Annotated in this window: 52 protein-coding genes, 2 pseudogenes and 1 other annotated feature (1 of these 55 only partly in view); of the genes and pseudogenes, 37 read left to right on the top strand and 17 right to left on the bottom strand. The window is 41.7% G+C overall.

Annotation, left to right across the window (positions count from 1 at the left end; translation table 11 throughout):
- From BQ4305_RS07845 to BQ4305_RS21835, 3 genes and pseudogenes are all read right to left on the bottom strand, one after another.
- Positions 1–395 carry the 5' portion of an IS3 family transposase gene (locus tag BQ4305_RS07845; RefSeq protein WP_234396913.1) on the bottom strand. It extends 577 nt beyond the left edge of the window, so only the first 395 of its 972 coding nucleotides appear in the window; the start codon lies at positions 393–395; its stop codon lies beyond the left edge, outside the window.
- Between the two features lie 137 nt (positions 396–532).
- Positions 533–631, bottom strand: a pseudogene (locus BQ4305_RS21840) (LysM peptidoglycan-binding domain-containing protein); the annotation flags it as partial.
- Positions 622–825 (bottom strand): helix-turn-helix domain-containing protein, encoded by a 204-nt coding sequence (locus BQ4305_RS21835; protein ID WP_234396902.1) that lies wholly within the window; start codon positions 823–825, stop codon positions 622–624. The pseudogene BQ4305_RS21840 and the gene BQ4305_RS21835, both read right to left, overlap by 10 nt.
- A 190-nt stretch (positions 826–1,015) precedes the next feature.
- Between BQ4305_RS21835 and lepB the strand changes: the two genes are divergently transcribed.
- Positions 1,016–1,564, top strand: a complete 549-nt coding sequence (gene lepB / locus BQ4305_RS07840) for a signal peptidase I (protein ID WP_110927271.1) — start codon at positions 1,016–1,018, stop codon at positions 1,562–1,564.
- A 77-nt stretch (positions 1,565–1,641) separates the two neighbouring features.
- On the opposite strand, the gene BQ4305_RS07835 is transcribed toward lepB, so the two are convergent.
- Positions 1,642–2,301 (bottom strand): VOC family protein, encoded by a 660-nt coding sequence (locus BQ4305_RS07835; RefSeq protein ID WP_110927270.1) that lies wholly within the window; start codon positions 2,299–2,301, stop codon positions 1,642–1,644.
- Positions 2,302–2,639: 338 nt separating this feature from the next.
- Between BQ4305_RS07835 and BQ4305_RS07830 the strand changes: the two genes are divergently transcribed.
- The 6 genes from BQ4305_RS07830 (at position 2,640) to BQ4305_RS07800 (ending at position 8,700) form a co-directional block, all read left to right on the top strand.
- Positions 2,640–3,125: a DedA family protein gene (locus BQ4305_RS07830; protein ID WP_110927269.1), complete on the top strand. Its 486-nt coding sequence runs from the start codon at positions 2,640–2,642 to the stop codon at positions 3,123–3,125.
- Between the two features lie 224 nt (positions 3,126–3,349).
- Positions 3,350–4,720 carry a dipeptidase PepV gene (gene pepV / locus BQ4305_RS07825; protein WP_407640147.1) on the top strand — a complete coding sequence of 457 codons (1,371 nt, stop codon included), beginning with the start codon at positions 3,350–3,352 and terminating at the stop codon, positions 4,718–4,720.
- Between the two features lie 34 nt (positions 4,721–4,754).
- Entirely contained in the window at positions 4,755–5,606 is an 852-nt protein-coding gene (gene dat, locus BQ4305_RS07820) for a D-amino-acid transaminase (RefSeq protein WP_110927267.1), read from the top strand.
- 354 nt (positions 5,607–5,960) lie between these two features.
- Positions 5,961–6,524: an RNA 2',3'-cyclic phosphodiesterase gene (thpR, locus tag BQ4305_RS07815; RefSeq protein WP_110927266.1), complete on the top strand. Its 564-nt coding sequence runs from the start codon at positions 5,961–5,963 to the stop codon at positions 6,522–6,524.
- A 13-nt stretch (positions 6,525–6,537) separates the two neighbouring features.
- Positions 6,538–7,524, top strand: a complete 987-nt coding sequence (locus BQ4305_RS07810; RefSeq protein ID WP_110927265.1) for a nuclease-related domain-containing protein — start codon at positions 6,538–6,540, stop codon at positions 7,522–7,524.
- A 396-nt stretch (positions 7,525–7,920) separates the two neighbouring features.
- Complete coding sequence (locus BQ4305_RS07800; protein WP_110927374.1) at positions 7,921–8,700, top strand: phosphotransferase family protein; 780 nt, start codon at positions 7,921–7,923, stop codon at positions 8,698–8,700.
- Here the strand turns inward: BQ4305_RS07800 and BQ4305_RS07795 are convergent, their stop codons facing one another.
- A complete protein-coding gene (locus BQ4305_RS07795; protein WP_110927263.1) occupies positions 8,701–8,979 on the bottom strand; it encodes a YtzH-like family protein in 279 nt (92 codons plus the stop codon). It abuts the gene before it with no gap.
- Between the two features lie 179 nt (positions 8,980–9,158).
- Here BQ4305_RS07795 and trmB point away from each other — a divergent pair, with 179 nt between their 5' ends.
- Both trmB and BQ4305_RS07785 read left to right on the top strand, forming a co-directional pair.
- Positions 9,159–9,797 carry a tRNA (guanosine(46)-N7)-methyltransferase TrmB gene (gene trmB, locus BQ4305_RS07790; RefSeq protein WP_110927262.1) on the top strand — a complete coding sequence of 213 codons (639 nt, stop codon included), beginning with the start codon at positions 9,159–9,161 and terminating at the stop codon, positions 9,795–9,797.
- Between the two features lie 151 nt (positions 9,798–9,948).
- Entirely contained in the window at positions 9,949–10,797 is an 849-nt protein-coding gene (locus BQ4305_RS07785; RefSeq protein WP_110927261.1) for a YtnP family quorum-quenching lactonase, read from the top strand.
- 36 nt (positions 10,798–10,833) lie between these two features.
- Here BQ4305_RS07785 and BQ4305_RS07780 read toward each other — a convergent pair whose 3' ends face one another.
- A complete protein-coding gene (locus BQ4305_RS07780) occupies positions 10,834–11,157 on the bottom strand; it encodes a PepSY domain-containing protein (protein ID WP_110927260.1) in 324 nt (107 codons plus the stop codon).
- Between the two features lie 261 nt (positions 11,158–11,418).
- On the opposite strand from BQ4305_RS07780, the gene BQ4305_RS07775 reads away from it, so the two are divergent.
- The 8 genes and pseudogenes from BQ4305_RS07775 to murC all read left to right on the top strand — a co-directional run bounded on the left by BQ4305_RS07775 (position 11,419) and on the right by murC (position 21,770).
- Positions 11,419–12,492: a M42 family metallopeptidase gene (locus BQ4305_RS07775; RefSeq protein WP_110927259.1), complete on the top strand. Its 1,074-nt coding sequence runs from the start codon at positions 11,419–11,421 to the stop codon at positions 12,490–12,492.
- Positions 12,493–12,497: 5 nt separating this feature from the next.
- Positions 12,498–13,016 (top strand): DUF84 family protein, encoded by a 519-nt coding sequence (locus tag BQ4305_RS07770; RefSeq protein ID WP_110927258.1) that lies wholly within the window; start codon positions 12,498–12,500, stop codon positions 13,014–13,016.
- A gap of 541 nt (positions 13,017–13,557) precedes the next feature.
- Positions 13,558–14,831, top strand: a pseudogene (ltrA, locus tag BQ4305_RS07765) (group II intron reverse transcriptase/maturase).
- 204 nt (positions 14,832–15,035) lie between these two features.
- The gene (locus BQ4305_RS07760; protein WP_199880610.1) at positions 15,036–15,545 is read left to right on the top strand and encodes a hypothetical protein; all 510 of its coding nucleotides are present in this window, start codon (positions 15,036–15,038) and stop codon (positions 15,543–15,545) included.
- 235 nt (positions 15,546–15,780) lie between these two features.
- Positions 15,781–16,092 carry a thioredoxin family protein gene (locus BQ4305_RS07755; RefSeq protein ID WP_110927256.1) on the top strand — a complete coding sequence of 104 codons (312 nt, stop codon included), beginning with the start codon at positions 15,781–15,783 and terminating at the stop codon, positions 16,090–16,092.
- Between the two features lie 53 nt (positions 16,093–16,145).
- Positions 16,146–16,946 (top strand): DUF1444 domain-containing protein, encoded by an 801-nt coding sequence (locus BQ4305_RS07750; protein WP_110927373.1) that lies wholly within the window; start codon positions 16,146–16,148, stop codon positions 16,944–16,946.
- 451 nt (positions 16,947–17,397) lie between these two features.
- Positions 17,398–19,992, top strand: a complete 2,595-nt coding sequence (locus tag BQ4305_RS07745; RefSeq protein ID WP_199880622.1) for a DNA translocase FtsK — start codon at positions 17,398–17,400, stop codon at positions 19,990–19,992.
- 464 nt (positions 19,993–20,456) lie between these two features.
- On the top strand, positions 20,457–21,770 hold the full coding sequence (gene murC / locus BQ4305_RS07740) for a UDP-N-acetylmuramate--L-alanine ligase (RefSeq protein ID WP_110927254.1): 1,314 nt from the start codon (positions 20,457–20,459) through the stop codon (positions 21,768–21,770).
- A 301-nt stretch (positions 21,771–22,071) separates the two neighbouring features.
- Here murC and BQ4305_RS07735 read toward each other — a convergent pair whose 3' ends face one another.
- Positions 22,072–23,187, bottom strand: coding sequence for an aminopeptidase (locus BQ4305_RS07735; protein WP_110927253.1), 1,116 nt, complete (start codon positions 23,185–23,187; stop codon positions 22,072–22,074).
- A 211-nt stretch (positions 23,188–23,398) separates the two neighbouring features.
- Here BQ4305_RS07735 and BQ4305_RS07730 point away from each other — a divergent pair, with 211 nt between their 5' ends.
- The 3 genes from BQ4305_RS07730 to ytxJ all read left to right on the top strand — a co-directional run bounded on the left by BQ4305_RS07730 (position 23,399) and on the right by ytxJ (position 25,015).
- Positions 23,399–23,914 carry a DUF948 domain-containing protein gene (locus BQ4305_RS07730; protein ID WP_110927252.1) on the top strand — a complete coding sequence of 172 codons (516 nt, stop codon included), beginning with the start codon at positions 23,399–23,401 and terminating at the stop codon, positions 23,912–23,914.
- Between the two features lie 94 nt (positions 23,915–24,008).
- Entirely contained in the window at positions 24,009–24,593 is a 585-nt protein-coding gene (locus tag BQ4305_RS07725) for a YtxH domain-containing protein (RefSeq protein WP_110927251.1), read from the top strand.
- A gap of 95 nt (positions 24,594–24,688) precedes the next feature.
- Positions 24,689–25,015: a bacillithiol system redox-active protein YtxJ gene (gene ytxJ, locus BQ4305_RS07720; protein WP_110927250.1), complete on the top strand. Its 327-nt coding sequence runs from the start codon at positions 24,689–24,691 to the stop codon at positions 25,013–25,015.
- A 52-nt stretch (positions 25,016–25,067) separates the two neighbouring features.
- On the opposite strand, the gene BQ4305_RS07715 is transcribed toward ytxJ, so the two are convergent.
- Entirely contained in the window at positions 25,068–27,230 is a 2,163-nt protein-coding gene (locus BQ4305_RS07715) for a cell division protein FtsA (RefSeq protein ID WP_110927249.1), read from the bottom strand.
- 221 nt (positions 27,231–27,451) lie between these two features.
- Between BQ4305_RS07715 and BQ4305_RS07710 the strand changes: the two genes are divergently transcribed.
- Complete coding sequence (locus BQ4305_RS07710) at positions 27,452–28,528, top strand: bifunctional 3-deoxy-7-phosphoheptulonate synthase/chorismate mutase (protein ID WP_110927248.1); 1,077 nt, start codon at positions 27,452–27,454, stop codon at positions 28,526–28,528.
- 467 nt (positions 28,529–28,995) lie between these two features.
- Entirely contained in the window at positions 28,996–29,997 is a 1,002-nt protein-coding gene (gene ccpA / locus BQ4305_RS07705; RefSeq protein ID WP_110927247.1) for a catabolite control protein A, read from the top strand.
- 83 nt (positions 29,998–30,080) lie between these two features.
- On the opposite strand, the gene BQ4305_RS07700 is transcribed toward ccpA, so the two are convergent.
- From BQ4305_RS07700 to BQ4305_RS07690, 3 genes are read right to left on the bottom strand one after another with little or no spacing between them, the layout of a single operon-like run.
- Entirely contained in the window at positions 30,081–31,277 is a 1,197-nt protein-coding gene (locus BQ4305_RS07700) for an acetoin utilization protein AcuC (protein WP_110927246.1), read from the bottom strand.
- Positions 31,274–31,921 (bottom strand): acetoin utilization AcuB family protein, encoded by a 648-nt coding sequence (locus tag BQ4305_RS07695; protein WP_110927245.1) that lies wholly within the window; start codon positions 31,919–31,921, stop codon positions 31,274–31,276. The genes BQ4305_RS07700 and BQ4305_RS07695 overlap by 4 nt, the downstream gene beginning before the upstream one ends.
- A gap of 26 nt (positions 31,922–31,947) precedes the next feature.
- The gene (locus BQ4305_RS07690) at positions 31,948–32,580 is read right to left on the bottom strand and encodes a GNAT family N-acetyltransferase (RefSeq protein ID WP_110927372.1); all 633 of its coding nucleotides are present in this window, start codon (positions 32,578–32,580) and stop codon (positions 31,948–31,950) included.
- Positions 32,581–32,839: 259 nt separating this feature from the next.
- Between BQ4305_RS07690 and acsA the strand changes: the two genes are divergently transcribed.
- Positions 32,840–34,558, top strand: a complete 1,719-nt coding sequence (gene acsA / locus BQ4305_RS07685) for an acetate--CoA ligase (protein ID WP_110927244.1) — start codon at positions 32,840–32,842, stop codon at positions 34,556–34,558.
- Positions 34,559–34,618: 60 nt separating this feature from the next.
- Here the strand turns inward: acsA and BQ4305_RS07680 are convergent, their stop codons facing one another.
- On the bottom strand, positions 34,619–37,621 hold the full coding sequence (locus BQ4305_RS07680) for a transglycosylase domain-containing protein (protein ID WP_110927243.1): 3,003 nt from the start codon (positions 37,619–37,621) through the stop codon (positions 34,619–34,621).
- 143 nt (positions 37,622–37,764) lie between these two features.
- Positions 37,765–37,983: a binding site (T-box leader), on the top strand.
- 76 nt (positions 37,984–38,059) lie between these two features.
- On the opposite strand from BQ4305_RS07680, the gene tyrS reads away from it, so the two are divergent.
- Both tyrS and BQ4305_RS07670 read left to right on the top strand, forming a co-directional pair.
- Positions 38,060–39,316 (top strand): tyrosine--tRNA ligase, encoded by a 1,257-nt coding sequence (gene tyrS, locus BQ4305_RS07675; RefSeq protein WP_110927242.1) that lies wholly within the window; start codon positions 38,060–38,062, stop codon positions 39,314–39,316.
- A 139-nt stretch (positions 39,317–39,455) separates the two neighbouring features.
- Positions 39,456–39,671, top strand: a complete 216-nt coding sequence (locus BQ4305_RS07670; protein ID WP_110927241.1) for a hypothetical protein — start codon at positions 39,456–39,458, stop codon at positions 39,669–39,671.
- A gap of 57 nt (positions 39,672–39,728) precedes the next feature.
- On the opposite strand, the gene BQ4305_RS07665 is transcribed toward BQ4305_RS07670, so the two are convergent.
- Positions 39,729–40,316 (bottom strand): class D sortase, encoded by a 588-nt coding sequence (locus BQ4305_RS07665; protein WP_110927240.1) that lies wholly within the window; start codon positions 40,314–40,316, stop codon positions 39,729–39,731.
- 30 nt (positions 40,317–40,346) lie between these two features.
- The gene (locus tag BQ4305_RS07660; RefSeq protein ID WP_110927239.1) at positions 40,347–40,775 is read right to left on the bottom strand and encodes an LPXTG cell wall anchor domain-containing protein; all 429 of its coding nucleotides are present in this window, start codon (positions 40,773–40,775) and stop codon (positions 40,347–40,349) included.
- A gap of 341 nt (positions 40,776–41,116) precedes the next feature.
- On the opposite strand from BQ4305_RS07660, the gene BQ4305_RS07655 reads away from it, so the two are divergent.
- The 3 genes from BQ4305_RS07655 to BQ4305_RS07645 all read left to right on the top strand — a co-directional run bounded on the left by BQ4305_RS07655 (position 41,117) and on the right by BQ4305_RS07645 (position 44,102).
- Entirely contained in the window at positions 41,117–41,551 is a 435-nt protein-coding gene (locus tag BQ4305_RS07655; RefSeq protein WP_234396900.1) for an SRPBCC family protein, read from the top strand.
- Positions 41,552–41,965: 414 nt separating this feature from the next.
- Positions 41,966–42,388, top strand: a complete 423-nt coding sequence (locus BQ4305_RS07650) for a DUF1801 domain-containing protein (protein ID WP_110927238.1) — start codon at positions 41,966–41,968, stop codon at positions 42,386–42,388.
- Between the two features lie 521 nt (positions 42,389–42,909).
- A protein-coding gene (locus BQ4305_RS07645; RefSeq protein WP_110927237.1) for an IS3 family transposase occupies positions 42,910–44,102 on the top strand; the annotation gives its coding sequence in 2 pieces (ribosomal slippage) (positions 42,910–43,216 and positions 43,216–44,102; 1,194 coding nt in all).
- Positions 44,103–44,191: 89 nt separating this feature from the next.
- On the opposite strand, the gene rpsD is transcribed toward BQ4305_RS07645, so the two are convergent.
- On the bottom strand, positions 44,192–44,794 hold the full coding sequence (gene rpsD / locus BQ4305_RS07640) for a 30S ribosomal protein S4 (RefSeq protein ID WP_110927236.1): 603 nt from the start codon (positions 44,792–44,794) through the stop codon (positions 44,192–44,194).
- A gap of 481 nt (positions 44,795–45,275) precedes the next feature.
- Between rpsD and BQ4305_RS07635 the strand changes: the two genes are divergently transcribed.
- Complete coding sequence (locus BQ4305_RS07635) at positions 45,276–47,126, top strand: diguanylate cyclase domain-containing protein (protein ID WP_234396899.1); 1,851 nt, start codon at positions 45,276–45,278, stop codon at positions 47,124–47,126.
- 85 nt (positions 47,127–47,211) lie between these two features.
- Here the strand turns inward: BQ4305_RS07635 and BQ4305_RS07630 are convergent, their stop codons facing one another.
- Entirely contained in the window at positions 47,212–47,691 is a 480-nt protein-coding gene (locus BQ4305_RS07630; protein ID WP_110927235.1) for a GAF domain-containing protein, read from the bottom strand.
- Positions 47,692–47,846: 155 nt separating this feature from the next.
- Here BQ4305_RS07630 and refZ point away from each other — a divergent pair, with 155 nt between their 5' ends.
- On the top strand, positions 47,847–48,506 hold the full coding sequence (refZ, locus tag BQ4305_RS07620) for a forespore capture DNA-binding protein RefZ (protein WP_110927233.1): 660 nt from the start codon (positions 47,847–47,849) through the stop codon (positions 48,504–48,506).
- Here refZ and hisJ read toward each other — a convergent pair.
- On the bottom strand, positions 48,499–49,308 hold the full coding sequence (hisJ, locus tag BQ4305_RS07615) for a histidinol-phosphatase HisJ (protein ID WP_110927232.1): 810 nt from the start codon (positions 49,306–49,308) through the stop codon (positions 48,499–48,501). The genes refZ and hisJ overlap by 8 nt on opposite strands.
- A 162-nt stretch (positions 49,309–49,470) precedes the next feature.
- On the opposite strand from hisJ, the gene ezrA reads away from it, so the two are divergent.
- The 7 genes from ezrA (at position 49,471) to ltrA (BQ4305_RS07580) (ending at position 57,624) form a co-directional block, all read left to right on the top strand.
- Positions 49,471–51,168, top strand: coding sequence for a septation ring formation regulator EzrA (ezrA, locus tag BQ4305_RS07610; RefSeq protein ID WP_234396898.1), 1,698 nt, complete (start codon positions 49,471–49,473; stop codon positions 51,166–51,168).
- Between the two features lie 224 nt (positions 51,169–51,392).
- Entirely contained in the window at positions 51,393–52,532 is a 1,140-nt protein-coding gene (locus tag BQ4305_RS07605) for a cysteine desulfurase family protein (RefSeq protein WP_110927230.1), read from the top strand.
- Between the two features lie 5 nt (positions 52,533–52,537).
- The gene (gene thiI, locus BQ4305_RS07600) at positions 52,538–53,746 is read left to right on the top strand and encodes a tRNA uracil 4-sulfurtransferase ThiI (protein ID WP_110927229.1); all 1,209 of its coding nucleotides are present in this window, start codon (positions 52,538–52,540) and stop codon (positions 53,744–53,746) included.
- An 82-nt stretch (positions 53,747–53,828) separates the two neighbouring features.
- Positions 53,829–54,038 (top strand): alpha/beta-type small acid-soluble spore protein, encoded by a 210-nt coding sequence (locus BQ4305_RS07595; protein WP_110927228.1) that lies wholly within the window; start codon positions 53,829–53,831, stop codon positions 54,036–54,038.
- A 148-nt stretch (positions 54,039–54,186) separates the two neighbouring features.
- Positions 54,187–55,764: an acyl-CoA synthetase MbcS gene (gene mbcS, locus BQ4305_RS07590; protein WP_110927227.1), complete on the top strand. Its 1,578-nt coding sequence runs from the start codon at positions 54,187–54,189 to the stop codon at positions 55,762–55,764.
- A 271-nt stretch (positions 55,765–56,035) separates the two neighbouring features.
- Positions 56,036–56,206, top strand: coding sequence for a hypothetical protein (locus BQ4305_RS21380; protein WP_199880500.1), 171 nt, complete (start codon positions 56,036–56,038; stop codon positions 56,204–56,206).
- 158 nt (positions 56,207–56,364) lie between these two features.
- On the top strand, positions 56,365–57,624 hold the full coding sequence (gene ltrA / locus BQ4305_RS07580) for a group II intron reverse transcriptase/maturase (protein ID WP_110926134.1): 1,260 nt from the start codon (positions 56,365–56,367) through the stop codon (positions 57,622–57,624).
- Positions 57,625–57,671 lie beyond the last annotated feature (47 nt).

Here is a 57,671-nt window from a genome sequence, read left to right as displayed (position 1 = left end):
CCTTTGTAAGTGCTGTATTTACGAGATTTACGTGTGAATGATGTACAAGTAATACCAAGTTTATTGGTAATCCGTAGGATTTTTTTGTGATTTACGATATAACCTCTCTTACGTAATTCCATATCCATTCGACGATATCCATAATTTCCATTATGTTTGTTTACAATCTCTTGGATAATCTTTTCAATCTCTTCATCTGGATTGGAGTCATCAAATCGTTTTTGCCAATACATATAAGTTGCCTTTGGAAAACCTGTCGCTTCAAGGATAACAGCTAATTTGAATTCTTTTCTGAGTTCGTGGATGACCCTGGATTCTGTTTTAGCAGTCGGCTCGGAATATTTATCCCTGAAGCTCGGAGCTTTTTTAAATAGGCATTCTCCGCACGTAGTAATTCTATTTCTTTTAATAATTGTTCTTCCTTCGTCATTTTCTTTTCATTTTTATTTTTCTTCGGCTTGTTGGACATTGATGGACGCCCCTTTGATTTAGAGAGCCCTTCAATACCTTCATTTTGCCATTTTCTCAACCAATTAAGAATCATAGGTGGTTCAGTAATGCCAAATTTTCTAGCAACCTCTTCAAGGGAATCTCCTGTTCTTACCTTATAGTTTAGGACATCTAATTTAATTGAACAGGATAATTCGTAATTGCTTTTTTAGGAGCCAAACCTTGTTTGCCAAATTGTTGGAACACACTGACCCATTTTCTTATATTGGTTTTACTTCGAATTCCAAATCTGATAGCTAAGGAAGCATATCCACCTTCACCTGCTAAATAAGCGTCAACTACTTTTTGTTTAAATCCTTCATCATATTTGACCACAAAAAACACCCCAAGAGTTAGAATTGTTCGTCTAACTTTTGGGGTGCACATCATTTGAGGTCTTTTTTTATTGTTACGCGTTGCCAGTCGGGATGTTTCAGCAGTGTCTTATATTGGGTATACTGAAAGACATGTTTCCCAATCCGGTATGATATACTAGGGATAGAAAAAGCAAAGAGAGGGACAAGGATTGGAAAAAAGCAAAGAGGTTTTTTCGTGGATTAAAGCAATTGCCATAGCCGTTATTCTGGCGTTTCTCATTCGTACATATATATTCTCACCCATTGTAGTGGATGGAGAGTCGATGATGCCCACGCTGGAAGATAAAGAAAAAATTATTTTAAATATGTTTGAGAAGGATACAGAGGATTTAGAGCGCTTTGATGTTGTTGTCTTCCATGCTACTGAGGAAAAAGATTATATCAAGCGGGTTATCGGACTTCCCGGAGATCGATTAGAGTATAAAGATGATACGCTTTATATTAACGGAAAAGCCTACAAAGAACCTTATCTGGATGCTTACAAATCAGAGCTTGCCGGCGAGCCGCTGACTGGCTCCTTCAATCTGGAAGAAATCACTGGTGAATCGACAGTGCCAAAAGGACAATTATTTGTTATGGGAGATAATCGTCAAAACAGTCTGGACAGCCGGGAAATCGGGACAATATCTGAAGATAAAATTGTAGGCAAGGCAAATTTTGTTTATTGGCCGCTTAATAAAATTAAATTTGTCCATTAAAAAGAAGGTCCTTTCATTGAGGAAGGGACCTTTTTTATGAGGTTTGTTTGTAATCGCTTTCATAAATAGAGCGGAATTTACTTTACCAGTATATTTCCTCTGCCATCCTGAATAACCATTTGTCCGGTCGAAAGCTCAATGACTGCTGGGTGGGGCTCTGCCTTTTTATCGGAGAAAAACCATCGCCTTCCTTCTAGGGCTAAGAGAAGAAATACTTTGCCTTTGCCAAGGAAGGTCAATTCTTCTGTATCATACCCTTCTTTTCCAATGCCGGAGCCGGTGAGAGTCTGCTCAGCCTTTCTTACATCACTTGCTGTCACACTCATTTCTGAAAGGTTCAGCAGTGATTTCATGGAAAAAAGCTGGTGGTTTACAGGAGAAAGAGAATGATAACATATGAACTCCCCGATATTTCCTCCCGGGTCTGAAAAATAGATGGAACTGGCGTTTATATGTGTAAAGTAATGCTCATCTTTCCCATCCTCGGTATTTAATAAGGTTTTGTTTTGAAGCCAGCTTTTTGCTTCATCGAACTGATTGGCTGGGATGTTAAAAGCAAAGTGATAAAAGGGTTTTCTATTCGGTTCTGTTTTTATGAAGGATAGTTCGCTTGAACCGATGAGGACAGTGAACTGAGAATCTGTTTCTTCCTTTGTAGGCGCACCTAACGTATCTTTGTAAAATTTTTTTTGTTCAGAGAAACAGTCAGTTTCGACAGTGACCCTTCTCATTTCCATATTAGATCCTCCTTATCCGTTTCCTGATTAAACAGGAAGTGTGACCATATTCAGAGCTTCTGCTGTTCCCTTATTTTATTTCCATACATTTTCCCGTGTTCCTTTAAAAGGGCAGTTTTTTCTTTTCATCCTATTCTAACGTGTTTATTGAAAGGATTTAACTTAGGAAAATAGTCAGGTTTTTTACAGTCTTCCTATTGTAAAAGAAATGTAACATGATAAAATTTATTGTAGAAAAATGAAGAGAATCAGGAAGAAATCCCTTTTTTTGTGAATAATAAGAATGCAGTAAAGTAAATGCACAGCTAAACGAAAGAATAGCTGGAATGGAGAAATGAATGGATATAGCGAAGGAAATGATTGCACACTATGGCTATTTCGCGATATATGGGCTGCTTGCTTTGGGGATTATAGGTCTGCCTGTTCCGGATGAGGTAATGATGACATTTGTCGGATACTTGGCTTCCATTTCTGTTTTGAACTTAGAAGGAGCCATTATGGTCAGTTTTCTAGGTTCTGTTACGGGGATGTTTGTCAGTTATTTTATTGGGAAAAAACTTGGACGTCCTTTTATCCGGAAGCATTCCAGGTGGTTCCATCTGTCTCCGGCCAGGCTTGAACGAATGGAAAGATGGTTCAATAAATTTGGTCCGTGGACCATTTTAATTGCATTTTTTATTCCTGGTATCCGTCATTTTGCCAGCTATTTTTCCGGAATGAGCGGGATGGCTAAGAGGAAATACCTGATCTTTACATGCGCGGGTGCCATCAGCTGGTGTGTTATTTTTAATATGGTTGGCTATTTTCTCGGTGCTTTTAGCTAAGAAGAACCGCCTGCCGAAAAGCTAAAATCATAAAGCTGAAACGGAGTCTTCTGCTGCACCTAAATCTTTTAGGTGTTTTTTTTATAGAGGGAAATGGCTTTCTGTTTGAAAGATGAACATGGACGGGAATATTCTAAGGAAGAACCGGGTTTATGATAATATGGATGGAAGAGGAGTGTTGCTGAGTGGAAATCAACTGGAGAAATGAAATAGAAGCACGCAAAATGAATTTATTGCTGGATACCCAGAACTTATTGAAAATCAAAAGTGTATTAGATGAAACAAATTCTTCTAAGGAGGCCCCGTTCGGCAAAGGGGTAAAAGAGGCGCTGGATTTCATGCTGGGCCTTGGTGAGAAGGATGGCTTCACCGTCAAGAATGTGGATCATGTTGCCGGACATATTGAAATGGGACAAGGGGAAGAAGTTGTTGGAATTCTTTGCCATGTTGATGTTGTTCCGGAAGGAGACGGATGGAGCTCTGATCCATTTGGGGCTGAAATCCGCAATGATAAAATATTTGCCAGAGGTGCCATTGATGATAAGGGGCCTACAATGGCCGCGTATTATGCGATGAAGCTTGTGAAGGAGCTTGATCTTCCTCTGAAAAAAAGAGTGCGTATGATTATCGGAACGGATGAAGAATCTAATTGGCGCTGTGTGGACAGATATTTTGAAGTGGAGGAAATGCCTACACTTGGATTTGCTCCTGATGCTGATTTTCCAATCATTAATGCTGAAAAGGGAATCTGGGACTTTAACATTGTTCAGTCTCCGGCGCTGAAAGAGGATGCCCCGGCTTCTGTGCGGGTCATTCAGTTTCATTCCGGATTACGGGTGAATATGGTGCCGGATTTTGCATCTGCCCAAGTAGAAGGTGACAGCATTGCGGAGATTGCGGATCGCTTCCAGAACTATTTGACGAAGTACTCTTATACCGGCAGAGCCAAAATGGAAGGCAGTAAAGTGATTTTGGAGCTGGAGGGAGTATCTGCACACGGAATGGAGCCTGATAATGGACTGAATGCCGGACTTGCTCTTGCTGATTTCTTATCTGGTTTGGAGCTGGATGGACATGCGAGAGCATATTTCGGATTTATCAGCGAATTTATTTCAGGAGATTCCCGCGGACGTAAACTGGGACTTGCTTATTCAGATGACATTACGGGTGATCTGACCATGAACGCGGGAAAGTTCAGTTATCAAAAGGATGGAAATAGGTTTATTGGATTTACGGTTCGTTATCCAGTCACTTATAATTGGACACAGAAAGAGAATGAACTGAAAAGTGTGCTTGCCGGTCATCAGCTGCAGCTGGAGACTTTAGGGAATTCAGCTCCTCATCATGTGGACAGTGAAAGCTTCCTGATCCAAACACTGAAGAGAGTATATGAGGAGGAAGCAGGAGAAAAAGCCAATTTACTTTCTATTGGCGGCGGGACGTATGCCCGTTCACTGAAAGAGGGTGTAGCTTTCGGTCCTCTATTCCCAGGCAGTGAGGATATTGCCCATCAAAAAGATGAGTATATTGATATTGATGATATGCTGAAGGCTGCTGCCATCTATGCAAGGGCGATCTATGAGCTGGCAAAATAAGAAGTGAAGACTTGATTTGTAAAGGGGAAAAGAAATGGAAAAGATGATTCTTAATGGGGAAATGAAGGACCGAAGCGAAATCCGCATCGATATTGAAGACAGAGGCTATCAGTTTGGTGATGGAGTATACGAAGTTATACGAATTTATAATGGTTTATTATTTGCCGGAGACATGCACATTAAGCGGCTGTTTCAGAGTGCGGAGCTGATTTCCATATCTATCCCTTATACACAAGAGGAATTAATGGAACAGTTGAAGAGACTTGTAAAAACGAATGATTTGCAGAGCGGCATTATTTATCTTCAATATACCCGTGGTGTTTCACCGAGGAGCCATGCTTTTCCTTTTCATCAGGTCGAACCGGTGTATGTGGCCTATACAAAGGAAATGCCAGCTGCAAAAGGAGAAAAGGCTGCTGTAAGGGCAGTGACCGCTGAAGATATCAGATGGCTCCGCTGCAATATCAAAAGCCTTAACTTACTTGGCAATATCCTGGCGAAAGAGGAAGCGGTTAAAGCAGGCTGTGAGGAAGCTATACAGCACAGGGGAGATATCGTCACAGAAGGAAGTTCTTCTAATGTATTTATCGCTGCCAATGGCGCGATTAAAACTCATCCTGCCAACAATTTGATTTTAAATGGGATCACAAGGCAAGTGGTTCTGCAGCTTTGCGGCAAATTGGAGATTCCTGTTCAAGAGGAAGCTTTTACTATGGAAGAATTATTAAAGGCTGATGAAGTTTTTTATACGAGCACCGGTGTAGAGGTAACGGGTATCTCTGAAGTGGACGGCAAAATCATTGGGAATGGGCAGACGGGTCCTTTGACGCAGAAGCTCCAACAGGCTTTCTGCCAAGAAATTGAAAGGCAGTGCGGCAGGATATGAAAGGAAAAAGTCTGGGACAGAAGCAGAAGGTTCTAGTATGAGATGAGAACCAATCGTAACAATGGAACGTTGTGAATGAATGGATAGAAATTGAGGGGTCTCCAGGAGGACAGCAAGGGAAAGCGAGTCTCCCCGGAGAGTTCCCGAAACAGAAATCAATTTAGGGTTATGTATTTGTCCAAGGTCCTTCCTCTAAAGTAAGACCAATAAAAAATCGACACATCTAAATCCCCTTCCTCTGCAAGGGGATTTTTAATTTTACTTGCTGTTCCATTCGCAAAAAAGGGCAAGATAAGAAACATGCGGAATCCTGTTGATATGGTAAAATAAAATGAGTAAAGGAAGTGGCAAGTTTTGACACATACGCATTATTTCTTCGCCTTAACCTTACCGGAGAAAACAAAGATGAAACTTCAAGAACAGGCCAATGAAATCAAAACCGTTTTTCCATTTAAAAAATGGCTTCATCCGGCCGATTATCATATTACATTGGCTTTTTTAGGGGATGCCCCCCATACAAAAAGAGAAGAGGCTTTACAATTGACTGAATCAGCACTTGCTGATACAGCAGCCTTTCCAGTAACAACAGCTGGAATCGGCTTGTTCGGCAGAAAGGAGCAGCCAAGGATTTTATGGGCTGGCGTGGAAGCGGAACCCCGCTTGGCGGAAGTCCGTGATCGCGTGTATCAGGCCTGTTTGCAGGCTGGCTTTGAATTGGACAGCCGTCCCTTCAACCCGCATATTACATTGGCAAGAAAATATGCCGGACAGCAGCCATTCTCCTTAGAGGATGCCAGAGAGCGTGCGGGGATTAAGCCTGTTTTATTTGAGGCAGCGGCTATAACTCTGTATCAGACCCATATGGGCGCGTCTCCTTCTTATGAGCCCATTCATCAAATTCAGCTTAAAAATTTTTAAAGGTGGTAACAAGATGGCACAGCTTATTAAATTGCAGGACTATGTTTCCCGTTATGAACAGGATATGTACCGATATCCTTCACAATATCTTCGTTTAAAAACACAACAATGGGAAAAGTTAAAGGCTGCCTATCTTGCCGGAGAGATGGAAAGCATCTTCCAAGAGACTGCGGAAAAGGAAGAAGGCTCTCTTGAAATAGAGAAAGAGAGTCTTTTCCATAGAATGACAAGCAAATGGCGGCGTGCTGAAAAGGAGAAAGAACCGCTCCCTGAAGAAAATAAGCCAATGGAGGAAAATCCATTTTCCCTTCACTTTTCCGGAAGGACTGCCAATCTTGAGGATTTAAAAAAGAGCTTTTTAAACCAGCTGCTCCGCTTTCAGATGAAATGGGCAAGCTCTACGATGCTGGAGACTTCCTATATAGATCCGGTCTATTATTTGGATGAAAAGCTGCGCTTCTTGCTTCAGCGGTTTCCAGACACATTCTTAGTGCTGTATAAACCTGTATTTCTCCTGAAAAAGGCGCCGGTTGAATTGGATGTTATCATACTCACACCTACAGAAATCTGGTGTCTTGCTTTTTTAGAGGCGGAAGAAAATGCCGCTTTTACAGGAACAGGGGAAAGGTTCTGGATGAAACGGCACAACCAGAATGAAAAAAGAGTGCTGAATCCCTTATTGGCGGTCAATAGGATGGAAAAAATCGTTGCTCCGCTTTTGAAACTGTACGGCGTGGATTTGCCGATTAAAAAGGCAGTTCTGTCCCGAAATGGATATATGGATTATCCAAATGCTCCTTTTGGTACAGCCTTGCTCGATAAGCGTTCTTTTCCCGGCTGGTTCCAGCAGCTAAGAGGCAGTTCAGTGCCCCTTAAGCATCAGCAGTTAAAGGCGGCGCAATCTTTGCTTGAGTATTGCCAAACCACTTCTTCAAGCAGAGGAAGCGCGCTGGGAGAAGAAAGTTTCGGGTTAAGGGAGCAGGGGGAAGAAGATCTTTAAATGGAAAATCGGTGTTGCAGCCGGCTGGACCCCCTTGCTTCTCTCTTGGAAGACAACAGGAAGGCTTTAGATATTGAATGCCGTCTGTGTGTCCGGAGAACTCCTGATTTCCATTCAGATGGGAGTTATGTATATGTTTTCTGCCAGATATCCGCGTATAGGACTTGACGGGGAAACCATTTTTCAACTAAAATTTATTAAATGGCTATTGTTTAATTGCTCAATAGCTGTTTTTTTGTTCCAGCTCAAAAAATAGGCATTCAACAAATTAAAACATACATTGTATTCTTAGCGTCCGGAATTGAAATACACGCAACTATGTCTCTGGCTTTGCCCCTATATGGGAGTCAGGTGACCAGTTTTCTTTACTAAGCGAGGAAATCGAGGGTGAACCAGTTGGAAGATTTATTAGGTCAGGAGTGGGAAATCTCACCTGCAGGGGGAGCGACCGGAGAAGCATTCATTGCTGAGAACGATGAGCAGAAGCTTTTCCTAAAACGAAATTCTTCTCCTTTTTTAGCCGTGCTTTCGGCAGAAGGTGTGGTCCCCAAATTGATATGGACAAGACGCCTGGAAAATGGAGATGTTATTACTGCTCAGCATTGGCTGCCTGGCAGGGAATTGACCCATGAAGAAATGAATTCTGAAAAAGTGGCTAAGCTGCTTCACAAAATTCATCGGTCTGAGCCTTTATTAAGCATGCTTAAAAGGATCGGCAAATCTCCATTAAGACCTGAAAGCATACTTACACAATTGAAAAATCAATTTCAGCGGACGCTGACTGAGATTCAAGCCATTTCCGAAGCGATTCAATTCCTTCAGTCCCATCTTTTGTTAATTGAGTCAGATGAGAAGGTCGTTTGTCATTGTGATATTAATCATAACAATTGGCTGATGTCTGAAGAGAATGAATTATATTTAATAGATTGGGACGGTGCCGTTATTGCCGATCCAGCCATAGATTTGGGAACGCTGCTTTATTCTTATATTCCGCGTTCAGAATGGGCCGGCTGGCTTGCCCGTTACGGGAAGACGCTGGACGCAGGTCTGGAGCTGAGAATGAAATGGCATACGATTGCTCAAATTCTTATGTCTGTCGAATGGCACCGTTCCAAAAACAGAATAGATGAAATGAATGCTTTGATCCGCAAGTTGCAGGCTGTACTGGCAAGCTGATTATTGAAGCTGGCCGATATCACTCATCCATTGAGTGATATTTCCTTGATTGGATGTAATGTGGGCGTCGATATCCCCGCTGTTTCTTCCCTGCTGGCTGTAATGATAAATTTCCTGCAGCATGGATCTTGCCTGATCATTAAGGTCCATATTTACCATAAGGGATTTTATGAGCCTTTCAACTTGTTCATATTCGGCAACCGATCCGCAGCAGTCGGTTTGCTGATTGCTCAATATATCTTTTAATAAGGAAATTTGGTATTGGCTGTTTAGCGGCATGTTATCACCTTTTCTTGTTTGACTTATACCGTATTATGTTCTGGCTGCTTGTTTTTATTCAAAGAGAACGACTGAACTGTCTGCATCTGCAGGCAGTTTTTTGTTAAAATAAACATCTTGCAGGATCCTGCAATTGCATGGTATGTTGTGAACGTATATTTTAAAATAGGGGTGTCTGCATGCGGTTAAGACATAAACCATGGGCTGAAGAACGTTTGAATAATTTTCCTCAATATGTGGTCCAGCAGCCGGAAAGCCGAAAAGGAAAATGGCATGAAGTGTTTGGAAACAATCATCCGCTGTATATTGAGGTAGGAACAGGGAAAGGCCGCTTTATCACAGAAATGGCCAAAGCCCATCCGGATGTCAATTTCATCGGGATTGAGTTATATAAAAGTGTGATTGTATCAGCGTTAGATCGTCTTATTGAAGCTGATTTGCCGAATCTAAGGCTTTTGAATGTAGATGCAGTCAATCTGAGAGATTATTTTGAGAAGGCAGAGGTCAGCCGGGTTTATCTCAATTTTTCTGATCCTTGGCCAAAGGTCCGCCATGCCAAAAGGCGCCTGACGTATAAGACCTTCTTAAGTATCTACGAGGATATTCTTCCTGAAAAAGGAGAAATCCATTTTAAGACAGACAATCAAGGTTTGTTTGAATCTTCTCTTATGAGCATTTCTGAATATGGCATGCTTTTGAGCTATGTCAGCTTAGATCTGCATAACAGTGATTTTAAGGGCAATATCATGACGGAATATGAAGAAAAGTTTTCTCAAAAAGGAAATCGAATTTATCGGTTGGAAGCACAGTTTCGTTAAGCTGCCGAAAAAAAGTATCGGGTTTTTCTCGATACTTTTTTTATGTTCAAAACAGACAATGTGGATCACACGGAAAGGTGAGCTTTGTGATATGTTGTCTGAATAGTCAGATTAAGTAATCGGTGTTACACTTAGGGGGAGGAGGGATGAAATGGAAAAAATGAAGATTGGAGATATCTCGTTGACTTGGTTAAATGGCGGAGTTACACATCTGGATGGGGGAGCCATGTTCGGTGTGGTGCCAAAACCGCTTTGGTCTAAAAAGTATCCTTCAAATGAAAATAATCAAATTGAGCTGCGCACGGATCCTATTTTAGTTCAGGTAAATGGATTAAATTTGCTGATTGATTCGGGGATAGGCGAAGGGAAGCTTTCTGACAAGCAAAAACGAAACTATGGGGTTACAGAGGAATCTAAGGTGATAACGGATTTAGGAGAGCTTGGCATACGGTCTTGTGAAATCGATTACATTTTAATGACCCATCTTCATTTTGATCATGCCTGCGGGCTGACTAAGGCAGTAGAAGGCCGTTATCATTCCGTTTTCCCGCATGCAAAAATTATAACCTCTGAAGTGGAATGGAATGAGATGCGGAATCCCAATATAAGATCGGCCAATACATATTGGAAAGAAAATTGGGAAGCGATAGAGGATCAGGTCATTCCTTTTGCTAAGGAAATAGAGATAACAGACGGAGTCAAAATGATTCATACAGGCGGCCACAGTGACGGACACTCTGTTATTTTGTTGGAAAGCGGCGGAGAAACCCTGATTCATATGGCAGACATTATGCCGACACAGGCTCATGCAAATGTATTATGGGTTCTGGCGTTCGATGACTATCCGATGGATTCCATTCAGGCTAAAGAAAAGTGGATGAAATATGGACTGAATCACAATGCGTGGTACAGTTTTTATCATGATGCTTTTTTCAGGGCGGTAAAATGGAACGAGGAAGGCAGGGAAATAACGGAGCAGATTAAGCGAATCAGGTCATAAAAGAACCGGGTGCAGTCTCCTGCCCCGGCTTTTTGCTTATTCAGGTCTTGCAGTCAGTTCAAGAATTGTTCCGGTTGATGAGTCGGCAACAAAGTCAAATTGTTCCCTTTTCCCATCTGTATTCCGTGTGATCCCGCCTTTGTATACTTCATAATCAAGGCCGTTCTTTTCATAGTTTTCAGGTTTCATGACAATCCATGAACCGTGGATGCTGCCGTCTTTTTTGACTCGTTCCTTTACAGTTGACAATACTTTTTCAGGAGAAGGCCCGTGATTCCCGGTCTGCTCCAAAACTTGCTTTGTTGCATAGCCTGCTGCGAATCCTGCTGATATTCCCAGAAATAGCGTCTTCCAATTCATAGAATCTCCTCCAATTGCCTGGTTATTATTAGCTTCCTTACTAGTATACAAAAGAATGAAGGTCTTGCCTAATATCTGCACTCTTTTAAAAATGTATCCCATCTTTTTTATAATCATAAAAAAATGATTTGTAAAGGGAGAAAAGCTGTAGAATCAGAAAACTTAGCAAAACGAAATAATTTAAATGAAGATTTTAAATGGTATCTTTTTAAAATTTTCTGTAGAATAAAAGTAAGACAAAAGCAGGTAAGGAGCCGAAAAATGGATAAAGAAACATTAGCATTATTTAAAACTTTGACAGAACTTCCAGGAGCATCAGGCAATGAACATCAGATAAGGAAATTTATGAGAGGAGAGCTGGAGAAATATTCAGAGGAAATTGTACAAGACAGGCTGGGCAGTATCTTTGGTGTGAAAAGAGGTAATTCAGAAGGACCGGTCGTTCTTGTTGCTGGACATATGGACGAAGTTGGATTCATGGTTACATCGATTACGGAAAATGGCATGCTGCGCTTCCAGCCTTTAGGCGGCTGGTGGAATCAGGTGCTTATGGCGCAGAGGGTTGAAATCATTACAGATAACGGCCCTGTTACAGGTGTAATTGGTTCGATTCCGCCGCACTTGCTGGATGAGGCTCAGCGGTCTAAGCCGATGGAGATAAAGAATATGCTGATTGATATCGGAGCGGATGACGCGGAAGATGTCCGTCGCATTGGAGTTAAGCCTGGACAGCAGATTGTCCCCGCAAGCAAGTTTACCAGACTTGCCAATGATAAGAAGATTTTGGCCAAGGCATGGGATAATCGTTATGGCTGCGGTTTGGCTATTGAATTATTAAAAGATCTGAAAGATGAAACACTTCCAAACACCCTTTACTCCGGAGCAACTGTTCAGGAAGAAGTCGGACTTCGCGGTGCTCAGACAACAGCGAGCATGATTAAACCAGACATTTTCTTTGCATTGGATGCCAGTCCGGCCAATGATATGTCAGGAAAGAAAAGTGAATTCGGTCAGCTTGGAAAAGGCCCGCTGCTTCGGATCTTAGACCGCTCGATGGTAACCCACAGGGGGATGCGTGAATTCATCCTGGATATGGCTGAGACTCATAATATCCCTTATCAATATTATGTTTCTGCAGGAGGAACGGATGCCGGACGGGTACATACAGCCAATGAAGGGATTCCAAGCAGTGTTATTGGTATATGTTCCCGTTACATCCATACTCATTCTTCTATTATTCATACGGATGATTATGCAGCGGCCAGAGAATTGCTTGGCAAGCTAGTCCGTGCTTGTGATCAAACAACAGTTGATACAATCCGGAATAATGGGTGAAGGCTATGAAGGTTGCAGTCGGAAGTTTTAATCCTGCAAAGGTACAGGCAGTTCAGCAGGCTTTTGAGCCATATAACGCTGAAATTATAAAATTGAATGTTCCGAGCGGTGTATCCGATCAGCCGTTTTCGGATGATGAAACGATTGAAGGTGCATTGAACCGAGCCAGGCAGTGTCTGCTTGAATCAGATTGTGAATTTGGCGTAGGCCTAGAAGGCGGAGTGGCTGAAGGCAAGCAAGGTTTATTTATCTGCAATTGGGGCGCCTTGGCAGCACGCGGCGGCGGCAGCTTTATCGCAGGGGGAGCGAGGATCCTGCTTCCCCCTGAAATTGCGGACCGGCTTAGAGCCGGAGGAGAATTGGGGCCGATTATGGACCAATATACTCAAAAAGCAGGAATTAGAAAGAAAGAGGGCGCCATTGGCGTTTTTACTAATGAAAAAATGACCCGTTCAGATATGTTTTTGCAAATCACAAAAATGCTGCTGGGGCAGTTTGAATATAAGCAAAAAATCCAGTCATGAACGATAGGGCTGCGGAGATCTCCGCAGCCTTTTTCTAGTGTGCCAGGCATGGCAACTATCTAGGCGGTGGAAGTCCGCTGTGGGGGTACACATCGACCAGCCACTAAGGAAGCGCAAGGTGTTTATCGTGAGGTAAGGGCTGGAGGAAGCGTGGAATAAAATCTTGACTCGACGAACAGAAATCTGATATGAAGGCTTTATAAAGGGATAAGACTCCTAGACAAGTCAAAGTCCAAAAGATGTGCGTAACTTTAGGAAGTAAATCAGGCGAGTAAAAGAGGAAAGGTAGTTGTCTTACCCTGGGAGGTCTTGCGGATGTACTAATAGTATAGTCGAAAAAGGTTAATCGCAAGAAGTCAGCAGAAGCCATAGTAGTGAAAACAAAAATCATGAAGGGCTGAACAATTTATAGTGTTTCAACGCCGCGAATGTGTAAGAGACGAACTCCGAATGTGTTAATGGTGAAAATATGAGCGTATCTCAAAAGATAACCAAAAATGGAGCTATCACTTACTACGTGAGAGGAAAAGGAGAAACGAGTGTGGAACTTTTAGAACAGATTTTAAGTAATCGAAATATGAATGAAGCCTACTTGCGGGTCTATAGAAATAAAGGTGCGAGTGGGGTCGACGGAGTAACAGTCGATGAACTAAAGCAATATCTGAAGGAAAATAAGGATGAACTGCGTCAGCGCATCAGAACAAGAAAATACCAACCACAAGCTGCCTTAAGAGTGGAAATTCCAAAAGAGAATGGCAAGATGCGTAAATTGGGAATACCAACAGTAGTGGATAGAGTAGTTCAACAAGCCATTCATCAAGTGCTCAGTCCGATATTTGAGAAGCAGTTTAGTGAATTCAGTTATGGCTTTAGACCGAAAAGAAGTTGTGAAATGGCCATTATAAAAAGCTTGGAATTTTTGAATGATGGGTACGAGTGGATAGTGGATATTGAGCTGGAAAGATTCTTCGATACAGTACACCACGATAAACTTATGAGAATTATATCCAACACTATTAAAGATGGAGATGTTATCTCTCTAATAAGAAAATACTTGGTTAGTGGAGTTATGGTGAGTGGTAAATATGAAGAAACACCCATTGGGACTCCGCAAGGAGGTAATCTCAGTCCACTACTGAGTAACATTATGTTAAATGAATTGGATAAGGAACTAGAAAATAGGGGACTTCAGTTTGTGAGATACGCTGATGACGCTCTAATTTTTGTGAAGAGCGAGAAAGCGGCAAACAGAGTGATAAATTCAGTCGTGAAATTTATCGAAGAGAAGTTAGGATTGATAGTCAATGTCGAAAAGAGCAAAATCTCTCGTCCAAAAGAATTGAAATTCTTAGGATTTGGATACTATTACGATTCGAAAAGCAAGAGATATCAAGTGAGACCTCACCCTAATTCAGTTCAGAAGTTTCAGCGAAAACTTCGCCGATTGACCAAGCGAAATTGGAGTATCCCTTTAGACTACCGAATACTTAAGCTAAAACAAGTCATATTTGGCTGGATAAACTACTTTAGAATCGCAAATATGATGTCAGCGATAAAACGAATAGATCAGAAATTACGCTCAAGAATAAGGGTAATCATCTGGAAACAATGGAAAATGCCGAGAAAACAAATCAAATCCCTCGTTCAATTAGGAATTCCGGAGGAAGAAGCAAAAGGATTAACCTTTTGTCGAAGAGGATATCGATTTATTGGATTATCAAAGGTCGTTCAAAGGGCATCTCAAACAAAAGACTAAAGCAGAGGGGACTCCCCTCTGCTTTAGAACATTATCTAAAAGTACACACTGTAATATAAATTGAAACGCCGTATACGTGACCCGTACGTCCGGTGTTGTGAGAGGGGCGAAAATAATCTAACTTATTTTCCCTCTACTCGATTGGCCGCCTATTTAGCTCTTGAAATTTTCTTCCCTTCATCCTCTATATACGGAATGCATAAAAGGCGAGTAATAGGAGACAGTAAGCAAAAAAAGATATACGGATAATGTGGAAGGAGCTCATGGCATTGAAAAAGGCGATTTATTCTTTACTGGTCTTATGCCTATTATGCAGCAGCTGTTCTAATCCAGATACGGAGAGAGCGAAGGCGATTGACGCAGCCCGTACAGAACTGAAGGAAAAGCCGGCAAAATCGAATACGGCAGTGGGAAAAAGCAATATCTACCTTCCGAAAGGATTCTCGGCGATTAAAGACGGCAAAAATAATTGGATTTTAAAACGGGATAATCAGATTTATCTTTTGTTTATTCTTCCTAATGAACCTGCTGGCAGCAGGACCGCCTATGAGCTGATACAGGAACAAAAGAATGATTATACAGTATTGGAAACGTTTGAGAGCAAAAAGGAATTTGGCTATATTGCTATAAAAGAAAAAGGGGAAGTCCGGGAAGTTTCAGTAGGCCGCGGAGGAGTAAAGCTGACAATGGAAACTTCTGAAAAAAGATATAGTATCGATGTAAAAGAGATGATGAAAATCGTTCATTCGGTAAGGGAACAGGACGGGCATTGATAGAATCTATGGCAAAACCGTTTTGGAGAAGCCGGTATGCACTTATGGCTCTTTTGCGGCTGCCGGCAGTGACTTCTGCTCGTCCAGTTATCTTATTCGCCTGTTTATTCAATTTAAGAAACTTCTATTTGATAAGGGGAACTTTCTTTGGAAGTTGCGTATAAATGGTTGAAATGATCAGAGTCTGATATGATAGGTTTATAAGTTATTAATGATAACCATGGAGGTACTTACAATGAAGAATCTTGAAACAATGGAGCAATTCGAAACGTTAAAAAATGAAGGAAAACATATATTTCTTTTTTCAGCTGAATGGTGCGGAGACTGCCGTGTAATTGAACCGATCCTTCCTGAAATTGAAGAAAAATATCCAGCGTTCACATTCGTTCATGTGGATCGTGACAAATTCATTGACATCTGTGCAGCCAATGACATTTTTGGCATTCCAAGTTTTCTTGCTTATGAAAACGGCAAGGAGTTAGGACGTTTCGTGAGCAAGGACCGCAAAACACGCGAGGAAATTGAAGAGTTTATTGAATCACTGTAAAAGTAGCCCTCTCACTGGGGTGCTTTCCATAAGGGGAGGGAACAGAAGTGAAAATGGACAGCATTAAATTAAAAAATCTATTAAAGGAACGTTTGAAAAGTGAAGACCGTTCCTTCAAGTTTGACAGCAAGCAGGATACCCTTCGGATTGAAAACGTAAAGACAGCTAAGGGAATTACGGTTGCTCTTCCGCCGGTGATTGCGAATTATGAAAATGTGAAGGATAAAGCAATAGACGAAATCGTGTACTATGTGGAAGAGGCACTGAATGTAATGGGGGAAGAGCACAGCATGGAAGGCAAGGAAAAATCTATTTTTCCTGTCATCCGCTCTACCTCTTTTCCGTCAGAATCAGAAGAAGGAAACCCTTTTCTGACTGATGAGCACACGGCTGAAACCAGGGTCTACTATGCACTCGATTTGGGCAGTACGTACAGGCTGATCGATCAAAAGATGATTGCACGGGAAAGCTGGAATCCAGATCGAATCAGAGAAATTGCCAAGTTCAATGTCAGGTCATTGTCTACAGAGCTTAAGTCGGACACGGTAGCCGGAAATACATTTTATTTTCTCAACACAAATGATGGTTATGATGCCAGCAGAATATTGAATGATTCCTGGCTCCGTGAACTGGAAGCCGAAATGAACGGAACGATGACGATTGCCCTTCCGCACCAAGATGTTATTATCATCGGCGATATACAAAATGAAACGGGGTATGATGTGCTTGCGCAAATGGCGATGAGTTTCTTTGCCAGCGGTCACGTGCCAATCACCGCGCTGTCCTTCTTATATGATGAAGGAAGTTTAGAACCTATTTTTATTTTAGGTAAAAATAAAAAGCGCAATGAATGATGGATTGTTTTGCCGCCTTATAGGGCGGCTTTTTTTGTTTTTTGCCTGAAATTTTAATCTGTCTGTAACGGGGCTATTATCTTCTTGTTTTATTTTTCCTTTAGAATTAATGTACCTGTCAATTTTCGAGGGATTCTGCGAGATTGCAGGGAGGATTAAAATTGCTCAATAAAGGTATTAATAGGATAGGAGTTGGGCGCAAGCTGTATATGTTTCCGAAAAAAATAAAAAATTACATATAAACTACTATTATATTTAAATTCTCTCGATATTTTCGGAAATACTGGTAGAATTAGTGTCATAATATAGCAAGAAGAAAGAGTGATACCCTTTGAAATGGATTAACAAATTTAAAAATTGGTTTAAAGGTGAAGAAATTATTGAAATAGAAGAAATTATTGTAGATGAGCCTTTGACAGAAGAAGAATTAAAAAAACTTGATTTTAAAAAAATGAAAAAAAATAAATTGGACAATCATGAGAAAGTCCAGCAGCAAGCATATCAGCAGCACCGCTCCCGGCAAAAGAGCCATGAACCTAAAAAAGTAACACCGGAATCACGTTCTTTGGATGTAGATACAAGAATATTATATCAATATCCAAAAGGTCAGTTTAAATTCCCGCTCATTCCGGATGAGGAGACACTAAAAAAAAGAAAGCCTAAAGGTGAAACGGCCCGGGATCGGGAAAGGGCGGACAGGGAGAAAACAAAAGCGGCAGCGGAGAAGAAAACGAAGGTTACGGGTGCTCAGCCTAAGGGAGAGTCTAATAAGATTTTTCCTTCAAAGACGCCGTTCAAGCCAACGGAAATTCCCTCGCCTATTTATGGTTTCCGCCGACCGGAAAAAGTGTCTATTCCTAAAGAAAATGTTCTATCTGCCGTCAATGACCATCCAGTAAAGAAGGAAAAAGACAGGGAACCGGAACTGTCTAAAGTTCAAGAGTCCGAGTCTGTATCAGGCCATATGAATGACCGCTTGGATATTCCGGCTTATATAAGGAAGACCGAAGAGAAAACGGAGCAGGAGGAAGTGGCTGTAACCGTTGTTGAGCCATTGGCTGCTGCCGAGCAGCCAGCTGTCTCTCTGTCCCAGGAGGAAACGCTCTCTGTGAGTGAAAAAAATATCAGTGAAGAAAACTCCGATACCGGTATCAGACAGGAAGAGGAGCAAAAAGCGGCAATCCCTGCTCAAATAGAGAAACAGCCTGCTGAGACTGAGACTGAACCGGAAAAGGCAGAAGAAAGCAAAGGGCGCCAGCTTCCATTCAATGTAGTGATGCTTAAACAAGACCGGCAGAGGATGGACTGGAGCTCAAGAGACCGTGTCAATCCTTTGTCCGCAAGAGTGGGAAAAGGGGAACATCTGCAGCGCCCTGCCGGTGAAGAGAAAAAGGAAGCAGCAGCTACTCAGCGTCCTGCCGTTGATGAGAAAAAGGAGGAAACTCCTCAAATACTTCCCTCAGTTCCGGTGACAGCGGCGCCGGTACAATCGGCTGAACCTGCAGAGACAGAGGGGGAAAAGGACAGTACAGAATCAGTCTTAACGGAAACAGCAGAAATAAATGAAAACGAACCTGTGTCGGAACAGGAGTCTTTGAATCTGCATTCAGAAGAAAATCCTTATTATGTCTTCCCGGATATGGAATATTTGACACCACCGGCTCTTTCACAGAATGATGAAGACTGGCTGAATGAACAAACAATTCTTTTGGATGAGACACTGAAAAACTTTAACGTTCGGGCACATGTTGTAAATGTGACACAAGGTCCGGCAGTTACGCGTTTTGAAGTACATCCGGAACCGGGTGTAAAAGTGAATAAAGTGACAAATTTAATGGACGATATTAAGCTGAGCCTTGCAGCTCAAGATATGAGGATGGAAGCTCCTATCCCAGGCAAGCATACGATCGGCATTGAAATTCCAAATCGTAAAAGCAAGCCTGTCTTTCTACGTGAAGTTCTGGATCATGAGGAATTCAAGAATCACCCGTCACCGCTTGCTGTAGCGCTTGGACTGGATATTTCCGGCCAGCCGATCATTACCGATTTAAGGAAGATGCCTCATGGTTTGATTGCAGGACAGACAGGATCAGGAAAAAGTGTCTGCATCAATACCATGCTGGTGAGCTTACTGTATAAAGCAACGCCGCAGGAATTAAAATTGCTGCTGATTGACCCGAAGATGGTTGAACTTGCTCCATATAATCAAATACCGCATTTGGTCAGTCCGGTCATAACGGATGTTAAAGCAGCCACTGCTGCCTTAAAATGGGCAGTTGAAGAAATGGAACGCCGTTATGAATTATTTGTTCATGCAGGAGTGCGGGATATTACTCGATTCAATGAACAGGCAGAAGCGGCAGGTCAATACGCACAAAAGCTGCCGTATATCCTTGTCGTTATTGATGAATTGGCTGACTTAATGATGATGTCACCTGCTGATGTAGAAGAAGCGATCTGCCGGATCGCCCAGAAGGCCAGGGCATGCGGTATTCATATGATTGTTGCAACACAGCGGCCGTCAGTAGATGTTATTACAGGTCTGATCAAGGCAAACATTCCGACTCGCATTGCCTTTTCTGTTTCATCACAAGTGGATTCCAGAACCATCATTGACAGCGGAGGAGCTGAAAAGCTATTAGGACGGGGAGATATGCTCTTTGCTGAAAATGGATCATCGAAAACAGTCAGACTGCAGGGGACATTTGTCAGTGATGATGAAATTGACTCTGTCGTGAATCATGTGAAGAGAGAGCAAAAGCCTCGCTATTTATTTGAACAGGAAGAGCTGCTAAACAAAGCTCAGGCCTCTGAAGAGACAGATGAGTTATTCCTTGAAGCCTGTGAATTTGCAGTCAGTCAGAATGGGGCCTCCACCTCGAGTATCCAAAGACATTTCCGTGTCGGATATAACCGGGCGGCACGCCTGATAGAGCTAATGGAACAGCAGGGGATTGTATCAGAATCAAGGGGAAGCAAACCGCGTGAAGTACTGATCACGGAAAGTGATCTTGAGTTTTTATTTGAATCCCATTCTGTGCAATAGAAACGAACGTTGAACCTATCAATTAAAAATGTATATAATAAGTAAAGTTAAGGAGGAAGGGAATAATATGGAAAAAAACCGCACTTTCTAAAATTGGCATTCGCCTGATGAGAGCAAAGGTGGTATAATTATTCCCTGTAATCAAGGGCTGTTTTCTAAAAAGTTTGTTGTTGCAGCATAAAGTGAATGGAAAAACATTTTAGAAGTGTTAGCGGCCTTATTATGCAAAATTCTGCGGAAAGCCCGAGCTATGCTGACTCCGCAGTAATGCGAGCAAGGAGGCCTATAGGTCATCCGCAGATAGCGAGGCATGTTAACTTGCGGATTATAACAACAATCTATAAAGAGAGAGCCTAATAAAAAAACGCTTTTAGCAAAATACTTAGAAGAATTTAAACAAAAATAAAAATCAGGGATGACATCATGATTGTCATACAGATAGACGATTGGTGGAGGTTCGTTATATGACTGTTTACCATTTTGTAGGAATCAAAGGTTCTGGAATGAGCGCACTTGCACAAGTGCTTCATAATATGAATATGGAAGTACAGGGTTCCGATTATGAAAAACACTTTTTTACACAAATTGCATTGGAAGAGGCAGGAATTAAAATTCTGCCATTTTCTGAGGAAAATATAAAACCCGGAATGACTATTATTGCAGGAAATGCTTTCCCGGATACCCATCCTGAAATTGTCAGAGCAATGGAACTGGGGCTTCCTGTTATTCGCTATCATAAGTTCCTCGGGGACTTTTTAAAGAACTTTACGAGTGTTGCCATAACAGGGGCACATGGAAAAACATCCACGACCGGACTCTTGGCCCATGTGATGGGAACGGCTAAGCCAACCTCATTCTTAATTGGTGATGGAACCGGAAAAGGAGTACTGGATTCAAATTATTTTGTTTTTGAAGCGTGTGAATACCGCCGTCATTTTCTATCCTACTATCCGGACTATGCGATCATGACAAACATTGATTTCGACCATCCGGATTACTTTGCCAATATTGAAGATGTATTCGAAGCATTTCAAACAATGGCACTTCAAGTCAATAAAGGTATCATTGCCTGCGGTGATGATGAACAGCTTCCTAAAATTCAGGCAAAGGTACCCGTTATTTTTTACGGTTTTGGAGAAGGAAATGACTTTCAGGCTAAAAATGTAAAGGTATCCGAAGACGGTACAGCATTTGATGTGTATGTCCGCAATAATTATTTCGATACTTTTAAGATTCCTACTTTCGGTAAACACAGTGTGCTTAATGCACTTGGGGTAATTGCTCTTTGTCAATACGAAGATCTTGATCCAACTGCAGTTAAGGAAGGTTTGATGACGTTTGGCGGAGTAAAAAGAAGATTCAGCGAGAAGAAAATAGGCAATCAGATTGTGATTGACGATTATGCCCATCATCCGACTGAGATTACAGCTACCATTGACTCAGCTCGTCAGAAGTATCAAGACCGTGAAATTGTTGCTGTATTCCAGCCTCATACTTTTACGCGGACTCAAACCTTTTTAGATAATTTTGCAGCCAGCCTTAATTTGGCGGACAGTGTTTATTTATGTGATATTTTCGGTTCAGCCCGTGAGCATCAAGGTAAATTATCAATTGAGGATCTTCAGGCAAAGATTCCAGGAGCTTCCCTGATCAGCGAAGAAACGGCTGATGTCCTGCAAAAACATAAGAACAGTGTCATTCTGTTCATGGGAGCAGGAGACATCCAGAAGTTTCAGGTGGCTTATGAACAGTCTTTGAAAGTAAATAAAATCGATTAACATATCGGCAGGCACAGACTGCAGAGTAACTTGGAGAAGATCCAAGTTTACTCTGCAGCTTTTTTATGGCTTTTTGAAATTAAAACTGAAGCAGAAATTTCTTAGATAGGATAAGAATTTATAGGAAGAAAGGAAATGGATTGTGAGTGAGAGAACTCACAGAAAACATGGAGAAACGGAAATCCATATAGAAAAAGCAAAGAACATCAAATTTCTCTGTGAGAAATGTAGATGTTCTTTGTTTTTATTCTGGCCGGTTTATTAAAGATAGGAGACATTCCTAAAATGCTGCCGCTTTTTCTTATTTCAAGTGTTCAGGGTTTAATGTCTCTAATTCAGGAATGACAAAGCGTCCATCCTTACGGATCAGTACATCGTCAAAGTAGATTTCTCCGCCGCCGTACTCAGGGCGCTGGATATTGACCAGGTCCCAATGGATATTGGAATGATTGCCGTTGTAGGCATCGTCATAGCATTGGCCTGGTGTAAAATGAAAGCTTCCATCAATTTTCTCATCAAAAAGGATATCTTGCATCGGATGAAGAATATAAGGATTAACACCTATCGCAAACTCGCCTATATAGCGGGCTCCTTCATCAGTATCAAATACTTTATTGATACGTTCGGTATTATTGGCCGTCGCTTCGATAATTTTTCCGTTCTTGAACGTCAGCTTCACATTTTCAAAGGTGAATCCCTGGTAAGGAGAAGGAGTATTATAGGTAATTACGCCATTAACTGAATCGCGGACCGGCGCAGAATATACCTCTCCATCCGGAACGTTTAGCTCACCGGCACATTTAATCGCTTTGATCCCTTTGATAGAGAAGGTTAGGTCAGTTCCTGGACCGGTCAGCCGCACCTTATCGGTTTGATCCATTAATTCAACAAGGCTGTCCATGGCCTCGCTCATCTTTCCGTAATCTAGATTGCAGACGTTAAAGTAAAAATCTTCAAACGCTTCTGTGCTCATTTTAGCGAGCTGAGCCATTGAGTCGGTCGGATAGCGCAGGACAACCCATTTTGTTTTCGGGACACGGATGTCTCTATGTACTTTTTTGCCGATGGTCTGCCCATGAATGGCCATTTTTTCAGCCGGTACATCGGACTGTTCATTAATGTTATCACCAGCCCTTAATCCAATGTAGGCATCCATCTTGTTCATAACGGAGGCTTCAAAGTCAGCCATCATCTCGTATTGCTCCTGTTGGGCACCCATAAGCAGAGCACGGTCGACTTTATGGTCTTTGATGCTTACAAAAGGGTAACCTCCGGCTGCATATGCTTCTTTCACAAGAGCTTGGACAAGCTCCCGCTGGAGTCCAAAGTTTTCTATTAATACTTTTTCTCCCTTTTTCAGCTTAACTGAATAGTGGATAAGATTTTTTGCAAGGGTTTGAATTCTCGGGTCTTTCATGCTATTCCTCCATTTTTTCAAAATATAGACTATATAGACTACTCCATTTTACCTCAAATATTTCGGAAACAGAAATATTTTTAAAAACATTTTGGGGCAGGAGAACGATTCGGGTTTATGGAAACCATAAATTACGTTTATAATAAAACAGACAGGGTAATTATTAAAACAAGTTTAAAATTAAGAAATGGATTTTTTTCGGAGGTGTACCATGGAGATTATTTTATATTTAAGCGCAGCAGTAGCAGCAATCGCCTTTTTAATTTTGGTGATTTACCTGGGGAAAACACTGGGTTCGCTGCAGAAGACGCTGGACAGCGTAGCACACACATTAACAGGACTTGAAAGCCAAATGCAGGGTATTACAGTGGAGACTGCTCAATTACTACATAAGACTAATGCATTGGCTGAGGATTTGCAGAATAAGTCAGAAAATCTTAATACAGTTGTAAATGCTGTAAAAGATGTCGGAACCTCTATTCAAGGTTTCAACTCTTCTATCCAGAAGGTGTCAAATAGAGTACAGCTTGAAATTGACAATAATCAGGATAAAATATCCCAGGTTCTTCAATGGGGCAATGTAGCCATGGAGTTCCGGGAAAAATGGAAGGCCAGAAAAAAACAAGAGGAAGCACAGACAGCGCCTGCCTCTGAGTTATCCCTGGAAGCGGAAGCGGGAGAAACAGACAATCTGCCTAAGAAAAGGTTTCTAAGATCGAGAAACTGAGCCAATTTAAACAAGTGACTTTACTTTTTATAAGTGAATGATTATACCACTTGGAGTGTAAGCTAAATTCTATGTAATTAGGAGGAGAATGAACATGACAAACAAAAATGATTTTCCGACGAAGGATTATACGAAAGAGTATCCAAGAGCATACGAGGAAAGCAAGAACTCCAATTCCAAAGATTTTATTATCGGCGCGCTGATTGGAGGAATGGTCGGAGCTGCTACAGCACTTTTCATGGCTCCGAAAACAGGAAAAGAGCTTAGAAGCGACTTTAATGTACAGGCCAAAAATATTACAGAAAAAACAGAGAAGCTGCGTCAAACAGCTGTCGAGAAAGGGACAGGACTTGCTGAAACGGCAAAAGAAAAGTCCAAGCCTGTCGCAGATATGGTGACGAGCAAATCGAGCGATCTCATGAACAAGGTAAAGGGCATGAAAGCAGCAAAGGATGCCAATGACAAGCACGGAGATGCGGCAGACGATACAACGAATACAAGCAATCGTGATGTCGATACTGTCGGTGTAACCGATGCTCCTATTGTTTCAGTTGAAACAAATCAGGAGAGCGGAGACAGCAGCAAAAAAGAATCTTCTAATTCGAATAAAAATACCGCTCAAAAGAAGCTGGATGAAGCAAAAAAAGCTTTTGAAGAAACGGAAAGCAAGTACAAGTAAATCATTTGGAAAAAGGCGGGGTAAGTGATATAAATGACTTATCCGCCTTTTTCATTTACAATAAGCGGCAGTACAAGAAGAAAGGAACGAAGTGAATGGAATTGAAACAAATTGAAACCGAAGAGCAATTTAATGAGTATCTTGAAAAAGACCGCTTCTTATTAATCAAGCACAGCCTTACTTGTCCTGTAAGCGGCGAGGCATTTGACCAATACCAAAAGTATATCGAAGAGCATTCTGAAGTGCCGACTGCTTATCTGGCTGTTCAACATGCAAGACCGTTATCGAACTACATTGCTGAAACGTTTAATATTAAGCATGAGTCTCCTCAGGCGATTTTGTTTGAAAAGGGGAAGCCTGTGTGGAATGAATCGCATTGGAGAATTACATATGATTCTCTTAGCGAGGCTCTGCAAAAATAAAAAAACGAATCCTGTCACAGGGATTCGTTTTTTTATGCTTTTCTCTAAGGTTCTATACAGGACCTCCTCCTTGACGGGGAACAGTCGGCCATAGAATTTTTAGTTGATCCCCAGGGGCAACGGGCTCATGAAATGAGGTTTCTTCATTATTTTTAATTAAAATATACCGTCCGTTTGTTACAGGTGGTAAATCAATTTCGGCATAGCGAAAAATATCTTGAAACAAAAAGGGGGCTAATTCCTGTTTGATTATTTTTAATGACTCGCCATTTTGAATGAGTTCTTCTTTGGACAATACTTCATTTCCGCGATGAAATTGAGTTACAGGCTTGGAAAGTATGATCTCGCTGCCGTTAAAGGTGACAGGAATAGAAAAGAACAATTGCATACTTAAGGAATCCGCCAGTTCCTCCAGGGAAGGAGCAGAGGCCGGCATGATTACGATTTCATCTTGATCGGAGCATGTGCTGCTGAGAGAAGCTTTAGCACCATTTTTCATCACTTTCCCTGAATAACAAGGAATCTCCGTTGTCTTTCCATTTAATTGAATGGAAAAGGGCAGTGTTTGCTCCAGAAGATCTTCCCGTCCCGCCGCTGTCAGTACTTCTTCGATGGTTTCAGGAACCATACAGCGAATAATGTCGTGATCTTCTGCCAATGTATTAAAATCTACCGTTTCTCCATTTTTAGTAAAGACCGCATTGATTACTTGTTCTTTTCCATTTATAAAAACCGTTTTGCCTTCTGTGTCATTTACTAAGGAACCCAGGCTTACAACTGGGGAGGCTCCGTCTGTTCCTTTTTCAGCTATTATGCGATCCCCGTTTTGAACTGGAGCATCAAGCGCGGCTTCTGTCCCATTTACTCGTATCAATGGCCTTGTTCCGTATTCACCGGGAACGGTCACTTGGCGGCCGTTTAATTCGATAATTTTGGCTATTCCGGGCCGACCGTATAATTTTCCAATATGAATGCCGGCAGCTAAAAGACAATCAGCGACTGTCATTTCTTTCATTTCAAAAAGTCTCACAGGTCTCCCGTTCACCTGAATACTCATAAATTTTATTGGATTATGGTCTGCAGCTATGGCAATGCCAATGGGAGTAACCAATTCAGGACCAGAAAAAGGCTGTTCACCCCGATCAAGATGCTGAATGGCCTCTATCCCGCGTACAGCAACCCGGTTTTCCGGCAGGCCGAGACGGTCTGATATCAGCTGTGTTAATTCAGGCGTTTGGCTGCCGCCGCCAATTAACATCACGGCTTTAGGCGGCTTATGATTGTTTAATCGCAGTATTTCCTTGGTAATAGAATCCGCCAAACGCTCCAAAGCGGGCATAATCTTCATCAGGATATCTTCTTTAGGCAAGGCTGTTTCAAAACCAAGAATATCAGTAACGATAATGGTATTCTGGCTGTTCAGCTCTCTTTTGGCCTTTTCAGCTAATGGAAAATCAAGCAGAAAGTCATCGCTGATTGCCTCTGTAATCTCATCACCTGCAATTGGCACCATTCCATAAGCAGTGACCGTTCCAGAATCGGTTATGGCAATATCAGAAGTTCCTGCACCGATATCAACAAGAGCGACATTTAAGCGGCGCATTGAAGGAGGAATGAGTACATTGATAGCGGCTATCGGTTCCAATGTCAGAGCCATCATTTCCAGTCCTGTCCTTTTCAGTGCGGCCAGCAAGGATTCGACAACTACTTTCGGAAGAAAAGTTGCAATCACACCGACTGAAGCTTCTTTGCCGCTTTGGTCAATCAAATTGCCGATTTCCTGTCCATCCAGCTGATACGCCAGGACGGAATAACCGACACAAAAATATACAGAAGGATCCTGCTCATCTCCGGCCACCCGTCTTTGAGCCTCCTGGACAGCGCTGAACTCAAGGTGGAGGATATCATCACGTGTCATCATCGGTTTTCCGGCAATCTCCATAGTCACTTCTGAAGATTCTGTTCTTAAAGCTCTCCCGGCAGCAGCTACGGCTACCTTTTGAATGGGTCCATGCTTTGCTTCAAGCTTTTCTTTTATAGACTGAATTACCTTTGCTACCTCAACTACATCATGTATTTGACCGTCCAGCATCGCACGTTTAGTATGCTCAGCTGAAATTATTTCAATTATTTGATAGCTTTCTTCTGCTTTTTCTAATATAATGCCTACAACGGAACGTGTTCCTATATCAAGGGCGACAAGTTTTTCTTTCATTGGAAGAACACCTTCTTTGTTATAAATTTAACTTTAATGCTTAAAAGCGTTTAATTAATAAAGGAAAAGTTCGTGACATTCAGGAATGTTTCCTTTATAATAAAGTCAATTATACATGAAAAACGCATGAATTTTCATAATTAAAAGAATGCCGGTGCATAACCAGATGCTTAAGGATTATGGAACTGGTTAAACTTAAAAGGAAGAAAGGGTGGATTGCAATGAGCAACAAGGAACTTAACGTTTTACGCGATCAATTGGACGATATTAACCTTCAGTTATTACATCTTATTAATAAGCGCGCAGAACTTGTACAGGAAATCGGACATGTCAAGGAAAAACAGGGTGTGAACCGTTATGATCCTGTTCGTGAAAGAACCATGCTTGACTTAATCGAAAGTAATCATACAGGCCCTCTTGACTCAGCCTCTATTAAGCATATATTTAAGGAAATCTTCAAGCTGGGTCTTGATCTTCAAGAAGATAATCAGAAAAAGACTTTACTTGTTTCCAGAAAGCAAAAGGCTGAGGATACAGTAATCGATCTTAAAGGTGAATTGGTCGGAAACGGTGTGCCAAGCTTCATTTTCGGACCATGTGCTGTAGAATCTTATGAGCAGACAGCAGCTGTAGCAGCACAGATTAAAGCAAAAGGTCTTAAATTAATGCGCGGAGGTGCCTATAAACCGCGTACTTCACCATATGATTTCCAAGGACTTGGCTTGGAAGGCCTGAAGATTTTGAAACAGGTCGCTGACGAGTACGGTTTGGCTGTAATCAGTGAAATCGTAAGCGCTAATGATATCGAGGCTGCCCTTGACCATATTGATGTCATCCAAATCGGTGCCAGAAATATGCAGAACTTCGACTTGTTAAAAGCGGCTGGTGCAGTGAACAAACCGGTTCTTCTAAAAAGAGGACTTGCTGCCACTATTGATGAATTTATTAATGCAGCTGAATATATCATGTCTCAGGGAAATGGAAACATCATTCTTTGTGAGCGAGGTATCCGGACATATGAAAAAGCTACTCGTAACACATTGGACATTTCTGCGGTTCCAATTCTGAAGCAGGAAACGCATTTGCCGGTCTTGGTGGATGTTACGCATTCTACAGGACGCAGAGACTTGCTTCTTCCGACTGCGAAGGCTGCCTTGGCCATTGGGGCAGACGGCGTCATGGCAGAAGTGCATCCAGATCCATCCGTTGCTCTTTCAGATTCCGCACAGCAAATGGACTTCAAACAATTTGATGAGTTCTATGATGAAATTAAACGCTTAAGCTGGGTAACGGTTTGATCTATTTCTAACGTATAACACAAGCCGGCTTAGGCTGGTGACAGAAGGGGTTCAGAATGACTTTCATTCTAAGCCCCTTTTTATATAATGAGCAAAGAGGAAGCATAATGCTGTTAAAGCCCTCGAACGAGAGGGTTTTTCTTTTTGAAGAAACAGAGGCTATACCGAGTTCATACAAATGTTCTCCATCAAGTGAATATTGACACGAAATTGTGCGGAATTATCCGGAAAATTCCATAAAACATAAAAAGTGATTCTTTTTCGATTGCAGGAAAGAAAGGGTTATCGTATGATTAATAAAAGAATGAGAACTGTGCGGTATAAAGCCATATTATGGCACCAGAATAAAGGCATTGATTGCTCATAAATGAACATGGCAAACCTGAATATCCTGCTTGAAATTATTTGGATAATACAAATAATTTTGTGTGTTTGGGGGAAAATGTAAGAAATGGAGGAGTATATAGATGAATAACATAACAATTTACGATGTAGCCAGGGAAGCGAATGTCTCCATGGCAACGGTTTCTCGTGTGGTAAACGGAAATTCGAATGTTAAACCGTCCACAAGAAAAAAAGTGACGGAAGTAATTGAAAGATTAGGCTACAGGCCGAATGCCGTGGCCAGAGGATTAGCCAGTAAAAAAACTACTACAGTAGGGGTCATTATACCTGATATCTCCAGTATTTTTTATGCTGAGTTAGCCCGAGGCATTGAAGATATTGCTACGATGTATAAATATAATATTATTTTAAGCAATTCGGATGAAAATGAAGATAAAGAGTTTCGTCTGCTGAACACTATGTTAGGCAAACAAGTAGACGGAATCGTTTTCATGGGGGCAAATATTACGGACGAGCATGTCAAAGAGTTCAATAACTCCCCGGTTCCGATTGTACTTGCAGGTTCTATCGAAGAAGAAGGCCGGGTTCCTTCTGTTAATATTGATTATGAAGCGGCGGCCTATGATGCTGTTTCGGCGTTTGCTGAGAAAGGGCATAAGCGGATTGCCTTATTGATCGGCAATCAGAATGAGCCCATTAATCAAAAGAAGCTTGATGGTTATCAAAGAGGTCTCGAAGCGGCTGGAATTTCTTATGATGAGTCCTGCGTTGTAGAAGGGGATCATAGCTATGATTCCGGAATTGATTCATTTGAAAAACTGCTCGAGGCAGAAGAAAAGCCGACAGCTATCATTGTAGCTTCAGATGAAATGGCTTTAGGAATTGTCCATGCGGCACAGGATAAAGGCTTCCATGTACCAAATGATTTCGAGGTTATCAGTTTTGATAATACGCGTCTGACCCTGATGGTCCGTCCTCAAATTACGACAATCGTACAGCCTTTATATGATATCGGTGCGGTTGCGATGAGATTATTGACAAAACTAATGAATAAAGAATCTGTCGAGGGGCATGAAAAAGTAATCCTGCCTCATCGAATTGATGAAAGAGATTCTACTAAATAAAACAAAGCGCAAGCCATTAACGGCTTTGCGCTTTGTTTTTGTTTTGCACTGTTTTGTTCGGTTCAGCATGTGATTTTACTTTTTTATCTGCCTGCACCGGTGCCAGAGCTGTTCTTTTTCTGGGATTTGTCCGGGCGTATCGGATAGAGAGCCTTTGCTACGGTTTGGGCATTTTTTTCCGTTATTTCAGGTTTTCGGGGAATGGGCTGATAGATGTCTTCCATGTCCTCCCATTCCTCTGGGAGCGGAACAGGTGCTTCTTTTTGCCATTTTTCGGCCCAGTCTTTTGGCAGGCGGCCGGCGTTATTTGGATTGCCGGTCATTTCCAGCCAGATGAGGGACCAGGCACGCGGTACCACACGCCATATATCATACCCACCGCCTCCTACAGCAATCCAACGTCCCTCGCAATATTGATGGGCAAGTTCATGAGCAAGTTTCGGAATTTCTTTATAGATTTTCATAGTTGCTGAAAGATGTGTCAAAGGGTCATAATAATGAGCATCCGCTCCATTTTGGGTGAATAGGACATCAGGTTTAAAGTATTCAATCACTTCTTTACATGCTGTCCGGTAGCAGTCCAGCCATGATTCATCTTCTGTGAAGGCATCAACTGGGATATTAAAAGAGCAGCCGTAGCCTTTTCCTTGGCCCCGTTCATTAATATTGCCGGTACCTGGAAATAGGTAGCGCCCTGTTTCATGGATGGAAAGAGTACAGACATCGGGATCCTCGTAAAAGGACCACTGAACACCGTCCCCATGATGAGCATCTGTATCGATATATAAAACCTTTGCTCCGTATTTTTTTTGAATATACTTAATGGCTACAGCACTGTCATTGTAGATACAAAATCCAGAGGCTTTTCCTCTAAATCCATGATGGAGCCCTCCGCCGGGATTGAACGCGTGGAGCGATTTTCCCGACATGACTGCATCAACGGCTGTAAGAGTCCCTCCAACTAATAAGGCACTTGCTTCATGCATATTGTTGAATATGGGAGTGTCCTCTGTCCCCAATCCATAATTCAGAGCTTTCTCTGCGGAAACCGTTCCATGGCCAGCCTGTCTGACAGCGTTTACATATTGAGGGTCATGAATCAGCTCAAGCTCTTCATCCAAGGCCATTCGCGGTGCGATAATTTGGTCGGACTGGATGGCCTGATGTTTTTGCAGTAAATCAAGTGTGATTTGCAGCCTTTTTTGGTTAAAGGGGTGTTCATCATGGAATTTGTAGGTCAGCAGGTCATCTGAATAGACGAATAAAGAATGATCCTTCATAGCAAGGCACCTGGATGGTTGGGCCATAGCACCTTGTATCCTTCACGTGTTAAATCCTCCACTATTAAAAAAGGGTTCATGGTTTGAACACGTATCACAAGGATCTTCTGGCTGGCCTCCTCTTTTTTCGGATACACCAATACACTCTGGATGTTCGTATTTCTCTTTTTAAAGAAACCGGCGATATCGTGGAGGACTCCTGGTCTGTTTGGAATTTCCACTTCAATTTGGGATCCTGGCAGATTTGCGCCGGTTAATTCTACATAGGAGTGCAGCAAATCGGTGCCTGTTATCATGCCGACCAGCTTTTTTTCCTTAATAATAGGCATGCAGCTTATATTTTTTTCGCAAAAAACAGCGCCGATTTCCTCGACAAAGTCAAGCGGATGTCCTGTGATCACTTCAGTTTTCATAATAGCGCCAAGCTCTCTCTCGAAGTCATCTTTGTATTCTGAGGTTCGGAAAATGGAAGGAGAAGCATCCCGAATATCTCGGTCGCTGACTAGGCCGACCAGCTGGAATTCTTCATCCACAATAGGGATATGCCGAAGTCTTTTTTCTTTTATGATATACAGGGCATCTTTGATGATATCAGATGGAGTAAGGGCGATGACGTCCTTCTTCATGATTTTTTCTACAATCATTGCATTTCCTCCTCAACTTATCGCCGTTAGTACATAAATCGATTCATAAAGCGAAGCTGGTCGAATTTTTGAATAGACTCCGGCTTGACTCTTTTTCCAATCCGGGCCATCAGACAGTTGGCAGGATGGGAACTGATTTCTGGATCATCTGTCGCATAATATTGCAGCCCGCCGGCACTCATCATCTTTTCCATGATTTTTCGGTACTCCCAAACATTTAAGCCAGTGCCTTTCAAATCCCAGTGCCAATAATATTCAGTAGTAATGATAATATAATCTTCCATTGCATCATCCATCATGGAGAGACGCAGGAGATTTTTTCCGACCGATGCACCGCGGTAGGCAGGAATGACTTCAATCGCCCCGAGTTCAATCAGTTCATCCATTTTAATTTCAGACCATCTTTCAAGAGGGTCTGGATGCAGGAAGGTTACATATCCTATGACCATCTGTTCAAGTCTTGCAATTAATACTCTCCCTTCAGGCAAATCGGCAATTTCAATCAAAGCTTTATGCTGCTGGGAAGCTGGGCGGAAAGCCGTTAAATCTTCATGAAAATCGAGGGAAGCCAGATCTTCAGAAGTGACGGGACCTTCCAAGAGCAGCCTGTCATTTCCAGTATCCACTTCTATTTGATAATACGTTTTTGTATGAATCATTATTTCACCGCCTTTACCTAAAGTTCCTGCATTCATTATACAAATATTCCAATCTATTCATATGAAAAAATCGTATATTTCTTTGAACTTTTTCTGTCTGAACGCTCTTCACCTTCGAATTTATCTATTTCAAGAACTTTTTCCGATGGGTCAAAAGGGGGAGAAAAGAAACGGAACAGAAAATTTTAAAAATTGAGAATAATGTATTCCTGTATTATAATAGATCATGTAAAAGTCGAGAAAAGGGGGAGTTTGGTCTATGCAATTGAAAACGCTATCAGTAGTGGAAGGTAATTATAATTTACAAGATTACGCTGAAACATACAAGCAGTTTGACTGGTCTGAAGCAGAACAGTCCTTTTCCTGGTATAAAACAGGAAATGTCAACCTTGCTTATGAAGCCATTGACCGTCATGCTGAAACATACCGAAAGAATAAGGTTGCCCTTTATTACAAAGACGAAAAACGAAATGAGAAATACACATTTAAAGAAATGAAAGAATTTACAAATCAGGCGGCCAATGTGTTTAAAGAACACGGAGACATTCAAAAGGGAGACCGTCTTTTTATTTTTATGCCGCGTTCGCCGGAACTTTATTTTGCGCTTCTCGGTGCTATAAAAGCAGGTGCTATTGCAGGTCCGCTTTTTGAAGCATTTATGGAAGGTGCCGTTCGGGACAGGCTGGAGGACAGCGGGGCGAAGGTGCTTGTGACGACTCCAGAATTATTGGAACGGGTGCCCGTTGAAGAATTGCCGGAGCTTAAACATATTTTTCTTGTCGGAGAAAATGTAAAAGAAGAAGGAATCTATCAAGATTTTACGGCAAAACTGAAGGCGGCTGACAAAAAATTTGAAATCGAGTGGCTGGATCGGAAAGATGGATTAATCCTTCATTATACATCGGGTTCGACAGGCAAGCCGAAAGGTGTTCTGCATGTTCAGAACGCGATGATTCAGCATTATCAGACGGCAAAGTGGGTATTGGATCTTCAGGAAGAGGATGTCTATTGGTGCACAGCAGATCCCGGCTGGGTGACAGGCACCTCGTATGGAATCTTTGCTCCATGGCTGGCCGGCGCATCCAATGTGATCGTCGGCGGCCGATTTAAGCCGGAGGCCTGGTATAAAACGATTGAAGACTTTGGCGTAACCGTGTGGTACAGTGCGCCGACTGCGTTCCGCATGCTGATGGGCGCAGGGGATGAAGTAGTAAAGAAGTTTGACCTGAGTTCTCTCAGACATGTTTTGAGCGTTGGAGAGCCGCTTAACCCCGAAGTGGTTCGCTGGGGGATGAAGGTATTCGAAAAGAGAATCCATGATACATGGTGGATGACAGAAACCGGCGCTCAATTAATCTGTAACTTCCCATGTCTTGAAATTAAACCCGGATCCATGGGAAAACCGATTCCTGGAGTAAAAGCAGCCATTGTGGATGATCAAGGAAATGAGCTGCCGCCCCATCGAATGGGGAACCTGGCTATTAAAAAAGGCTGGCCTTCCATGATGGCGGCCATTTGGAACAATGAAGCCAAATATGAATCGTATTTCATGCCGGGTGACTGGTATGTCTCTGGAGATTCTGCTTATATGGATGAAGACGGCTACTTTTGGTTCCAGGGACGTGTGGATGATGTCATCATGACTTCTGGAGAACGTGTAGGACCGTTTGAGGTAGAAAGCAAGCTGGTCGAGCATCCGGCAATAGCAGAAGCCGGGGTGATCGGAAAGCCGGATCCGGTCCGCGGTGAAATTATCAAAGCCTTTATTGCGCTAAGGGAAGGCTATCAGCCTAGTGAAGAACTGATTGAGGAAATCCGTCAATTCGTGAAAAAAGGATTGGCAGCCCATGCGGCTCCCCGTGAAATAGAATTCCGCGATAAGCTGCCGAAAACACGAAGCGGTAAAATTATGCGCCGTGTCCTGAAAGCATGGGAATTAGATCTTCCAACAGGAGATCTTTCAACAATGGAAGATTGAAGCATAAAAAGGGCATCCCGTTCATGGGATGCCCTTTTTATTGGTATAGGAGAGGAAATTTTATTCTCCCTCAGCCTTTTCTGGAGCTTGTTCTTTTTTAGGTTCTTCTTCCGGTTTTTTCTCTTGCTGCTCTTCTTTTTTAGGCTCTGGAGCCTTTTCTTCTGTTGTCTCTTTCTTTTCCGGTTCTTTTTTCTCCGGCTCTTTTTGTTCTGTTTTCTTGGCTTGCTCTTTCTGAGGTTCTGTCTCTTTTTCGTTCTTCTTGCTATCTTCTTTCTCTTTCGCTGCAGGCTCTGTTTTGGGTTTTTCCTTTTCCTTTTTCTCTGGCCTAGAGGCAGCCTTCAGATCAGCGGAGGGCTTGGACTCCTTGCCTGAAATATCTACTGCGGTGACATAATAAGAACCGCTGGATATTTTGAACGACATGCTGGTATCTGCTTTTGTACTGCGAACCTTTTTGCCGTTTTGATAGATTCGGTATCCAATTACATCGCCTTCTGGATGGAGGCCCCAAACAAGTTTTCCGTCTTTTAAGCTAACGGAAGGAGCGGCAGGCACTTTGCCGTTGTCTTTTAGCACGGCAGTGGCGGCTGCACCGCCTGTTCCTTTTTTCTCTTTCGAAAGAATAGAAATACTGTCAGGGTCATCTACATATTTCAGTCCAATCGTGTCAAGTGAATCCGGGTTAAGCATTAAGCCTCCGCTTGTAAACTCTTTTGGAGTTTCAGGCAGTGCTTTATATCTCTTATTTCCTACTTGTACATATTGACCGTCTATGAAACTCTTATCACCTTTAGACGGCACGCTTGAAGCAGGGAATAAATCGGTGCGAACCAGGCCTGCCTTCTTACATGCATCAGAAGGAAGTAGACCGGAAACCGCACAGAAAGACCGGCTGACGATTCCTCCAGGCATTTCAAAGCGCTGCTTAGGATCGATTAACTCACTGTCTGCTTTATACGCAGCATTCATAAGGTCTGACCAATAATATAGGTTCCGCTGATTATATTCAAGGCCATTGTAGCTTCCTTGTAAGGATTTAGGCTGATCGTAACCGATCCAGGTTCCAAAGGTTACATTCGGATTTGTCGCAACAAACCAGGCATCAGAATAGTTTTGGCCTGTCCCGGTTTTTCCTGCCCAATCGGCAGAGAAGTTCAGGCGTTTTTTAATGGAAGTTGCAGTCCCGCTGTTTATGACATCCCTCATCATATCAAGTGTCAGATAGGCAGTCTGTGGTGAGAATACCTTCACAGGATCCTGCTTATGTTCATAGACTACTTTCCCGTCTTTTCCTATAATTTTCTCAATCATGTACGCATCCTTAAATTCCCCAGAGTTGGCGAAGGTTGTATAGGCATTGACATTCTCTTCTACGGTTACACCTGCATCCAATCCTCCAAGAGCCATGGAAAGGTGGGTATGATCACCTTTTGTTAAACTCGAGAAGCCCATTTTTTCAAGATACTGGACCGGATCCTGATTAATAATATTTTTATAAAAAAGTCCGGCAGGGATGTTGTACGATTTGGCCAATGCTTCACGGGCAGTCGTTAACCCGGTATAACCGCCGCCGCCATAGTTTTTAGGCTTCCATGGAGCCCCGCCAGGATTAGGAATCGTAACAGGGACGTTAGCGACAACACTTCCAGGTGACAGTTTTCCAAGCTCAATACCCGGTGCATAAACGAGCAATGGTTTCATTGTTGAGCCATTTGACCGCTTAGCATAAGTGGCATGATTCGTCTGCTCCCGTTTGAAATCACGTCCGCCTACAAAACTTAAAATTCTCCCGGTCTTGTTTTCGATTAACGACGCTCCTGCTTCAACCGGCATTTTGACTGTTTTCGTCTTTTTCGTTTCAGAATCATATACTTCTTCGTATTTGTCATAGCCAAAATTCGGATAGTTACGCGTGACCTCCTGCATGGCATCATAAATCTTTTTATTGATCGTTGAATGGATTTCATAGCCGTTCTGTCTTAGATTGCGATCGGCTAATGTACGATACTCTTTGTTTAGTTTATCGTCCTTTTCCAAATCACTTTCTTCATAGCCGTCTTTCTCTGCTAAAATCACGGCTAAAATGTCAACGGCTCTTTTTTCGATTTCAGATGTAACCCAAGGATATTTTTCTGATGGGGAAGGCTTTTTCCCGATAAAATCCTTTGTGATATCATATTTTTCCGCTTTTTCATATTCAGCTTGGGTAATGGCATTATTATCCCGCATCCGTTTGAGGACGACTTTCATACGATTAAGGCCGGGACTTAAGTTTTCCTTGAGCTCTCCTTTTTGGGTATAAGGGGTATAGCCGAACGGACTTTGAGGCAATCCGGCGATAAAGGCCGCCTGAGGCAGATTCAAATCCTTGGCTTCAACATCGAATAATCCTTCAGCAGCAGATTCAACACCCGCAATGTTACTGCCGGATGAGTTCCTGCCGAAAGTAGATACGTTCAAATAGGTTTCAAGAATTTCTTCCTTGTCCATAAATTTTTCTACTCGCAAAGCAAGCAAAATTTCCTTTGCTTTTCTTTCAAAGGAGACTTCATTCGTCAAAATTTGGTTTTTGATCAGCTGCTGTGTCAGCGTGCTTCCGCCAGATTGAACGGCTGAATTCGCGAACTCCTGATAGATGGCCCTCAGCACTGCTTTTGGGACGACACCGTCATGTTCGTAAAAATATTCATCCTCAGTGGCGATCACCGCTTTTTTTAGATAATCAGAAATTTGATCGATGGATACTTCTTCACGTTCCAAGTCAGTCTTCATCTTTCCAAGATAGACATTGTCAGCAAAGTAGATTTCCGAGGTCTCTTCGTAATTGTAGATGTCTTTCTTTAGTTCTTGTTCAGAGCGAACGGGTTCATCCTTTACAAGAGCAGCAAAATATCCGGCTCCTACTCCTCCGACGAAGGAAAAGCCGACGATTCCAATGACTAAAAAGAGCAAAAATAAGTTCCAAGTGACCAAATAGGAAATTCTCGCTGTCTTCCGTGTTTTCTTATCACGAATAAAATGGAGCAATTTGTTCCATATTTCTTTAAGTCTATCATTCTTCAATATATCAGACCTCCCAAAATCACATATATTATAGCATATTTCGAGTATGAAATAGACCGAGTTTCGGGTAGTGTAACAATTGTAAAAGAGGAAGTTGACAAAGCCGGGCCACAATGTTTACAATTCAATCATATAACCAGGAAAAAAGAGCGATGATAGGAACAAGTAGTAATGCGATCCCTGTAATGCAGAGAGCCAATGTTTGGTGAAAATTGGCACAAATCGCAGAATGAATTACCTCCTTGAGCATTTGCTGGGAACTCGCAGTAGCAGCAAACGGCTGGCGGCCGTTATCCGTCTTGAGCGGAGGATATTTTTTGTATCCTCAAGTTGGGTGGTACCGCGATTTTTTCGTCCCTTCATATTTATGAAGGGGCGTTTTTGCGTTTTAAAAGAGATGAAGCAAAGTGAGAAAAGACGAATGAGGAGGACATGTAAATGGAATTGCTTAAAGACTTAGAGTGGAGAGGTATTATTTATCAGCAGACGGATGAAGAGGGGATGAAGGACCTTCTGAATAAAGAATTCATTTCGTTGTACTGCGGTGTCGACCCTACTGGTGACAGTATGCATATCGGTCATTTACTGCCATTTTTGACACTGCGCCGTTTTCAGCAGCATGGCCATCGCCCGATTGTATTGGTCGGCGGAGCAACAGGACTGATTGGAGATCCAAGCGGCAAGAAGGAAGAACGCTCGCTTCAAACATTGGAAAAGGTTCTTTATAATGCGGATTGCCTGAAGCAGCAGTTAATGCAGATTTTCGATTTTGAGGGCGAAAATGGAGCCGTAATGGTCAATAACTATGACTGGATTGGGAAGATTGATATGGTCACTTTCCTCCGAGATTACGGAAAATATATCGGCATCAATTACATGCTGGCGAAGGACACGATTGCATCAAGGCTTGAAACAGGCATTTCCTTTACTGAATTTACGTATACGATTCTGCAGGGAATTGATTTTAATCATCTATACAATGAACATAATTGTAAGCTTCAAATTGGCGGAAGCGATCAGTGGGGCAACATCACAACGGGCCTTGAGATGATCCGTAAGACACATGATGAGGAAACAAAGGCATTTGGAATGACGATCCCTCTTGTTACGAAAGCGGATGGAACGAAATTTGGGAAAACAGAAGGCGGCGCGATCTGGCTTGATCCGGAAAAAACAACGCCATATGAGTTTTACCAGTTCTGGATTAATACAGCAGATGCGGATGTTGTCAAATATCTAAAATACTTCACATTCCTCAGTCATGAAACGATTGAAGAGCTGGAAAAATCCGTACAAGAAGAACCGCACCTGCGAAAAGCCCAAAAAGCGTTGGCCAATGAAATGACCAAATTAATTCACGGTCAGGAAGCTTTAGATCAGGCAGTCAAAATTTCTGCTGCATTATTCAGCGGTGAAGTGAAAAGCCTGAGTGCTGCGGAGATTAAGCTTGGGTTTAAAGATGTTCCAAGCTACACAAGAGAGAATAATGAAGAAATCAGTCTCGTTGATTTAATCGTTCAAGCTAAAATTTCTCCGTCTAAACGCCAGGCTCGAGAAGATATCCAAAATGGCGCCATTTCGATTAACGGAGAGAAAGTGACAGATCTTCAATATACCGTAACAGAAGCGGACAAAATAGAAGGAGAGTTTATGCTGGTCCGCCGCGGTAAAAAGAAGTATACGCTTGTAAAATAATCAAATGATTGAAGCTTTTGGCCTGCGGGACTTGTCTGCAGGCCTTTTTATGAAGTAACTAGAGAAAAAATTTCCTTCCTCGACTTCTTTTATGTATACTAATTGAGAAGTATATATTTATTAGATAGAGGCGATTGACATGGATTGGTTCATCCAGCATAAAGAATGGGTTTTAACTGGGATTGGTGCAGCAATGATCTCGGTTACTGCCGGGATCATCATTGTGAAAACAAAAAAGGGAGATGCGAACCTTCAATCCATTGGCGGCTCTGGCGGACACTCCAAAAATGCTCATGGCCGGGACGGATTTAAGATTCACTTTGGCGGTGGCGGCGGCAGACATAGTGATGAATAAACGTTTAAAATAGATAGAGATGTTTATGAATAATAATCACAAAACAAGGCAAGCTTCTTATTGAAGCCTGCCTTGTATAATATATCGCTCAGGGGCATTCCCTATATAGGTAAATGGATAGCAAGTTGTCAGTGTAAGAACAGGTTCATTTTTCTTTACAATGACGGAACGATCTTCTTTATCAGTTATCCAGGTTTTTTCAATGCTGTATATATACCGCCGGTCCGCATATTCCACAATCAGTTCATCGCCAGCCTCTAATTCATCCAATCCCGAAAAAACGGTATCGCGATGGCCGCTGAGAACCGTATGGCCTTGTCCCGGACTCGTTGTCAATTCACTGTCAAACATGCCGACCCCTTTTGCTAACACTTCTTCTTTTGTTCCCCAGTAAACTGTGAACTTTTTCTCGATCTTTGGTATGATGAGCCACCCGACTTTTTCTCCGGTTTGATGAGGGAGAGACTCCTCTTCTGGCTGATCAGGCGGAGATGGCACTGTTTCCGCTTCAGCCGTTTCATATGTTCGCATTTCACTGTCTGTCAGCTCTGTTGCTGAAGAGCGGCCTTCCTGCCAGTCTAAATAGTTTGAAATGGCTAAATATAACCCGCCGATTAAAAACAAAACGCCTGCTATTCTTGTCATTTACTCACCTCTAATGAAGGTGTGATTTTATCATGCCTTTGTTTTCTCATGACGGCGCAGAATCAAATAACCTCCTGCAGTTAAAAGAGCAGCCCCAATCGCCATCATAGCTATGCTGTCAGTAGCAGTATCTGGCAGTTCTTCTCCTTCTGAAGCTTCTTCGGAATCGGTATCAGTAGTTGGGGAAGAATCATCGGTACTTTCACTGCTGGCATCCTCTCTTGATGCTACATAATTATCATATTCATCTGAGTCAACTTCGCAAGGCAGTCCATCATCGTCACGGTCTAAATCATGCGGATCATTTTCTGCACTGTATCCATTGTCGTACCAAAAGGCCATGACATCTTCATGACTGGAAAACTCCCCGCAATCCTGATCAGTGGCTGCAAATACCGATGAATTTTGACCTGCCAACAAAAAAGCAATTGTAAAAACACTTACAAACCATTTCTTCATTGCTCTCGTCTCCATTCTATTGGTTTTTTGGAATATAAATTCCACTTCCAGTATTCTACAATAAGTGTGAATATTCAATCAATTAACCAAGAATATGCTAAAGTTAGTGAATTCATCCTATTTTTTGCGAATTGAAATTACATGCAAACACGAACGGGGATGAAATATTTAATGAAATGTTATCAGGCAAAGGGGTAACGATGTGTAAACCAGAATGTTGGACTTCCTGTAATTGAAATTTATAAAACAACATCAATCGAAATTATCAATTAGACAGAAATATATGTTCCAATAAAAGTTAAGAAATTATAATGACTGCTGATAATTAGAGGTACAAAACATTGATAATAACAGGTCAAACAGAGATTCAAGCCCCTATTGAGGTAATATTCTCCTACTTAGAAGATAATGATAAACAAAAAGAATGGATGACAGGATTAGAAGGAACTGAGTATTTAACGATGTTTGAAAGTAGTAATCCGGTAAGTGTTAAGTTTAAACAAAGGTTAAGAGAAGGAAACCGTATTCAAGAGTATGAAGGTCAAGTTACTGAATACAATAAAAATAATAGATTAAGTATTCAAATGAATCATCCTTCTTTCTTAATCAATGTTTCATATAACCTTCAAGAAATTAGTCCTAATACCAGTATTCTTTCTATTATAGAAGAAGTAACAGCCAAGACTTTTTTCAGGAAAGATATTAAGTATCCTTTTTCGCGTATTTATGAAAAAAGGTTTAGAGAAACAAATGAAGGCATTGAAACAGTGTACTGAAAAACCATAATAATGTTTTATTTAGCAAGTTCATGTTCCGTATGAATCACTTTTTTTAATAAAGACATCAAAACGCTTAGGCTTTCTGGTCCTTTTGGTCAATCAGTTGCTCAAATAACTTGACATTTCTGATTAATTAATCCTAGATTATGAATACGATTTGCTTGTGTTTTCAGTAACAAAGACTATTGATTTCCGCAACATAGTTGAGTAAATATAGATAAAATATAAAAATTGGGACTTGGGAAGTAAATGTTTTATATAAGGGAAAGTTTATAAAGTTCTTAAAAGTATATGTAGGATAATTGTTTTTTTAAAGATCACTCTTTTTTGCAGGAAATCGACTTGTACTAGAATGTAAAAATGATGATAATAGTGTAAACAAGTATTTACTCAGAGAATAGGAGCGCGCATATGTATGAACCGAAGATGAAAGAAACCGACAATAGTGTAATTGAATTTATTGAAAGTGTGGAAAATGAGAAGAAGAAGGCAGATGCCTATCAGTTATTAGAAATTTTTGAGGAAGTAACTGGTTACGACGCAAAAATGTGGGGCACTAGTATTATAGGCTTTGGTAGCTATCACTATAAGTATGCATCAGGTCATGAAGGGGATGCACCTTTAGTTGGGTTTTCACCAAGGAAGGCGAAAATTAGTCTTTATTTGGCCTATGAAGGTGAAGAAAGAGAGAAGTTATTAGAGAGCTTTGGTAAACACACGAAGAGTAAGGCTTGTATTTATGTAAATAAATTAGCTGATATCGATACCAATGTTTTAAAGGATTTAATTAAATATACAGTAAAAACATATCAGAATCTTTATCCGAATGAATAAAGGTAACAGTCATAGGGGCGTTAAAGTAGATATATTTTTTATCAAAACCGGTAACCGAGTGTTCGGTACTAAGCCCTGATAAACTGCTTAAAATGGTGCTAATATTGAATGAGAGAGGCGAAGAAATATCTGAGCCATTTGTGCGCAGTACAACGAAACTGTGCCAAAAAAGCTGGAAGTCAATTTTCTGATGCGATTACGGAAAGTTTAACAAAAGCCTAATTCCTCGTTGAAAAAGGAGGATCAGGCTTTTTTAATTCAAAATCTCTAGAGGTTTCTATTGACAACAATTGATCAATTTTATGGCAACTGATGGTTATTTTATATGTAGCAGCATCCCTAAATGTAGAAAATTGGCCCCAGCTGGCCCCAATTTAGTACATTATCCTGCCTCATTTTGCAAAGTAGATAAAAATAAAAAACCATTGAAACGTTGATGTGATATTATCCCCTTTAAGTAGACAGTGTAAAAAACCATTTCCATTGAATGGTGATACACTATACTTGGAGGGGATTTTTCTATGACAAGAAAAAACCAAGTCTATACAAACGAATTAAAATTAGAGGTTGTTCATGCCTATCTCCGTGGGGAAGGCAGTTATCAAGTCATTGCCGATACTTACAATATTAGAAATTCGTCACAAGTAAAAGCCTGGGTCAAAAAATTCAAGGAAGCCGAAAGTACGGAGGCCTTTAAACGATTACCATCCATTGGATCTGGAGCTAAGGGAGTAGCGAACCCATTAAAGGGGAAACGCATTCACTTTACATCGATTGAAGAAGAAAGAGACTATTACAAAGCACAGGTCGAATACTTAAAAAAGCAGTATCCAAATCTGTAAGAGGAGGTGCACCGAGTTATTCCGATCGATATCAAATCATCGATTCCATGAAGGATCGTTATCCCATCACTTGGTTAGCTGAAATGGCGGGAATACAGCGTTCTGGTTACTACAAATGGATCAAGAATGGTCGTCAATCAAGTCGTGCGAAAAAAGACCTATCATTAAAACAACAGATTTTAACAATCCACCAAGAACATAAGGAATATGGCTATCCTCGCATGAAAATTGCTTTACAAGAACGAGGCTTCTTGGTGAATCATAAAAAAGTGTATCGATTAATGCATGAGCTCGGTGTACAATCCATCATTCGTAAGAAACGGCGTTTTTTCAAAGGGAAAGAGTCACGAATTTTTGAGAATATTGTAGATCGTCAGTTTAAAGATCGACAATGGAATGAAGTGCTGGTTACAGATATTACATATCTACCGGCAAAAGAAGGATTCTTATATCTATCGGCCGTACAAGATTTATATAATAATGAAATCGTTGCTTGGAAAATCAGTAAATGTAATGATCTAAAACTCGTTTTAGAGACAGTTGAATCATTAACGAAAAAAAGAAATGTGTACAGAAGTATCCTTCACTCTGACCAAGGATTTCAGTATACATCTCATGCGTATCATAAACAGCTGAGTCATTTAGGGATTATTGGTAGCCATTCCCGTAAGGGGAACTGCCATGATAATGCCTGTATCGAATCATTTTTTTCCCACTTAAAAAGTGAATGCATTTATCTCTCACATTTTGAAACGGATGAAGAATTAACCCTCGCTGTTGAAAACTATATTTATTTTTATAACTATCAACGCTTTCAAAAACGACTCAGCCACCTAGCACCGATTGAATTCCGATGCCAGATGGCTGCATAGTCTTTTATAGCTGTCTACTTGACAGGGGTAAGTCCAGATGTAACAACATTTCAATGGTTTTTTGTGCATTACTCTGCAATCTGTAAAGATTAACGAGAGTAGAATTCAACGATAAGAGCTTCGTTGATTTCAGCAGGCAATTCAGAACGTTCTGGTAAACGAGTGAAAGTACCTTCTAGTTTGTCAGCATCGAAAGTCAAGAAGTCAGGTACAAAGTTTGTTGCTTCAACTGATTCTTTTACAGTGCTTAGGTTGCGTGACTTTTCGCGAACTGCGATAGTTTGTCCTGGTAATACTTTGAATGACGGGATGTCAACGCGCTGTCCGTTCACAGTGATGTGACCGTGGTTAACAAGCTGACGAGCTGCACGGCGAGTGCGAGCCAAACCTAAACGGTAAACGACGTTGTCAAGGCGAGATTCAAGAAGGATCATGAAGTTTTCACCATGTACACCTTGAATTTTGCCAGCGCGGTCAAATAGGTTGCGGAATTGACGCTCAGTGATTCCGTACATATGACGTAGCTTTTGTTTTTCTTGCAATTGAGTTCCGTATTCGGAAATTTTCTTACGTTGGTTAGGACCGTGTTGTCCTGGAGCGTAAGGGCGTTTTTCTAGTTCTTTACCTGTACCTGATAAGGAAATTCCCAAACGGCGGGATAGTTTCCAGCTTGGACCTGTATAACGAGCCATAGGATGACTCCTCCTTCAATGGTTTTATTTGGGTAAAATAAAAACCGGTGTGAATCACAATCATGATCATTTTGTTTTCATGCATCTTCGCCCTAGCAGCTGAGGGTTACGTGATGCACCACCTAAAAAGGGGAACAAAATGAAAGCATAAAAGCTGTCACATAGGCTGCAATATTTTACACAAATTTTATTGTATAATAAATATAAGAATGCGTCAATAGCAGCGAGGAACATTTAATAAAAAGAAGCATGATAAAAATAAAAGAAAATGTGTTAAAATTATTTAAATAATGAGCGGTAAACAGAGGCGGCGATTTGCATATTCAGGATATAAATGAAGAGCAGAAAGTGCTGTCTTTCTTTTTTTACTTTCGATGTAGTTCTTTTTTACTAAATTTAATGATATTTAATTGGTTTAAATTATAAAAAACGAGGGTATATAGTCCTGGTAAGAAAAAGAATGATTATAGGGATGATGAGAATGCACAGTGAGATGATTCACTTTTTAAATGAAATAAGGGCGATTTTTTTTCGAATGGTTAAAGAGGAGAGAAATGAAGCCAGTTTGCGTATGTTTCTAATGACTGTATTAAAAATGACCCAAGAAGCGCTCCGGCTGGATGCCGTTTCTTTCTATAAATACAACCAATGGATGGAACAGTTTTACCTGGAAGCTGAGTTCTTTTCTGATGCTGCCGGAAAGGAGGGAGGAGCAGGGGTTTTTAAGGGAAATATGATGACGGAAGCCGAACTTGTGAAATTGGATTCCCGTTCCGCCAAAGTACTTTATGTGAAGGATGGAGATGTTCTTAATGGATTGCTGCTGCTTCAGGGGAAAAGCTGCCTGCTGAATACGGCTGAGCTGGAGGAGATGCTAAGATTTTCAAAAGAAATGGAAGAAATTATGCTGTGGCTTATGTCTGTATGGAATGCGGTAATTGAACAGACACGATATAAGCAGCTATTTAAGGTTACGGAGAAATTTCATTCTACAATGAACTTGAATGCAGTCTTTGAAGAAATGCTGTCGGCTCTTCAGCATATCTATCCAGACTTTGATTACTGCCTGCTTCTTTCCCATGAAAATGAGAACCGTGGAAATCTCCCTATTAAAGAATTGGAATATGACACCAAAAATGCAGGGGCTATGCAGGCTTTTGTAACAGAAAAAGCTCAGCTCAATGGAACAAAGGATGGACAATCCATTCTGTATGCCCCGTTAAAGGGAAAACAAGGTTCGTATGGAGTATTGCAAGTAACCGCTCCAAGTATGCTCTTATGCTCCCTTAATGAGATCGAATTTATCACGCTGTTGGCCAATACGGCTGGAAGTGCAATGGAAAATGCCCAGCTGTACCAACAGTCAAGGCGGTTAATTACAGACTTGCAGCTGATCAATGAATCGTCGAAACATCTTAACTCCAATCTGCGCTTAAACGAGACAATGGACTATATGCAGAAGCAAATCATGGAGACTTTTGAGGCGGAAGAAGTCGGGTTCATGCTCTTTTCTCCCGAGGGAGAAGTTGATTTGCTGGCCGGATGCACGGAGTTTTTTCATTCTGAAGAATCCGCCCCTTATTTGTCCTTTATCCAATCCAAGCTGCATAAAGCAAAAGACCCATTATTCATGGGCGATATGAGTATGCAAATAAGAGAAAATGATATCCCGTACTATTCAATGATGGCAGTCCCTATTATGAAATCGGATCATCTCAGAGGAGTAGCTGTGGTTCTTCACAGGAACCGATATTATTTTTCATTTGAAATGTTCAAGCTTCTTCAGTCCTTTATTCAGCATTCCAGTCTGGCAATGTCGAATTCTATACTCCGTGAAGAATTAGAAAAAATGGTCATTACAGATTATCTCACTGGGCTTTACTCTCGGAATTATCTGGAAGAAAAAATGTCGCAGTCCATGAATGCAGACGATGAGGGAACTTTTTTGCTGATTGACATTGATGATTTCAAGAAGGTGAATGATACATACGGACATCAGGTAGGAGATGAAATTCTGATTCAGGTGTCCGATTTGATTCTTAGCAATATTCGGGACGGGGATATTGGAACAAGGTGGGGAGGCGAAGAGATGGCCATATATTTACCGAAAGTTCCGCTGTGTAAGGGAATGCGAATTGCCGAGCGGCTGAAGGAGAAGGTCCAGGAATTGTCGAGCCCGAAAGTAACCATTTCGTGCGGAATTGCGTATTGGAAAAAGTCTGAGCCGGATCATATGAAAGCACTGTTTAAAAGGGCGGATGATGCCCTTTATAGAGCAAAAAAAGCAGGGAAAAATAAAATTTTCCTCCAAGAACCCTTTTCTGCATCCTAATAGAGATTGAAGATTCATAGCCCAATTTCATTTCCTTCATAGGGAAGGAGCAGCCCAATAAATGGCTGCTCCTTTGTTTCGTATCTCATAAATGTCTGCTGAGAATCTCTGCAAATTCGGTCAGTCCTTTTTCGTCCTCTTCATCAAAACGGCCGGTTATCGGGCTGTCGATATCCAAGACTCCAATGACAGCCCCTTCTTTAATAAGCGGAATCACGATTTCTGAACGGGAAGCTGCATCGCAGGCGATATGGCCAGGGAATTGATGCACATCTTCTACCCTCAATGTTTTTCTTTCTTCTGCGGCAGTTCCGCATACTCCTTTTCCAAATGGAATCCTCACACAGGCAGGAAGCCCTTGGAATGGGCCGAGAACCAGTTCGTTCTCTTCTGTTAAATAAAAGCCAGCCCAATTGATTTCATCCAAAAACTGATTGAGCAATGCTGCCGCATTGCTAAGGTTCGCTATTCGATTCGGTTCTCCCTCGATAAGAGCAGACAGCTGCTTATGTACAAGAGAATACTTTTCTTTTTTCTTACCTTGATACTTTTCGACATTAAACAATTGATTTCACCTTGCTTCCAAATAATTTTACAGTTTAAGGCCATTCGCTTTGAATGGCGGGAATTTATTGTCGAGAACTTTGTGGAGGAAACCGCCTTCGTTAAGCAGAATGATGTAGAGAATAGACTTGGCTCTAAGAAAGCGAGGGATTGCTGATGAATCGCCAAACGCCAACCAAACAAGCCATTGTGGATTCCGCCTTGTATTTATTTCACTTAAAAGGCTACCATGCCACTTCAATCCGGGATATTGCCAACAAAGCCAAAGTGAATGCCGCCAATATTGCTTATTATTTCAAAAACAAACAAGGATTGCTGGAATATTGCTTCACGGATTATTTGGAACAGTATATCTCGATTATTGAAAAAAATATACAGCTGTACAATAAAAAGAAAAATCCGCAGGAATGTTTGCTGAGCATGGTAAATGATATTCTGCAATACCAGCGCAAACACTTTCTGGCCGCCAGTTTTATAAATGGCGAATCTTCTTTGGATTCAAATTTAAATAGAGAAGTCCATTCTACTTATTTTATGAAAGAGAAATATTATTTTCAATATATTTTGGAGCAGGGAATCAAACAGCGGGCTTTTCAATCCGTTTCCATCCCGCTCTTCTTACTGCAGGTCAAGGGGCTGCTTTCTGCTCCGGTTTTCCATACTCATTATGCTATGGAGGTTTTGCATGTCTTCCCGCAGGAAACATATTATACAGACCGTTATGCTGAAGAAGTATGCCGTTTCTTAGAATCTACATTATTCACAGATTCTGAAAGGCCTTCTCCGGGGCTTGGGTTGGAGCATGTTCTCACTTAATGACAGAGAAACCTGGAATCAGTGAAGAAAAACCTTGGCCCAGCCCTTTTGCCTGGTGGGCATCAGAGCCGTAGCGAAGCGGAATTCCGAGCTGCAAAGCATATTTTGCGAACCGTTCAGGAGGGTAAGGTTCCCGGCAAAGGGGCTTAACAGCTCCTGCTCCATTATAATCCAGTTCATATTCGTGCTTCCGAATCAAATCTAAAATATGATAGATGCGGCGGTCGAAAGCCTCGGCCGGCGGATATTTTTTCTGGAATTTATGAGCAAGTGTGATGTGGCCGATTCGTTTTGGTTTATATAAACCAAGATCCGTCACAATCGATTTTTCAAGGGTATCAAAATATTTTTGATAGACTGCATCGACCGAGCCCATTTTATTTGCAATAGTATGAAAGGTATCTTCATGAAAGTCAATGCAGTGCCATTGATCTTCATGCCGGATAAAATGAACAGACAGGATGGCATCATCAAGAAATGGACCATTTTCATTTAGAAAACGGACAGTCTCTTCTTCGTATCCTTCAATAAAATCGATTTCCAAGCCGATGCGAATGTTCATTTTTCCCCAATACTGCTGTTTAATCGCCTGAAGTTCTTTAAAGTAAGCTGGAAGAGCGTCAGGATCCATGCCGCTGTCTTTGTCAGGGGTTGGATCAATGAAGGTTTCCGGAAGAGGAGCATGTTCTGTGAAGGTCATTTCTTCCAAGCCTAATTCAATGCCCCTTTGAATATATTCTTGGAAGCTGTCACTTGACCCGTGAGGACAAAATGGAGTATGGATATGATTGTCTGCTTTCAATGCAAAGACCTCCTGAAAACTTTATTTTTATGCATTTTTCTACAAAAAAAGCATTTTTCTCATCAAAAATTGTTGGTAACATGTTATCATAAAAGCATTAAATTGAACATTTTAACATTCATATATAATAGAACGAAACGGAAAGGCAAAAACAGGGGGCTTATGATGGAATACATACTTGGAATACTGGCAGTCATATTGGCATTTATCGTTTGGGGTTATTTTTTTAAAAAGAAATATTTTAAAGAGATTGATCGTCTGGAAGCATGGAAAGCAGATATTATGAACCGCCCCGTGCTGGAAGAGCTTTCTAAAGTAAAACAATTGAACATGACCGGAGAAACAGAAGAACTGTTTGAAAACTGGCGGCGTGATTGGGATGAAGTCACTACTGCCTATCTTCCGGAAGTGGAAGAACTGCTTTTTGATGCGGAGGATTATGTCGATAAATATCGATTTAAAAAGTCTAAAGAAACGCAGCGGAAAATTGCAGCAAAGCTCACTGAAGTTGAAGAAGCCATAAAGAAAATTCTTTATGAATTAAATGATTTGGTCGGCAGCGAAGAAAAGAACCGGGTTGAAATCGAGGAGATCAAAGAAGCCTATCGAAAACAGAAAAAGGCTCTGCTTGCTCATCGCCATATGTATGGAAAGGCAGCAGGCAAGCTTGAGGGTGTTCTTGATCAAGTTCTTGAAACCGTTCAGCAATATGAGGAAGAAACAGAAAACGGAAACTATTTAAATGCCAGGGAACTTGTCCTGTCCATAAAAGCACAGCTTGCCTCACTTTCTTATCAAATGGAAGCTCTTCCCCGTCTGATGGTGGAAAGCCAGACTTCTATTCCATCTCAGATTGCAGAGCTGAAGGAAGGGTATCAAGAAATGCTTGAGCAGGGTTACATCTTGGATCACATCCAATTTGACCTCGAAATGGAGAGAGTAGAAAAAGAGCTTGAACTGTACAAAGAACAATTGGCGAACGGTGAAGCGGAAGCAGTTGAACAGGGCATCGCTGATCTGAATGACAATATCAATGTCCTGTACGATCTTCTTGAAAAAGAAGTGCTGGCAAAGCAATACATTCTGAAGAATGAAGAGAAGCTTCGCGAAGAGATAGGAAATGCGGAGTATGAGCAAGAAAAGTTGAGATCAGAAACAGCCATCGTACAGCATACATACCATGTGAATGAAAAAGAAGTGGATTCTCAAAGAAAACTGGAAAAGCAAATTGCTCAGATTGCCAAGCGATACGAACTGCTAATTTTGAAAATCGAAGAGAATAGTACTGCCAGCACATTGATTCATGAGGAAATGAAAAAGCTGGATGAACAGCTTCATGAACTGGATGAGGAACAAAAAACGTTTTCGGCTAAGATACAGGCTTTGAGAAAAGACGAAATCGATGCAAGGGAATCATTAGCCGATTTAAGGAAGAAAATGATTGAGACAAGCCGTCTGTTAACGAAGAGCAACTTGCCGGGAATTCCGGAAGAATACAAGGCGATCGTCTATGAAGCGAAAGAAAGCATGGATGATGTAAATCAAAAGCTGGAGGAAAAGCCTTTAGATATGGCAGCTGTGTATGTTTACCTTGAAAAGGCTGTAGAAAATGTCAGCAGAGTGCATGATAAGACGAAACAGCTGATTGAAAATATGTACTTGGCTGAGAAAGTGATTCAATATGGAAACCGCTATCGCAGCAGCCATCCGGCAGTTGGGGAACGGCTAAGAGAAGCAGAGGAAGAGTTCCGGAATTTTGCCTATGAGCAGGCGTTGGAAATCGCAGCGGCCGCTATTGAAAAAGTAGAGCCGGGAGTTCTGCAGCGAATGGAAGCCAATCTTGATAAAGTATTTTCGTAAAAACCCGCTTTGGCGGGTTTTTTTCTTGCCGAAATACCATTGTAACAGGCATGTCGTCTTCTTCAGTCCGTAATTGCCATTCTCATTCTTTTTTGATTATGTTAATATTAGAAGTTGCATACAAGTTCTTTTAGTGAAGGCTGCATTGTTTTTTGGAATAGTCCCTGTGTCTGCTGAGGCAGGAATTGGGGCTGAACTTTTTAAACTCCATGGAGGGTGAAACCATGATTTATTTAGATAATAGTGCGACAACAAAGCCCTATCCTGAGGTACTGGACTCTTATATAAAGGTATCAGGCGATTTTTTCGGAAATCCATCCTCGATCCATAGTTTTGGCGGCCAGGCAGAAAGGCTGCTTTTGACCGCCCGGAAGCAGGTTGCGGAGCTGCTCCATGTAAAACCTGGTGAAATCTTTTTCACATCAGGCGGTACGGAAGGAAATAATTTGGCTGTAAAAGGGACTGCCCATGCCCGCAAGAAGAAAGGCATGCATATTATTACAACGGCTGTTGAGCATCCTTCGGTAGAGGAAGCTTGCGAGTCATTAAAAGAAGAAGGCTTCGAAATCACCTATGTGCCGGTTAATCAGGAGGGTACAGTGTCTGTTGCGGATATTGCCGCAGCTTTACGGGAAGATACGATTTTAGTTTCTGTCATGCATGTGAATAATGAGGCAGGCTCCATTCAGCCGGTTCAGGAAATCGGAAAACTTCTGAAAAATTGGCCAAATGCTCTGTTTCATGTGGATCACGTGCAGGGAATCTGCAAGGTGCCTCTATCTTTATCAGAAGCGAATATTGATTTATGTACGGTATCCGGACATAAGTTCCATGGTCTTAAAGGAACAGGTTTCCTTTACGTACGGGAAGGCGTGCGTATTCAGCCATTATTTTCAGGCGGGAACCAGGAATCCCGATTGAGGAGCGGAACGGAAAACGTAGCGGGAGCAGTGGCTTTGGCTAAGGCATTGAGAATGACGATGGATGCGTACAGTCAGTATTATGGCAGAATGAAAGCTGTTCACGATATTTTATTTGAAGGAATCAAGAAAATGGATGGGATCCAGATGAACAGCACGCCTTTTGGCGCCCCGCATATCATTAATTTTTCGCTGCCTGGCATCAAGACAGAAGTTTTCATTCATGCACTTGAAAAGGAAGATATTTATTTATCGACTACAAGTGCCTGTTCTTCGAAAAAAAGAGCACCAAGTAAAACGATATGGGCCATGTTTTCAGACCAGGAACGGGCTGAAAGTGTCGTTCGAATCAGTCTATCGTACCAGAACGGCCAGGAGGAAGCGGAACTTGCTCTGAATGCAATCCGCCGGACTGTCAGCCGATTAGAAAAGGTGATGAGGTAAGAACTATGAAATTTGATCATATTATCATACGTTATGGAGAAATCTCTACAAAAAAAAGGAATCGCAAATCTTTTGTTGATAAATTGAGGGCACATATTCGCTGGAGCCTGAAAGGACTCGAAGGACTCGAAATCAAGGCTAACCGTGAAAGAGTGTATATTTTATTGCATGACGCAGACCATAAAGAAGTCCTTGGGCGCCTTAAGAATGTGTTTGGCATTCAATCCATGAGTCCTGCCATCAAGGTGGATCGGGATATAGAAAAAGTGAAGGAAGCCGCTCTGTACTATTTCAATAACCTAAATGAAAAACCGGCAACGTTTAAGATTTCAACGAAGCGGGCCGATAAGGATTTCCCTTATAATACCGATGAGATTAACCATATGCTTGGCGGGCATTTGCTTAGTAATTCTGAAGGTTTACGGGTGGATGTAAGAAACCCTGAATTTAATTTAAGGGTTGAAATACGAAGAGAAGCTGTTTATATGACAGGTGAAATTATTCCGGGTGCCGGCGGTTTGCCTTTTGGTTCAAGCGGACGGGCCATGCTGATGCTGTCCGGCGGCATTGACAGCCCGGTAGCCGGCTATCTGTCCATGAAAAGAGGGCTTGAGGTAGAAGCTATTCACTTTTACAGTCCGCCCTTTACAAGCGAGCGTTCACGTCAGAAAGTAATCGACTTGGCAGAGAAACTTGCACAGATCAACGGAAAGATGAAGGTTCATATTGTACCTTTCACGGAAATTCAATTGCTGATACAAAAGCAGATCCCGGAGAATTATTCGATGACGTCAACGAGAAGGCTGATGCTTCGAATTGCTGATAAACTTCGTGAAAGAGAAGACGCAATGGCGATCATAACAGGCGAAAGCCTTGGACAGGTAGCAAGCCAAACAATGAACAGCATGTTTACGATCAATGAAGTGACGAACACGCCGATTTTAAGACCCCTGATTGCAATGGATAAAACAGAAATCATTAAAATTGCAAGGGAGCTTGAAACGTTTGATATTTCCAACCAGCCCTATGAAGATTGCTGTACAGTTTTCACACCGGCAAGTCCGAAGACAAAGCCGAAACGGGATAAAGTGAATCATTACGAAAGTTATGTTGATTTCGAACCGCTGATTGAAAAAGCGCTGGCGGATATTGATGTTTTGACGGTTGAACCAGGACAGTCTCTTAAAAAAGAAGAGCTAGGAGATTTATTCTGACCACCTAGTAATTACCATGATTTATTAGGAATGAAGCCATGTGTTTTAACACACTCTATAATCACAAGGAGGTGAACAACACATGGCAAACAACAATAGCTCAAATGAACTTCTAGTACCAGGAGTATCTCAAGCTCTTGATCAAATGAAATACGAAATCGCAACTGAGTTCGGAGTACAGCTTGGTGCAGAAACAACTTCCCGTGCTAACGGATCAGTTGGTGGAGAAATCACTAAACGTCTTGTTCAAATGGCTGAACAACAATTAGGCGGAAGCGGTTTCCAACGCTAATTAAATAATTATGGCTGCAAGAGAGCGAGCGTAAAGCCCGCTCTCTTCTTTGATTTCATTTGGAAAGGTGAGATAAATCTATATGAATATTTTTCTCTATCTTGTATAATGAGTAGGTACTAATAGTTGATAATGGGAGGGAAACAGTATGAAACGCGAAGATTTGTTGGCTCCAACACAGTACAACTTAGTAAGCGAAATAGAAAAGTTTGCAGATAATCGAGATAAAACGGCAATCAAATGGATGAATGAAGCTGGAGATAAGAAGGAAATCACTTACATAGATTTAGTGCAAAAAGCAAATAAAATCGGTAATGTTTTGTTAAATGAAGGATTAAAGAAAGGGGATAAGGTTCTGATCATCATCCCCCGTCTTGTTCAGGCATATGAGGTTTATTTGGCTGCATTAAAAGCAGGACTGGTTGTGATCCCGTGTTCGGAAATGCTCCGCACCAAGGATTTACAGTTCCGGATTAACCATGGGGATGTAAAAGCGGTAATCAGTTATTATGAGTATACAGATCAATTTGAGGGCATGGAAGAAGCGAAAGATCTGCTCAAGTTTTCAGTCGGAAAGAGCGCCGATCAGTGGCTGAATCTAGGCAACCTTGCTGAAAAAGCATCCGACCAATTAGCTTTGGCAGAAACATTGGCGGAAGATATGGCCTTTCTTTCTTATACATCAGGCACGACGGGAAATCCAAAAGCTGTTGTTCATACGCATGGCTGGGCCTATGCCCATTTGAAGACGGCTGCAGCAAATTGGCTTGGAATCACAGAAAATGATCTTGTCTGGGCAACGGCAGGTCCGGGCTGGCAAAAATGGATTTGGAGTCCGTTCTTATCTGTCTTGGGTTCTGGGGCGACTGGAATGGTCTATCACGGGCGTTTCAACGCGCAGAAATATTTGCAAATCATGCAGGATTACAAAGTCACGGCACTTTGCTGTACGCCGACTGAATATCGTCTAATGGCGAAGGTCGATGGGTTGGAGAAATATGATTTAAGCAGTTTGAAGAGTGCGGTTTCCGCTGGAGAACCTTTAAACCAAAAGGTCTTTGAAATCTTTAAACAGTATTTTGATATTGAAGTGCGCGATGGATACGGCCAAACAGAAAATACGCTGCTCGTTGGTGTAACGAAAGGCATGAAGATTAAATTGGGTTCAATGGGCAAACCGACTCCCGGCAACAGGGTGGAAATCATTGACGAAGATGGAAAGCCGTGCGCGCCCGGAGTAATTGGCGACATCGCTGTTCATACTCAGACGCCTGCTCTATTTAAGCAGTATTATAAAGATCCTGAACGTACAGCGCTTCAATTCCGCGGGGATTACTATGTTACGGGCGATCTGGCGAAAATGGATGAAGAAGGCTATTTCTGGTTCGAGGGAAGATCAGATGATATCATCATCAGCTCAGGTTATACGATTGGACCGTTTGAAGTAGAGGATGCGCTGGTCAAGCACGAATATGTGAAGGAAAGTGCGGTTATTGCAAGTCCGGATGAAATTCGCGGCAATGTGGTAAAAGCTTTCATTGTTCTTCAAGAGGGAATTGAGGGGACCGAAGAATTAAAGAAGGAATTGCAGACTCATGTTAAAACACTGACAGCGCCTTATAAATACCCAAGAAAAATCGAGTTTATTGAGGAGCTTCCTAAAACAGCTTCTGGAAAAATCCGCCGGGTTGAATTAAGGGAAAATGAAATGCAGAGTGAAAACTAAGGATAAGGAAAACACGGCCGCCGGTGCTAATTGCCGGCGGTTTTTTGTGTGCGCCCGGCATGGGTGCAGTCTATAGGGTGAGAGTCCCGAACCATGAAGGCAGTAGTAATGGTTAGCTTAACGCAAGGGTGTCTGTGGTGACGCAGAATCTGAAGGAAGCGAGCGGCAAACCTCCGGTCTGAGGAACACGAACTTCATATAAGGCTAGGTACCATTGGATGAGTTTGCACAACAAAACGAAGTCCTTACTGCCGAAGGTGGTACAGAGTAAATGAAGCAGATAGATGGAGGGAAAGACTGTACTCTTACCCGGGGAGGTCTGATTGGAACGCCAAGTTCCCTTGGTAACCTATCCAGCGATGGACAGCTGAACAATCAGAAGTCAGCCGAGGTCATAGTACCATTCCAACTCGAGATGGAATGGGAAGGACTGAACTATTAGGAAGAACGAGAACTAGGCATATAATTCCTGTATAGAAGCAGACAATCCGAAAGGACTTACTTGAAGGAGGAAGTGGTGAATTCCACAGGGGACTTCATGAGGGTGGAGCAGGAATAACATAATTAGATTTCTACGTTCACGTCGAAAGGAAATATCACATGTTAATGGATCTGATTCTGTCACGGGAAAACTTAATAGAAGCACTTAAACGTGTGGAGAAGAACAAAGGGAGTCACGGCATAGATGGAATGTCCGTAAAATCCCTACGAAGACATCTCTATGAGAACTGGGAAACTCTTTGTGATTCATTAAGGGAAGGTACCTATCAACCTAACCCAGTCCGTCGAGTCGAAATCCCGAAACCGAACGGTGGAGTAAGATTACTAGGAATACCTACCGTGACAGACCGGTTCATTCAACAGGCTATCGCCCAAGTTCTAACCCCACTTCTTGACCCAACCTTCTCAGAACATAGTTATGGGTTTAGACCAAATAGAAGAGGTCATGATGCGGTTCGTAAAGCAAGGGAATATATAAGTGAAGGTTATAGATGGGTGATTGACATGGACTTGGAGAAATTCTTTGATAGAGTCAATCATGATAAGTTAATGGGGATATTAGCAAGTAGAATCCAAGACCGGCTGGTCTTGAAACTTATACGGAAATATCTCCAAGCAGGAATTATGATGAATGGTGTAGTCTATGATGCAGAAGAAGGAACACCACAAGGAGGTCCACTGAGCCCCCTTCTTTCGAATATCCTTTTGGATAAACTTGATAAAGAGTTAGAAAGGAGAGGTCACAAGTTTGTCCGCTACGCCGATGATTGTAATATTTACATGAAATCGAAGAAAGCTGGAGAACGAGTGATGAACTCAATTACATGCTTTATTGAGCAGAAATTAAAGCTCAAAGTAAATAGAGAAAAGTCAGCAGTTGATCGCCCGTGGAAACGAAAGTTTCTTGGCTTTAGCTTTACGGTCAATAAGAAACCGAAGGTTCGAATAGCCAATGAAAGTATTAAAAGGTTTAAGGCTAAAATACGGGAGTTAACCTCCCGTTCTAAACAAATTCCTATGGAAGTTAGAATCGAGAAACTAAATCAATATCTAACGGGATGGTGTGGATATTTTGCATTGGCTGATACACCAAGTAAATTTAAAGAATTTGATGAGTGGATTAGACGGAGACTCCGTATGCTTGAATGGAAACAATGGAAGAAACCGAGGACAAGAGTAAGAAAACTCAAAGGTCTAGGTGTCCCTGACCAAAAGGCATATGAATGGGGAAACTCCAGAAAGAAATATTGGAGAATAGCCTGTAGTCCAATCTTACACAAAACCCTCAATAACTTGTATTGGAGTCACCGAGGGTTGAAAAGTTTATATAATCGATATGAATTTCTGCGTCAAACTTAATGGAACCGCCGTATACCGAACGGTACGTACGGTGGTGTGAGAGGTCG

It is taken from the genome of Bacillus massiliglaciei (assembly GCF_900098925.1).
GTDB lineage: Bacteria > Bacillota > Bacilli > Bacillales > DSM-1321 > Peribacillus > Peribacillus massiliglaciei.
This window is presented reverse-complemented; position numbering and strand designations above follow the sequence as displayed.

What these genes read in the sequence shown, in the direction of transcription:
- BQ4305_RS07835 (WP_110927270.1), bottom strand. Translation starts at nt 2,301, where the DNA reads ATGGAAATGAGAAGGGTCACTGTCGAAACTGACTGTTTCTCTGAACAA.
- BQ4305_RS07830 (WP_110927269.1), top strand. Translation starts at nt 2,640, where the DNA reads ATGGATATAGCGAAGGAAATGATTGCACACTATGGCTATTTCGCGATA.
- pepV (WP_407640147.1), top strand. Translation starts at nt 3,350, where the DNA reads ATGAATTTATTGCTGGATACCCAGAACTTATTGAAAATCAAAAGTGTA.
- dat (WP_110927267.1), top strand. Translation starts at nt 4,755, where the DNA reads ATGGAAAAGATGATTCTTAATGGGGAAATGAAGGACCGAAGCGAAATC.
- BQ4305_RS07810 (WP_110927265.1), top strand. Translation starts at nt 6,538, where the DNA reads ATGGCACAGCTTATTAAATTGCAGGACTATGTTTCCCGTTATGAACAG.
- BQ4305_RS07795 (WP_110927263.1), bottom strand. Translation starts at nt 8,979, where the DNA reads ATGCCGCTAAACAGCCAATACCAAATTTCCTTATTAAAAGATATATTG.
- trmB (WP_110927262.1), top strand. Translation starts at nt 9,159, where the DNA reads ATGCGGTTAAGACATAAACCATGGGCTGAAGAACGTTTGAATAATTTT.
- BQ4305_RS07785 (WP_110927261.1), top strand. Translation starts at nt 9,949, where the DNA reads ATGGAAAAAATGAAGATTGGAGATATCTCGTTGACTTGGTTAAATGGC.
- BQ4305_RS07780 (WP_110927260.1), bottom strand. Translation starts at nt 11,157, where the DNA reads ATGAATTGGAAGACGCTATTTCTGGGAATATCAGCAGGATTCGCAGCA.
- BQ4305_RS07775 (WP_110927259.1), top strand. Translation starts at nt 11,419, where the DNA reads ATGGATAAAGAAACATTAGCATTATTTAAAACTTTGACAGAACTTCCA.
- BQ4305_RS07770 (WP_110927258.1), top strand. Translation starts at nt 12,498, where the DNA reads ATGAAGGTTGCAGTCGGAAGTTTTAATCCTGCAAAGGTACAGGCAGTT.
- BQ4305_RS07760 (WP_199880610.1), top strand. Translation starts at nt 15,036, where the DNA reads ATGGCATTGAAAAAGGCGATTTATTCTTTACTGGTCTTATGCCTATTA.
- BQ4305_RS07755 (WP_110927256.1), top strand. Translation starts at nt 15,781, where the DNA reads ATGAAGAATCTTGAAACAATGGAGCAATTCGAAACGTTAAAAAATGAA.
- BQ4305_RS07750 (WP_110927373.1), top strand. Translation starts at nt 16,146, where the DNA reads ATGGACAGCATTAAATTAAAAAATCTATTAAAGGAACGTTTGAAAAGT.
- BQ4305_RS07745 (WP_199880622.1), top strand. Translation starts at nt 17,398, where the DNA reads ATGAAAAAAAATAAATTGGACAATCATGAGAAAGTCCAGCAGCAAGCA.
- murC (WP_110927254.1), top strand. Translation starts at nt 20,457, where the DNA reads ATGACTGTTTACCATTTTGTAGGAATCAAAGGTTCTGGAATGAGCGCA.
- BQ4305_RS07735 (WP_110927253.1), bottom strand. Translation starts at nt 23,187, where the DNA reads ATGAAAGACCCGAGAATTCAAACCCTTGCAAAAAATCTTATCCACTAT.
- BQ4305_RS07730 (WP_110927252.1), top strand. Translation starts at nt 23,399, where the DNA reads ATGGAGATTATTTTATATTTAAGCGCAGCAGTAGCAGCAATCGCCTTT.
- BQ4305_RS07725 (WP_110927251.1), top strand. Translation starts at nt 24,009, where the DNA reads ATGACAAACAAAAATGATTTTCCGACGAAGGATTATACGAAAGAGTAT.
- ytxJ (WP_110927250.1), top strand. Translation starts at nt 24,689, where the DNA reads ATGGAATTGAAACAAATTGAAACCGAAGAGCAATTTAATGAGTATCTT.
- BQ4305_RS07715 (WP_110927249.1), bottom strand. Translation starts at nt 27,230, where the DNA reads ATGAAAGAAAAACTTGTCGCCCTTGATATAGGAACACGTTCCGTTGTA.
- BQ4305_RS07710 (WP_110927248.1), top strand. Translation starts at nt 27,452, where the DNA reads ATGAGCAACAAGGAACTTAACGTTTTACGCGATCAATTGGACGATATT.
- ccpA (WP_110927247.1), top strand. Translation starts at nt 28,996, where the DNA reads ATGAATAACATAACAATTTACGATGTAGCCAGGGAAGCGAATGTCTCC.
- BQ4305_RS07700 (WP_110927246.1), bottom strand. Translation starts at nt 31,277, where the DNA reads ATGAAGGATCATTCTTTATTCGTCTATTCAGATGACCTGCTGACCTAC.
- BQ4305_RS07695 (WP_110927245.1), bottom strand. Translation starts at nt 31,921, where the DNA reads ATGATTGTAGAAAAAATCATGAAGAAGGACGTCATCGCCCTTACTCCA.
- BQ4305_RS07690 (WP_110927372.1), bottom strand. Translation starts at nt 32,580, where the DNA reads ATGATTCATACAAAAACGTATTATCAAATAGAAGTGGATACTGGAAAT.
- acsA (WP_110927244.1), top strand. Translation starts at nt 32,840, where the DNA reads ATGCAATTGAAAACGCTATCAGTAGTGGAAGGTAATTATAATTTACAA.
- tyrS (WP_110927242.1), top strand. Translation starts at nt 38,060, where the DNA reads ATGGAATTGCTTAAAGACTTAGAGTGGAGAGGTATTATTTATCAGCAG.
- BQ4305_RS07670 (WP_110927241.1), top strand. Translation starts at nt 39,456, where the DNA reads ATGGATTGGTTCATCCAGCATAAAGAATGGGTTTTAACTGGGATTGGT.
- BQ4305_RS07665 (WP_110927240.1), bottom strand. Translation starts at nt 40,316, where the DNA reads ATGACAAGAATAGCAGGCGTTTTGTTTTTAATCGGCGGGTTATATTTA.
- BQ4305_RS07660 (WP_110927239.1), bottom strand. Translation starts at nt 40,775, where the DNA reads ATGAAGAAATGGTTTGTAAGTGTTTTTACAATTGCTTTTTTGTTGGCA.
- BQ4305_RS07650 (WP_110927238.1), top strand. Translation starts at nt 41,966, where the DNA reads ATGTATGAACCGAAGATGAAAGAAACCGACAATAGTGTAATTGAATTT.
- rpsD (WP_110927236.1), bottom strand. Translation starts at nt 44,794, where the DNA reads ATGGCTCGTTATACAGGTCCAAGCTGGAAACTATCCCGCCGTTTGGGA.
- BQ4305_RS07635 (WP_234396899.1), top strand. Translation starts at nt 45,276, where the DNA reads ATGCACAGTGAGATGATTCACTTTTTAAATGAAATAAGGGCGATTTTT.
- refZ (WP_110927233.1), top strand. Translation starts at nt 47,847, where the DNA reads ATGAATCGCCAAACGCCAACCAAACAAGCCATTGTGGATTCCGCCTTG.
- ezrA (WP_234396898.1), top strand. Translation starts at nt 49,471, where the DNA reads ATGATGGAATACATACTTGGAATACTGGCAGTCATATTGGCATTTATC.
- BQ4305_RS07605 (WP_110927230.1), top strand. Translation starts at nt 51,393, where the DNA reads ATGATTTATTTAGATAATAGTGCGACAACAAAGCCCTATCCTGAGGTA.
- thiI (WP_110927229.1), top strand. Translation starts at nt 52,538, where the DNA reads ATGAAATTTGATCATATTATCATACGTTATGGAGAAATCTCTACAAAA.
- BQ4305_RS07595 (WP_110927228.1), top strand. Translation starts at nt 53,829, where the DNA reads ATGGCAAACAACAATAGCTCAAATGAACTTCTAGTACCAGGAGTATCT.
- mbcS (WP_110927227.1), top strand. Translation starts at nt 54,187, where the DNA reads ATGAAACGCGAAGATTTGTTGGCTCCAACACAGTACAACTTAGTAAGC.
- BQ4305_RS21380 (WP_199880500.1), top strand. Translation starts at nt 56,036, where the DNA reads ATGAAGCAGATAGATGGAGGGAAAGACTGTACTCTTACCCGGGGAGGT.
- ltrA (WP_110926134.1), top strand. Translation starts at nt 56,365, where the DNA reads ATGTTAATGGATCTGATTCTGTCACGGGAAAACTTAATAGAAGCACTT.